This is a genomic window from Aquimarina sp. TRL1, assembly GCF_013365535.1.
GTDB lineage: Bacteria > Bacteroidota > Bacteroidia > Flavobacteriales > Flavobacteriaceae > Aquimarina > Aquimarina hainanensis.
In genome coordinates this window covers 3,094,702-3,152,372 of sequence record NZ_CP053590.1, presented here as the reverse complement: position 1 = coordinate 3,152,372, position 57,671 = coordinate 3,094,702, and the positions used below count along the sequence as shown (strand labels likewise).

The window sequence follows — 57,671 nt, the reverse complement described above, 5'->3', positions numbered from 1 at the left end:
CACACATGCATCATATGGAGCAATCGCTTCTTTATTTCGAAAAAGAAAACCGGCAAAGCTGACTATAAAAACCGCCCGATTACTAAACCGACTTCCACGTTTTCTAAGATGCAAAACAGTTCTGATCATAGAGGATTCCCCTATCATATCGACTATTGTAACTATAGAAAACACACTTACTGTCACGTCAGAAATCAACTCCGACGTGCACTATGACATGATTTGTGTCCATAGACAATCTGCTACTCCGCAACTATTAGATCAGCTCATTTCTAAAACTCATAATGATACCGTTTTACTTATAACTAATATACACCAGTCTTCCCAATCGATCGATCAGTGGCAACAACTAAAAACACATGCAAAAACAAGAGTAACAATAGAAACCTTTAATCTGGGATTTGTTTTTTTCAGGAAAGAACAGGCAAAAGAGGATTTTATAATACGAAAATAATTTTACCTTTATTCTGTTTATTGTTCAAATCAAATATAGAATAGTCACCATATGCAATTGAGTAATCAATTACTATTTTTCTTTAGTGCCCTTGGGGCATTTAACGGAATATTATTAGGTATTTATTTTATTGTATATGCCAGACCTAAAAAAATAGCTAACTATTTTTTAGGAGTTTTGTTACTCAGTCTCAGTATTAGGATTGGCAAGTCTATTTTTTATTATTTCAATCCCGAATTAGCCAAAATATATTTGCAAATAGGCTTATCGGCATGTTTCCTTATCGGACCTTCTTTATTTTTTTATGTCAAATCCATGCTTAACAATGGGGCTACCAAAATATATTGGGGATATCATTTTACCCCCATTTTGCTACTAATTATTCTTATGGGAATTCTATATCCATACGAGACATACCCTCGCCCATGGCAGACATATATATTCAAAATCATCTATTTGCAATGGCTGTTATATATTATTGCCACAGGATACATTTTAAGACATACTTTTTATTCTTTTCTCAAAAATACCCGAAAAAGTATTGATATTTGGATCATTAGTATTTACATTGGTAACATCCTTATCTGGGTTGCTTATAACACAACATCATACACTTCGTATATAGCAGGCGCTTTGTCTTTTTCTTTTATTATATACCTGTTTTTATTACTGACCTTTTTCTATAGAAAAAAACAATCTGTAATTACCAGGTCTCCTTTTATTAAATATGCTGATAAAAAAATAAGCAATAAAGAAGCTTCTATATTATTAGAAAAATTAGCGTGTCTTATGACTGAGGAGCAACTCTATAAAGATGCGAATTTAAAGCTTCCAGAAGTAGCAAAAAAACTACATATTATTCCTCATAAATTATCTCAATTAATCAATGATAATGCAGAAAAATCCTTCTCTTCGTATATCAATGAATACAGAATAAAGGAAGCAACACACCTATTAGAACATCAACCTAAACTGACAATAGAAGCTATTGGATATGAATGCGGCTTTAATTCCAAATCTACGTTTTATGCTACGTTTAAGAAAATAACCGGAATGACACCTGCCTCTTTTAGAAAAAACTTAGCCCCTTAAACCATACCTCACTAAAAAACAAATCATTACCCATAAAAAAAACATTACTAAATTATAAATCCGTACTACAGAATTATAATTTATTGATTAAAACAAGTTGTTAAGCAGTACCATTGTCGTAACAAAAAATAAACGATAATGAAAAATTACACATGCCTACTTCTTATGTCTTTCTTTTTCTATCTGAGTAATGCCCAGAGTGAGAAAGAAGAAATATATACCTGTTTACAACATTATATCCAGGGAACCTCGTACAATAACATCGAGCGTATCGCTGCTGCCTTTTATTCAGATGCAAACCTCTACCTCTCCGGAAAAGACAATGCTTTAAGGGTTGTCCCCTCAAAAAAATACATCTCCTGGTTTGACAATGATGCTCGCAAAGGGAAGTTTAACGGACGTATTGGGAACATCATTTCTATCGATCAAACAAACGACATCGCAACAGCCAAAGTAGAAATTCTAATTCCAGCAAAGAACATTCGTTTCACTGACTTGTTTTTATTAAAAAAACTGGATGGGCAATGGAAAATCATGAGTAAATCAGCGACTAAAGAAAACTCCAATAAACAAGGAGATCGCATCCTCTTTATTGTATCTAATGCAGATCATTACGGAACTTCTGATCTTTATACCGGAAACAGTTTTTCTGAAATTGTCAATGCTTATGAGGTATTTGCCAGCGAGGGGTATTCTATAGATTTCGTCAGTCCAGATGGAGGTCCCATTCCTGTTTCATACATCAATACTTCTATACCTATGTATAAAAAATACTTATATAACAGTGACTTCATGTATGCCCTGGGACACACAAAAAAACCGATAGAGATAGAAGCTTCTAACTATAAAGCGGTGTATTATGTAGGTGGGGGAAGTGCTATGTACGGAGTTCCTACCAATAAGGAGATTCAAAAAATAAGTATGCATGTTTATGAAGAACAGGGAGGGATTATTTCATCTGTATGTCATGGTACCGCAGGAATCGCCTACCTCAAAACAAAAGATGGAAAATACCTCGTATCAGGAAAACGAGTCAATGGATACCCTGATGACTACGAAAGAAAAGATGCTCCTTATTTCAAAGAGTTTCCTTTTCTGATCAAAAAGACTATCGAAAACCATGGGGGAATTTTTAAATTTTCCAAACGAAATACTCCTCATATCGAAGTGGATCAACGTCTGGTTACGGGTCAAAATGCGCAATCATCTACTGCTGTTGCTAAAAAAATAACAGAATTACTCAAAAAATCATAAATCAAAAAAAACAGCAAGTATGTACATACTTGCTGTTTCGCCATTATCTGAACTGTGAAGACACAAACGGATTCCTCTCTCAAGGGTAAAAGGGTATTTTGATTTTTACAAGAAAGTAAAAGAACAATCCTACTGTACTTCATAAACTGATGACCCCTCAGATCATAAGATCAATCAGTTTATCCCAATAGCTTATTATGGCATTCAGATAACATGCATTCACTATGTGCTATGGCTATTATTTCAAAAAGTAATCATCAACTCATCATTAGCAATGGTTATATTATCTAAACAATCTTACGAAAAGCCCTTTTCTTTTGTGATACTGCAGATCTTTAAGATCTAGTGGCTTTTCTTTTTCCTTATCCATAAAACAAACCTCCTCTATAAATTCATCATAGGTTTTTCCTTTTTCTTCCAGAAAACCGATTAAATATTTCTCAGAGACTTCTACACCACTTGCTTTCTCTATTGCCAGCAGTTTTTTATACAATTCTCTAACTAGCTGGATGGTTTTTCTTGGAGGTGCTTTTCTTCTGGCAAAAAGAGAATCAATCTCTCCATATTCATTACATTTCACTTCAAAATCGGTAATCACCCAGTAATAACGACCATCCTTAGCCAGGTTCTTTACCAATGCATGAATATTTTCTTTCTTTTTGAGACGTTCCCATAGCCATTTAAAAATAACTTTAGGCATATCGGGGTGTCTGATAATATTATGTGGTTTCCCAATCAATTCATGTTCTTCGTATCCACATATATTCATAAAATAATCATTCGCATACTCAATCGTTCCATGCGGATTTGTCTTGCTCATGATTGTTTCTTGTGGATCCAAAATAATCTCTTCATCCAATGGGGTTGGATATTTCATAGTTTCCATATCTTCTATCAGATTTTAATTAGTAGACTACAAAACTATGAGGAACATAGAGGAAGGACTATGACATAAATCATATTTAAGCAATATTAACAAATGAATATGCCATATTACCAAAACAAATCAGCACGATTCTTATAAAACACCTTCCTTCAAAAGAAAAAAAGAACAGAATGCAGTATACTAAAAGAAAAAAACTCCCTTTCTTTTTCCCTAAAAAATCGTTTAGTAATAAGTATCAGGTAAAACAAATTTCTTAATGCAATAGCATTCCAAAGTATCTTCCTTCTTTAAAAACGATTAAAAAACAGCAACTCACCAACTAATTAACAGACAGTTACACAAAAAAAACTCCCTTTTTGCATTATTTTTCCTAATAATTTTATTGTAAATATGTTTTCCGTTATCGTTAAAAAAACTTAAACTTTGTTAAACTTCAAAAAAAAGGTTTTTTCATTTTACACGGACACAAAAGACTATAATTCAACTATTTAAAAAAGTGTAACTCCCTTTATTTTTCTATAGCTCTCCCTTCCTAATTCCTTCTTTTTAATTTCTAAAAAACGAAAGGAGCTTAAGCCCAAACAAATGTTAAATAACTAACAAATAGCGAATTACAACATTTTTTATCCTCCTTTGATTCTATAATTTTATCTCAACATTAACCCCTTAAAAGTATTTTTTTCATGCACAAATCATTTATAAATTTCAAAAGCTGTATCTACCTTGCCTTACTAATGTGCTGGCAATATTCATTACATGCGCAAAAACAACCTGCTCAAAAACTGTACGACAGTCAACTTCAATCAAAAAAAGCAAAAGAGTCTCACCGGAGAGATAATGCAATCCAGCGGATGGAGTTCGAGTATGAAAGGTTAAAGAATCCACTAACCAATAAAATTCCTTCGAGTATCAGGAGCAAAGAACTTTCTTTCTCTTCAAAAATTCCTTCTGGAACAGACATACAAAAAATGATGTCTTCTTCCAAAACTAAAAATGGTCATTACTATTATTGGAAAAACAGAGGTCCCTATAATGTTGGAGGGCGAACCAGAGCATTAGCTATTGATAGAACCGATGAGAACATAATTCTGGCAGGAGGAGTCTCCGGAGGATTATGGAGATCTGTTGATAGTGGAAAAAACTGGAAAAAAGTCACCAGAATGGATCAATCTCCCAGTATTACTTGTATCACACAAGATCCCAGACCTGGAAAAGAACATATTTGGTATTATGCTTCTGGAGAAGCCCTAGGTAATTCTGCCAGAAAAGTTGGAGCTTTTTATGAAGGTGACGGAGTCTATAAATCTACAAATGGAGGAAAGAGCTGGTCGTTACTTCCTGCCACTTATGACAATGATATCACCCCTGGGACTTCTTTGTTTGAAATATCTTTTTCTATTATTGTTAGCCCTGTAAATGGTTATCTTTATGTAGCCACCGCAAAAGGGATTCTACGGTCAAAAGATGAAGGAAAAACTTTTGAAGAAATCCTTCCGATCGACCAAAACGGTCAGACAGATATTACAGTAAGTACTACAGGTCTTTTATATGCCTCTACTTCATCTGGTAATGGGGAGAATTCAGGCTTTTTCTCCTCTGATGATCATGGAGATACCTGGACTAATATCACCCCTGAAGGGTTCCCGGCTACCTATGGAAGATCCGTTATCGCTATTGCTCCTTCTCTAGAGTCCACTGTTTATTTTCTCTCTTTTGCGAATCAAAATAAGCCTCCATATATCCAGGCAGCTTTGTACAAATACCTTGCCGACAAAAAAAAATGGATTGATTATACACAAAACCTCCCTACTAATGGAGGGTTTGGTAGATTGGAGTTGTTTGGAGGATATAACATGGTTTTAAAAATCCACCCTACGAATCCAGAACTTATCTTTTTAGGAGGAACAGATCTATATCGATCAACGGATGGTTTTGCTACTCCGATTACCGATAAAGATTGGATTGGAGGATATAGCCCCATACTCGATCCTGATGATCCTACTTCCTCTTACATATATAAAAATCAACACCCGGATCAACACGCTCTTGTATTCTACCCTTCTAATCCCAATAAAGTATTATCAGGAAATGACGGAGGAGTACAGATTACACAGGATATCACGGCTACACATCAAGGATTTCCTGTAACCTGGACCTCCTTAAACAATGGATATATCACTACACAGCCCTATTTTATATCAATTAATCACCAAAGTAAAACGGATCACATCATAGCAGGTTTTCAGGATAACGGAACATGGTATACCAATACCAATACTCCCAAAACAGACTGGGAAGAGATTTTTGGAGGAGATGGAATGGATAATGCGTTTGCTGACAATGGCAAAACAAAATATATGTCTGTACAACGTGGAGGCGTATACAGGAAAACATATAATGACACAGGAAAACAAACCTCTGAAACCAATGTCAAACCTTCTTTTGCAGCTCCTTTTTCCGGATTATTTCACACTAAGTTTGCGCTTGACCCTAATAATGACAACATCATGTATCTACCTGTAAATAACATGATGTGGCGCAATAATAATCTAGACAAAATTCCACCTACAGATTATGCCAACAGAAATGGTACTCCGATCAACTGGAGTCCTATGAAACAAACAAAACTTCCACAAAATGAGCTTATTTCTGCGCTGTCGGTTTCTACATACCCTATTGCCAACCGGCTGTATTACGGAACAATCCATGGGAATATTTACCGCATAGACAATGCGAACCTGGATACTTATCAGGTTGTATCTGTTGGAGGAACAGATAAAGGACTCCCAACTGGATTCATCAACCACATTGCTGTTGATCCTTCTAATGCAGATCGTGTTATTGCTGTTTTCTCTAACTATGGTATTCCCAGTGTTTTTCTGTCAGATGATGCCGGTGATTCCTGGACAGATATCAGTGGTAACCTAGAAGAACACCCTGACGGCAGTGGAAATGGTCCTTCTGTTAGAGCAGCAGCTTTTTTTGGGAGCAGCGAACAGTCTTTTGGTCAGTATTTCCAAAAAATAATCGTAGCGACCAGTACAGGTTTATATTACAGCACTTATATAAATGGCAAAAACACCAAGTGGTTTAAAGAATCTTTCAGAATTGGAAATAATATAGCTGAGGATATTGAAGTTCGAAAAGATGGGTTGATTGCACTGGCGGTTCATGGAAATGGTGTATATAGCGCAAAACTCCCCATGATTTTTCCATTCCCTACCCCATCCTTAAAAGTGAATAAATTCCTGGAAAACCAAGTTGTGAACGGGATAGAAGACGGAACTATTGAGATAGACATTCAAGATGTATTCAAACATAGTCAGCAAAAACCAATCTCAATAAAAGTTAACAACTCTCATCCTGAGATTGTAAAAACAAAGCTGGTTGACAATACATTAACAATCACCTATACCAAAGATACTTTTGGAAAATCCAGCATTGAATTACACGCCTCTTCAGAAAAAGAAAAGACCACTACCGGATTCACAGTCAATGTAATTCCTTCAGGGATCTACGAACAAATTGATGCTCCGACATTCATAATATCGTCTAACTTTCATACAGATACCAATACATATACGCAATGTGCCGATGATTTGATCGTCCCGGAAGGAAGTAGCTGGAATATAGAAAAAGTTGTAGCTCATGGGTTCGGAACTGCTATAGAAGCTTCAAAAGTGACATTTGTCATATATGAAGACAACAATGGAGTTCCCGGAAAAGAAGTTATCAAACAAGACCTTACTGATTCTTCGTTTACTACAGAAGAAAGCAATATACACATCAACTTCTCAGAGCCTATTACTTTATCTTCTGGTCATTATTGGATATCTGTACAACCACATCTTAACTTTTATCCGTATTACCTGGAATGGAACTGGACAACACAAGAAGGCGGTATTGGGCACGAATCCAACTTCCGATCAAATATAGATCTATATGGAAGTGGTATTTTCCAGGAATGGACACCTGCCTCCATTGTTCTTGGGCAACAACCTCAAGACCACATCTTCCAATTATTCGGATCTGTAGAAGGAGATATCCCTAACAAGGAGAAACATCCACTAACTACTTTGAACAGTCAGTATGTCTGGCCTAATCCTTCTTCCAGTCAATTTGTTATTGATGTCCAAGGGTTGAGAAAACAAAAAAGAGCAACAAAAGCAAGTATTCAGATCTTCAATAGTTCAGGAAATGAAATTGCTACTTATAAAGATGTATACCTCAAGGAACGATGGACATGGGATGCCTCTAATGTAGCTCCTGGTATCTATATTATACAAATATCAGGAAATACATTCCAGGAACGTTTTAAAATAATAAAACGTTGATACATTAGCTTCGCTAAGCACCTAAAAGTGCTGACATAAGATGTCAGCACTTTTCTATTTTTTAGTACAAGTTGTATCTTTAGTGCTGACATTTTAATCCAGCCATATGAACCTGTTCTATAAAATAATCAATACTAACAACGTATCTTCTTTATGGTTTTTATTATTTTTTTTCCTCTTAAGTCACTGTACGGAGGTTCCTAAAAAACAAAAAGAGCAGTCCTCCTCTACTGTTACATTAGCTCCTAACCGATACAATGTCGCATTTTTAATCATGGATGGAACTTACAATACAGAATTGACGGCTCCATATGACATTTTCCAGCATACTATATTCAGGAAAAATATAAAACCGATGAATGTATTTACAGTGGCAAATACTCATGAACCTATTACAACTTTTGAAGGGATGCGATTACTCCCTGACTTTAATTACAGACAAGATACATTACCCCATATCGACATTCTGGTAATCCCCAGTGCTGAACATCATCTGGATACTGACTTAGATGATACGGATATGATTGATTTTGTAAAAAAAACTGCGGAGCAAGCTTCTTTTGTCACTTCGCATTGTGATGGAGCTTTTGTATTGGCACAAGCCGGATTATTAGATGGTAAGGTCGCTACCACTTTTCCTGGAGATATTGATACAATGCGTCAAAAATTCCCACATCTGGATATAAGAGAACAGGTGTTTTTTGTTCATGACGGAAAATATATCACCTCTTCCGGAGGAGCCAAAAGTTTTGAAGCTGCCTTATATCTTACAGAATATCTATATGGAACAGCAATTGCTAAATCATTAGCCAAGGGACTAGTCATCGATTGGAATTTGGATAAAATTCCTTATTTACTTATTAACAAGTAAGTAGTTTTTGATACAAAAAGAGAAACCTTTATTTACAGGGATTCCACGATGTTTTTGGAAGACATTCTTGTTATTATTACATTAAAACTCTCTATCTGTCTTAATAATAAAACGTTAAATCCTTCTAAAATAATAGAATCTTGCCTATATTTATAATGGAAATCATACCCCAACAGTGTTTTTATTTAAAAAACTAATAAACCTAAATGAAAAGACAAATAGTAAATTCCTTAATTAAAGGGGTAACCATATCCTGTATTCAAAGAACTCTGAATCAATTCTTTTCTGTACAGAAATATTCCTTATTACACCTACATGGCAACTGCTATATTCCCAAATCGTATAAAAGTTTCTTACTAGAAATTGGTATCCCTGTCAGCTCTGATGCCACGCTCTCTTTTTTCAAATCTAAAAACTCAAAAAACAAACAATACATATTGTACAAGAACCATTTGAAAAATCTGCAAGCTTTGTCAAAAACACCTGCTACATAGCTCCTGCAAAAGAATCAATATTCATCAATATACGATACACACTATTTATTTTTTTTAACACATTATGAAAGATTTACTCTTAAAATCAGCAAGAAAATTATCAAAATCCGAACAGAAACTCATTTGTGGAGGTATTCATAGAAACCGTTGTTCTGAATACAATGGTCCTATAGTGGTCACCTGTGCTCAATATCACAACCTCCCGGATATTTATAAAACATGTGTAATGGTTAGCGTAGATTGCTTTCCTTTATAATAAAGCCTGTTTCTATTTCATATATTATTGTATAAAAACCTAAGCCTGTTACTAATAACCTGTGATCTGCTTGTACCCCACAACCTGTATCCTCATAAACTGACGCCTTATACACTTTGCTAACTCTTGTATAATTTTTTGCATTACGGTTTTCCGTAAGAAAAAATGAACAGCAAGTTATAGCTTAGTAATAATAACTATTAGATAAAAAGATTGCGCAGTAGTATTATTTCTGAAACGATTGATGCTATTGATAGAAAAAAATCGTCTATATGGATACATCAGAATTAAATGATTTTAAAGAATTTGTAAAATCCACTCTAGGAGAAACTGCTCATAAAAGCGGAACACTATTATACAGTCATGCCCGCTCCTTGAAAAAGGGGAAGTTTCTTATGATTGGGCTTAATCCCGGAGGAGATCCTCATGCGATTCCTACTACTATTTTGGAATCTTTAACACACTTTGAAACCGATAACTACCGTCCCTATGTGGCAGATTGGGAAAACGGAAAAACACATCGGTTCAAAAAAAATCTCGAAACCATTGGTAAAATCCTAAACATGGATCTTCAGGAATTATGCATTACCCACCTGTTTATGTATCGAACATATAATAAGCCTAAAATTGATAAAATCGAATTGGAAAAATCATTGGCCATTATAGATCGAATTATAAAAATTGTAGATCCGGAAATTATCATCACTTTCGGGAAGCTCACCTTCGAAAAAATAAAAGAACATTATTACAACAGAAACTATTCTGTCATCGATACACATGATGAAAGTAGTGGTCAGGGAAGATGGGTTATTAAGAGTTCCTATGCATTTGGAATCAATAAGGTTAAATTTATTGGATTACCCCACCTGAACACCTATACGATTTATAACAAACCTAGCAAAATCGCATGGCTGGAAAAACAGGTAGAAACAGAAAACACCTATAACATAGAAAACTAATCAACTCTCAATGCTACCTCCCAATCACCCCTACCCTAACACGATATAGTATATTACAGATTTTTTTTCATACCTATTTTATTATTTAATTGACTTTTTCTGTAGTATACTATATCTATTTTACTGTATCGCGTTTCCTCGGAAAATACCTTTTCTTCTCTTTTTCAAACCTATACAGTTTTTTCTGACATAACAACCATTATATTTTATAAAAAAAACTTAAAGAAATTCCTACATCCAATAAGATAGACACCTGACCTCTATCGATACAATACATCATTAGATCGAAAAAAGTCATTTTTTATTGATTCCTTCTTATAAATAAAGTATTTTTAGCTTACGTTCTTTATTCCTTGTTTATCGGATGTGTTCTTTCCTTAAAAAAAGTGAAATGTACACTTCTTTTATGTAGTACAGCTATTGATATGATTACATTCGATATGCTTAATGAATGATCGATATGGTATACGCATACATATCAATAGTAAAGAGCCACTTCTGAAAAACAAAAGAACATACTATAGGTGAATGTTTACCCCTCTATAAACGCGCATATCTATAGTATAAAAAAGATGGCATCGTATGCACAATTGCCAAAACAATATAATGTTAACCCTTTTTTAAATACTATTATTTATGTCTTTTTATTCCAGATTAGAAATTGACGGCAAAGAGATTGTTATTCTCAATTGTTCGATAGATATTGCTCAAGACAGTGATGTAACCGGTCGACCTTCTGCCAGACCAATTGCCGGACAGTTTACCATTCGATTACAGGTAGACCGCCAAACAGATGATATGCTTGCACAATGGGCTTTATCTCCTAATGAACATAAAAGAGGAAAAATTACTTTTATAAAAAGTAATTCCATGTCTGTAGAGCAAAACATCGAATTTAATGAAGCGTACTGCCTGCGTTACAACAAAAATTTTGACGCAGAAGATGAAACACCTATGTCTGTGAGTTTACACATTAGTGCCAAAGGAATTAAAATTGGTGCAAATGATGAGCATGTCAATAATTGGCCAAGTGCATAATAACTGTATTAGCCAAAACACTTAAAACCTCTTCTCTATAGAAAGGTTCACCAAGAATTTTACACACATCATTGAATGACAAACACGTGAAAACATCTATAGAATTACAACAAGCAAACATTCAATTACGTACTATTTTAAGAGGTACGATAAAGCGATCATTGAACAATAGTTTAGAAAATCAGCGAGAGGTTGATTTGACACGTAAAAAATTAAAAGGCAGCCTTCGCGCTGCCCATTCTCATGCTTTATTCCAAATTCAAACAACATATAAAAATTTATTTTATAGCAAACGAGACCTAAGCAATTATATCTCTTCCTATTTCACCAATACTGTTGATAAGGAAATCCAATGGTTCTTTAATAATAAGACAAAAAAAAATCAATCTTCTGTATCTAAACCAGAGGATGATTATCGGCTTAATAAAGATGGATCTATTGAATTGATAAAAACTACTAATGACAATTTTGATAGACTGCTTGATTCTGAATCTGTACAAATTGGCACTGTTAACAAAGGTTTTTTATCAGATGGTTTAAATATTCGAAACAAAGGACTCTATCTAGATGTTTTAAACAAAAAAGATTTTCATTCTTATATAAATCTAATCTCTGATTTATCTATTGCTGTAGATAAAGAAATTGGTGGGTTTATATTTGATGATTATAAAAATTTCGACAATATTTATATCACTCCGTATAAAGAAAACAAATTCAATTCCGCTCCCTCCCTTGTCTCTTTTATTAATAATGGAAAGAACTTTATTAATAGAAATATATATAAGATAGGATATAATTTTGAAAGAGCTAATAGTTGGTTTCATACACACCCTGGAATTATACACGCAGGATATGGAAATGCTAGACCTTCTCAAGGAGATATAAATTTCACAAAAAAAGTTGGAGTTCCTGGGGTTATCTTAGGAGGTTGGAACGATTTAGGGTTTATACGAAAAAACGGAAAATATGATATTTGGAAAAATTAACAAACCTCTACTAGTTAGTGCATTACACATCATAGTCTTAGTTTTTTCTTCTTGTATTGAGGCTCCTTCTACTGAAAAAGAAGACATAAAGTTTAGAAAAAAAAAGAAAGTACTTCAGATAATACCCGAAAAGCTACATGACTTAATGAAGCAAAAAGCGGAGCTTTACATCAAAGAAATGAGAAAAAAGCTAGACACTCCCTTATATGTAAATGTATTACTCAAAAAAGAAAACAAGGAAACTTATGAATTTTCGATATATGTTTTTGATAAACTTTTAAAAGATGATCAAATACCTTATGATTTTTCCATCTTTAACTATAATGGAAAGAATGTAATTTATTTCTATAATGAATCTGAGACAAACACTAACAAAGAGCATGTTTTAAAAAAACTAAAGCAAAACAACCTCATAAAAGATGATAATATTGTTTTAGCATCTGAAAACACAAATAGGTTAAATGATTTTATTGCATGGAACTGTTTTGTTTGTAAAGTAGATATCAATAAAATTAATATTATCAAATCCCCTTATGTACTAGAAGAGAAAGAAAAACCAAATAATGTTTGTAAGTGAAGTTTGATTATTCTCTCTAAAAAAGGAATCTAGTAATTTTAGGCGATTAATTATTGATGAGATTCTTTCACCATATCAATTTTTGATTTTATAAGTTTTGTATGAATATTTTAAAAGAATGATTTTTATAAACACTACTATAATGATTTAATGAACTCATGGGATTTTGGTCCTGAATGGAAATTTACACGTGAAGTAATTAAAAATAAAAATAGTTTTGATATTAGGGATTATAGTCATACCTAATACATTATTTAATCCTGAACAATCAACAAAGCAGAAAATTTTAAACCCAATAAAAACACCACTATATCAACACATTACTACCCTAAAAAAGACACTAAATTTATTCCAAAATTCCCATTTGGTCTTAAATTTTAAATGATGAAAACCATAGTTTATATATTTTTAGCAATCTTTCTCTTAGGCTGTGCCAATACTGATAATAATACGGAAGCAATACACAGAATTAAATCTGGTAATTTTAGGGTATTTAAGAACATTATGATTCAAGCTAGAAATCATCAAAAAGATAAGCCAATAGCCTATTTCTTCACTAAAGAAATAAATAAAAAGAAATTTTTACTCCCTAACTTATCTTTATTCAATTGTAAATTAAACGACTCCACATGTTTTAAAAAACATACAAATAAGAAATTCGATATAGATGGTTTTATAAAAGCCAGTAATATCAAAAACAATAATGATGTGTACCAGTACACCCATAACTTCATCAAAGAGGTTATTACGGAATATGAAAAAACTGGGGTGCAAAAAATAATCAGCAATAGTGATATTGGGAATTGTATTATTTTTTATCTCAATGAAAAATATTTTTTAGCTTATGTACCAGAGATCAGTAATGTATATAACGTATTCTGGAAAAATAGCTTTAATGATAAAAACAAAATAGATAAATATTGGTATTCAGGATCTATTCCCGCAACTTCTAATCATAAACAATGAGTATTAAAATAGTTATGTATGCTCCCTCTATAAAACATTAATATTATCAAATCCTCTTATGTACTAGAAGAGAAAGAAAAACCGAATAATGTTTGTAGATAAAAGTTCCCTTAGAGCTGGTATATTTTTATGAGAATAAAAAGCGCCCTCACTACCATAAAAAAACACCAAAGATGTATTCCAGGGCAACACCTATCATAAGGCTATGACCATATCTATAAGTTTAAACCAATAACAGTTACGCTTTTTTGGTCTGCTGATAATTTAGTATCTTCAGCCTATGACATACCTCATAAAAAAAGGAGCTCCAAGAACGATGTATATATTCATTCTTACTGGAGTATTTTTAATCATAGCTTTTGGCTATAAATCATACAATTCACTGGCTGACGATCAATTTATAACTGAATTCCCAGGAGATTGGGACAAACCGTTGGGTATTGTCATAGGTTTTTTTTTACTCATTCGATCTACATCGTTTATCCCTAAGGCCCGGAAACTCTTTATCTCGATTACACCGGATAAAATTGTATACCGAACAAAAAATACTGATGCGATCCGTACTGTTTTGCTTCCTGACATCAAAAAAACACATGCAACAGCTGATACCGTTTTCTTTAAAACCAACAACGAAAAAACCCATGCTATTGACCTAAGTCAAGTTAGGGAAGAGGAAAGAAAAAAAGCAATTCGAAATTCCTTACTCGAAGCAGGAAATAGAAAGTAGTTATTTTCCTCTACATACTAGAGCCTTTCTAAACTACTTTTTACTGGTTCTCATCAAAAAATAACTTCACCTGTATTGAAATTCGAATAAGCAAGTATCATACGTACATTACTTTTTGTAAGAAACCTCTCCTTTCTGATAAGTTTTCATTACCTTCACTCAAATAGGTCCCATTATGGGATTGCTACTTATTTTTAACCTCTCTTACTAATAAAATACCATGGCAGGCGAAACAAATTTATCCGTACTAATAAAAGATATGACTCCTGTGCTCCATCCGGGAGAATATGTATTCACCACTACGACAGTACCAATTCCTATCAATGAAGATAGCATTATATCAAAATTCAAAGAAGCAGAAGGAACTACCTTGGTTATCGAGAGACAAAAAGCGGATGCACTAGGATTAACTTACGACTACGTTGCTTCCTGGATTACATTAAACATTCACTCTTCATTAGATGCTGTGGGACTTACCGCTTTATTTTCTAACGAGCTGGCCAAACATCAAATCAGCTGTAATGTAATAGCTGCCTATTATCACGATCATATTTTTGTCCATAAAAATGATGCGCAGAAAGCAATAAAAGTCCTTCGTGCACTTAGCAAAACCCCTTTACAAAATTAGATCTATTGCAACTGGTACATAATTTCACAATCATCCGATAAATATGAAAAAAACACTAGTTCTTATAACACTACTCTTTTCTTGTCAAATGACCGATCAATTTCCTCATTGGAAAGCCTATAAACAACTTATCAAAGAACGTTTCCCAAAACTGGCAGACCAGTTACACCCGGGAGTCAGCAAACAACAACTTACAGATTTCGAACATAAATTTGACATTACTCTTCCTCCTGCGTTCAAAAAATTCTATCAATTACATAATGGAGAAAAAGAAGGAACAGGCTACATCCGACGCCTATCACTATTATCTCTGGAACAAATTGATAAAGAACTAAGTACTACCCGAAAGATGTGGGAAACTAATGAAACCTTTAACCTGTCATGGTATGATCCAATCGTTCCTGAAGGAGCTATCAAAAAAATGTATTACAATCCGAAATGGATTCCTTTTATCTCCGATCAAACAGGAAATTTTATAGCAATTGATTTAGATCCGGGTCCTCGTGGAATTATCGGGCAAATTATTAACTACGGAGCCGATGAAGATTATCATTATGTATTAGGAAATGATATCAACCTCTTTTTTAAGTTGGTCAATAAACATATGATTGACGAGAATGTTTCTCCGCAAAACCTGAGAGACCTGGCACACCTGACCGATTACTTAAAAAAAATGATTGACAATAAGTAATTAACTATATCCAATTTCTATCATTAACAACATCAATGCAAGAGACATGAAGCCTTTTTAGCATATAAATGTTAATTCACAACAAGCTTCTCCATATTTACACCTCTATAATCAAGCAAAAAAACCGATAATAAAAGCTTTTACTAGTAGGAAACAACAGACTATCGTTAAGGAAATCCCAATAATAGGTTAATATCTCATAATCATGTTTTTACTTTGATAAAAGCGTTTACATTTGTTCCCAGAAATACTGTTACAGTATTCAAAAAGCTCTTAATAATCAACCGTATATATCAGAAATTTTCCCCCTTTCTGATACTACCCCTACTTATCCATATAGTATTCTAGAAAAAGATCGTGATCTCGTATCACGATTTTTTTCTGTTACGTATATCTGATAAAAAAGTAATGTCCCAAGCATTTCGGAAAATAAGTAAAGGGATATAATTCAGAAACTACCTGATGTCGTTTTTTTACAATACTCGAAGGGTTTCTAAAATTACTTTTGTTGCTGCAAACAAAATAAGACTAAAAAAGCAAGATGAAAAAAACAATTGTTGCCAGATTAGATGTAGAAAAGAAACATCGAGTGTCATTTTTATCACATGCAGCCATCATGGTAGAACAAAGTAATGCAGAAGCCGGGTCACTTACCTATCGCTTATTCGAAGAAGTAGGGATTGATGGACGCTTTATTGTCTATGAAGAGTATGTAGATCAACAAGCTGTAGACGCTCACAATGCATCAACACATTTTAACACTTTTATTAATAAGATTACAGAGATGCTCTCATCAGCTCCTGTCATCGAAGTATTTTAATTAAAAAAAATGAACCTAAAAGGAAAAAATGCCCTGATTACAGGAGCAGGAAAAGGAATAGGAAAAGCGATAGCCATCGCTTTAGCCAAAGAAGGAGTCAATGTAGCCTTACTAGCCAGAACAGCTACTGATCTAAAAAAAGTAGCCGAGGAAGCAGCAACACATGGAGTACAAACCGTGATTGCCACGGCGGATATTTCTTCATTAGAAGAGGTTACTGCCGCTGCCGAAACAGTTTATAAAACATTCACTTCGATTGATATCCTGATTAATAATGCCGGAATTGGTCGATTTGGTAATTTTCTGGAGATGCCTCCTGAAGACTGGCAACAAGTAATCAATATCAACCTATTGGGAACTTATCATGTGACTCGCACTTTCTTAGCTAATATGATTGCTCAAAAAAGCGGGGATATCATTAATATTTCTTCTACTGCAGGCTTAAAAGGAGCCGCTGTCACAAGTGCTTATAGCGCTTCCAAGTTTGGAGTAATCGGTCTTACAGAATCACTTATGCAAGAAGTAAGAAAACACAATATCAGAGTTACAGCACTTACTCCAAGTACAGTGGCTACAGATATGGCACTGGATTTAAACCTTACTGATGGGAACCCGGAAAAAGTAATGCAACCGGAAGATATAGCCGAACTGGTACTAGCACATCTACAATTAAACAGACGTGTATTTATCAACACAGCAGGAATCTGGTCTACAAATCCATAATATTACTAATAGATATATCCTACAATGCATCAGGAAACTTTCTTATAATAAGAAAAGGGACTGGTGCATTATAGTAGCCCAAAAAGACTTTGTATTTTTGCATCCAGATTAATTTTACTTTTGAAAAAAACACATTACAAACCCACTCCATTATTAGTTCCGTATATAGATCGCTTCTATGTATGGGAATATACTAATGGCAAAACTTTTGAAATGCCAGAGGTTTTAGCCGGTACTGGGCTTGAAATTATTTTTCATCTGGGCGAACCCTATACAATCGCTCATAATACACTCCAGAAAGCGCATACCTTCTGTCCTAGAAAAAAAACGCGAATTGATGCCAATTCACATGTTCATTTTCTTTCCATTCGTTTTAAAAGCGGTACATTCAGACATTTTTGTGACATTCCGTTCAAACTCCTTAATGACGCATATCTATCTACAGAAGATATCTGGGGAAAAGAAGCAGTATTACTACAGGAAAAAATAGATACTTCTATAGATATCACCGCTAAAATACAAGCCATAGAATCTTTTTTATTATTGCAACTTATAAAACATCGGCAAAAAGAGACGATTGATTGGGATGCTATTATACACCACCTTTATAAAAATGTTCAGTCAAACACTTTAGAAACAACTTCTTCCAAAGCAGGAATCAGCTTTCGTCATTTTGAGCGATGCTTCGGTAGTCGGTTTGGGATTTCTCCTAAAAAATTTCATCGTATTGCCCGATTCCAGACAACTATAAAAAAATTATTATTAAATCATACTACCGACTACCTGCAGACTGCACTTACCTATGGCTACTATGACCAAAGCCATTTCATAAGAGAATGTAAGGTTTTTACAGGACAAACTCCCGTTGAATATCTGCAAACAAAAAAAGCTAGACACCATTTTTATTACAAAAGTATCTGATCTGTTTCTAAGTATTTTTTTCTTAAAAAAATACCGTACAAGTAGTTATGGATTATTCCTTATAAAACAATTAAACGATTACGGTTTCCCATAATACTATTTGGTTATAAAATTCTATTTTCGCAGCAAATCCTCTATTGGATATCCCTAGGTATAAAGGGATGCCTTATATATTGTAACCAATCAATCTTAACTATATATTACACACTAAAAAACAACCCGAAATATATCTTCTGTAAACAATAAATTCCGTTTGAGATATTACAGGGCTTGTTTTTGTATTAGGGGCATAGATATGTATCAGCCCTGAATCACCTAGTAAAGAAAAGCTATTTTATACTGCCTATAAAGTAGCTTTTCTCTTCAAAAAACAACAAAAATCCATAGGTAGATTATGAAATCTGACGTTTTTGGTTATTAATGCCAATTATTCGCACACATCCCTCCTCAGTATGCCCTGGGGGAACTCCATAATAACACGCTCACACCAACTTCTTAACACAAGATTATCAGACACTTACAAATAAGTAAAATAACCTATTTTCTTTTACTAAAAAATAACATATCTTTCTAATATACAATAACATAACTATAAAAAGAGTTATAAATAGACCTAGTAACGACTTCGGGGGAGATTCCTCGAAACATTAAAATTTTACTGAATGAATCAAAACGATACCTAACTAAATTTGTGTATAAAAAACTTATCGTTTTTCTGATACACTACTTAACTCTAAAACCTATACCCTCATGAAAAAGAAAATGATCACAGTATTGTGCATGGTGTTCGTAGGGATACAAACAAATGCACTTATCGCAACATCAAATAGCTGTATAGACATCAAATCAACCTCAGCTGTTTGTAGCAACACTACGTTTGAAGAAGGAGTACATTACAAAGAATTGTCGTTACCTAAATCCACCATTCCGGAACTAAAACATTTTTTTTCGTTTTTTGATGACCGCTGCTACCAGTTTCAGCCATTACTAAAAAGCCTGGAAAAAGAAATTCCCTCAGAAGTAACCGTTAATAAAATTCCTGTCGCTTCTAAAAAAGGAAATAAAGCATATTATCTCAGTAAGGCATATGTTATAGCGATGAGTTTTGACATAACCGAAAAAATTGTTCCTCGTATTTTTGATCTCATTCATAAAAAGGAACAAGAACTGAAAGAGTCTGCTATCCGTCAACTTTTTATAGATGCCGGAATTGATCCAAGAGATTACGATGCTGCTTATACCAGTTTTGGAACTGATTCCATGGTTAGTAATTTTAATGAATCCTTCAAGGAAGCTGGATTAACTATGGTTCCTAATTTCTTAGTAAATAATAAATACCTTGTTTTATACTCGAATCTCAATTCCGAGGAAGAATACCTCAACCTGATAAAATTCTTATTAAACAAATAATTCCGCGGAATATGCTCAAATGTGTATTCCATGTCATAAAAAAAGTACCATATAACAAACCATCACTTTTTATTAATGGGTGATGGTTCTTTTTTTTACATAACGGGATACCCTTAACCTATTTACTCCTTACCCATTATCTCTGAAAAAAAGCTTTTTTTTCACATTTTTTTAAGTTCGAAAAACAAAGAAAGGCATTGTTATTGATACTGAAATTCAATAACGAAACTAACCAAATAACGACCATTGCCCCATGACCCAACTACACTTAAAACACTTCGACAAAACCATTTTTACATTGGTTATCATTGTATTACTCACTTTATTGGTCCCTAGTTTTCTTTCTGTTTTCGCTGCCGAAGAAGGAATTTTGGATAAAGATTCTCCCTGGTTACTTTTTATCCCGATTTTCGAATTTTTACGTTTCCCTACGCATACTATTGCAGGAACCTATATTCATATTGGAGGAGCTTTTACTTTTTTTACGGGACTCTTACTTAACTGTATGTTATATGCATTTATTATAGAACGAATCATCTGGCGAATCAGGAAACAATTTTTTAAGCAACAAAGACGCAAACGAAAAAAACGTGCTGCTGCCCATAAAGAGCAACAATCTTCTATAAGACTTTATTAACTTTTTACTTCTTAAGAGAGTCTCATACTGATCGGATTCCTGTGGTATACAAAACACACTATTACCAATCGCATTTAACGACTTCTTTTATAGCACAAAAGATCTTTTTTTTGTAACATTTTCCCCAAAAAAGATACTTATAGAATAGGATAACAAATAACAATCAACTTATGAAAAACACTCGATATCTTATTCTTATTTTGGGAGTCCTTGGCAGTATAGCATGTGGTTATAACATCGTACTTGGAGAGGGAATTGCAACGAATGTTTTTGGATTTATCTCTGGTTCCAGTTTAGTCTGGGGATTTTTTGAATTAGAAAACACTCCTATTAAATCATAAAAACGTATTAAATAAATACATCAGGTTAGTCCTCCTGATGACAGTAATAGTACGATACCTCCCTCAGTGCTAGCACCAGAGGCATTACATAAAAAAACAAACACTCATTTCGAGGGAAGTCTCGAATCATTTACATCTCGATAATCAAAGAAACAACCATACAGTAAACAAATGAAACGATACCAAATACCTACCCTGTTTTTATGTATAGTAAGTTTTGCAGGATATGCTCAAACCGAAAACATAGAGGATATCTCCCGTGCATTGGCACAACAACAACTGGAAGCTTATAACAAGAGAAATATAGACGAATTCCTGATTCCATATAGTGATAGTATCAAAGTATATACCTACCCTAATGAATTGAGATATCAGGGAAAAGAAACCATGAGGAAACGATATGCCGGTTTTTTTGAAAGAACTCCGAACCTTCATTGCGAAGTGGTTTCCAGAACTGTATATGGTAATGTCGTAATAGACAAAGAAGCCTTGACAGGTATAGGGAAAGACAAATCAAAAATTCGAGAGGCATTAGCTATCTACACAATTGAATATGGAAAAATATCAGAAGTACGCTTTGTCAGAAAACCAAAACAATAGTGTATCAAAATAAATCATCTTATCATTCTATAAGATGAACCATCACCACAATACTAACAATTAAGACAAATAGTATGAAACCAGCTATCACCAATCTTCATAAAGTTGCTATCGCCGGTATTCCGATAGTATTATTAACAGCTGTAATTCTCATTCCATATTCTCCATTTTTTACTGCACATACAGCCACCTTATCTCTGGGAATTACACTTGACCTTCTACTAACAATACCATTGGTCTATTTTTTATTAATAAGAAAAACCAATATCCCAAAAACCACATTGGTACCAGTACTTGTACTGGGTGTGATAACCGGTTCGTATATTCTTCCGGAAGCGCATCAGCAATATTTAATCGCGTTTAAAAACTGGGGATTACCTGTTATAGAAATTACGATAGTACTCACTGTTATCTATAAAGTGGTTACTACTATCAAAAAGTTTAAAAAAGTACACAAAAAGCAACTTGATTTTTATACAGCAGTAAGAGAAACTTGTGAACAAATCGTACCTAAAAAAATAGCAGCACTACTATCTTCAGAGATTGCAATTATATATTATGGATTTTGGTTTTGGAAACCTGTACCAACAACGTCCACAACTTTTAGCTATCACAAAAACAGTGGCATCATCACTTTGTTATTTGCATTTATCTTTATCATAGGAATCGAAACATATGTATTGCACATTTGGATAGAAAAATGGAGTCTGATTACTGCCTGGATTCTCAGTGGAATTAGTTGTTACTCTGCTATTCAGATTTTCGGGATTTCAAAAGCAATTATCAAAAGACCAATTCGCATAGAACAGGATACACTTTTATTGCGATTCGGGATTCTTAGTGAGGTAAATATTCTGAAAAAAGACATTGCTGCCGTAACCATTAGCAGTGCTGCAATTCCAGAAGGAGAACACCAAACAACCAAACTCTCTCCTCTTGGAGACCTGGATAGTCATTCTGTTTTTATCGACCTGAAAAAACCATATACAATACATCAATTATATGGAAAAAATAAAACAGTTACCCGAATTGCCTTAGCTGTAGATCAGAAAGAAGCTTTTGTAACCGCATTGACACCATCAACCACTACCGATAAAAAAGAATAGGATTAATGTAGGCAGGAGAAATATCTATGGGGAAAAGAATAAATCAAAAAGCTACTCCTTAAGTATCTATCCCTCAATTATCGGGTAAAACATAAAAAAGGGAATCTATCTTCTTATGAAACATCTTATCTTTTCTTTTGATAGATTCCCTAGTAAACACTGGCAAATGTTTAACAAGAGTAATTTATTTTGATTCGGATAAAGATGATTGAGAAAAGTAGAAAACGATCGATTTTACATTCTAAATTCATCATAAATCCTTCTGTCTTTTTGAAAACCGATACCACCTTAGTCGGGCTTTTTTGACAAGCCTTACACTTTTTTTAAAAAAAATTAAAAAAATAACACCAATCCTCTTTTTTTAATTGACATTCTACATGATCTGACCTACAGATATTTGAGGTTCTTGAAAATTACATTTATCTTTAAAGAAACCATAACAATATCTAAAACCAATCAAATCAATAACATAACACTAAATTATCATGGGAATTTTAAAAAAAATTTTACTCGTTATTGCTATTCTAATAGCCATTCCCCTCATTACTGCATTATTTGTAAAAAAAGAGTATGATGTGGAAAGAGAAGTCATCATCGACAAACCCAAACAGGAAGTTTTTGAATATGTAAAGTATCTCAAAAATCAAGATCAATATAGCAAATGGGCATTGATGGATCCTGAAATGAAAAAAACATATAGTGGTACTGATGGTATGGTAGGGTTTATCGCTGCCTGGGATAGTGAAAATGAAGAAGTCGGAAAAGGAGAACAGGAAATAAAAAAAATTACGGAAGGAGAACGTATTGATTATGAACTTCGTTTTTTGACACCTTTTCAATCAACGGAACCTGCCTATATGATTACAGAAGCAATATCCGGAAATAAAACAAAAGTGAAATGGGGATTCAGTGGACATATGGATTACCCTATGAACCTTATGATGCTCTTCATGGATTTCGAACAAATGATTGGAGACGACCTCAATACCGGTTTACAAAACTTAAAAAATATTCTGGAAAAATAATTTTTCATTTTTCAATATATCCCCCCGATTACTTTTTGTTTTCGGGGTCTTTTTTTGTTAAAAATTACTAGTAAATTAATAGTTTCCTAAAAAAACTAAATGGTTTTGTTATTTTAGCTTTTAAAGCTATTCATTTTTTCCCTTAAAACGAATAGCTTATATATTGTACCCTCCCCAATCAAGCAACAAGCTAGACAACTAATAAACCAATATAAATGACACCAAACTATTACCCTAAAAGCCCTACCCATGTCCCAAAAAAATTAACAAAACTTCCCTTTTCGTATCAATTAAAAGCAAGTTTAGCAGTATTGTCGATTTTGCTTTTTTTCATCTTATACTCTATACTGATATGTACAATAGGATATTTGGTTTGGTATGCATTTAGCTACCCTATGGGATCTATTAATAAAATCACCGTATTATTAAAAGCAGGAGCTATTGCCGGAGCTGTTATGTTGTTATTATTTACGTTAAAGTTTGTTTTAAAACTAAAAAACCACACTCCTTCCAACAGAATCAAACTAGATCAGAAAAATCATCCCAATTTATGGAATTTTATTCATCAAATTTGTAACGAAACAGGAGCTCCAAAACCCAAATCGATCTATGCAGATCCTGATGTCAATGCATATGTATCCTATAATAATATGTGGCTTAGCTTGATTTTCCCAGTAAAGAAAGATCTCACCATAGGTCTGGGATTAATCAGCTGTCTGAATCTATCTGAATTCAAAGCAGTTATGAGTCATGAGTTTGGTCATTTCGCTCAACGAAGTATGAAAATCGGAAGCTATATTATTTCTGCCAATACTATTATTCATGATATGATCTTCTCCAGAGATAAATGGGATGAAGCCTTAGAACAATGGAGAGCCTCAGATATCAGGGTTTCTATTGCTGCCTGGATTATTACTCCTGTTATATGGTTAATTAGACAAGTATTAAACCTCTTTTACCAGTTTCTCAACATCATGTATTCCTTATTATCCAGAGAAATGGAATTTAATGCAGATAAAGTTGCAATTCACACATCTGGAAGTGAAGCCATTATCGCTTCTTTATTCAAATTAAATGATGGGTTTACACTGTGGAATACTACTATACAACACGCTTATCTCGCTGCTCAGAAAAAAATATATGTAGAGAACCTATATACACATCATACGATAGCTGTTAAAAAAGCCAGTGAGGCTCAAAAAGAAATTATCAATAATCTTCCGGCAGATATCCGGGGAGGAAAAAAATACTTCAGTGCAGCAGAAAACTCTAAAGTAAATATGTATGCCAGCCATCCTCCAAATAATCTTAGAGAAGACAATGCCAAAACTCCATATATCCATTGTGAAGAAGATAACAGATCTCCATGGATATTATTTGATTCCAAAGAAGCGATTCAGCAGAAAATGACGCAGTTGATATATTCGCAATACCTACAAAAAAGACCAACTGATTTTGTATCCGAAAAAGCTTTTGAAGCATTCATCACTGCGGAAAATCAAGGCAAAGAATTATTAGAAGAATATCACCATACTTTTGAAAACAGGTATCTTCACATCCCATCGATGGATCTCTTACAACAAGAAACCTATAAAATTGCTGAAAACAATTCATATTCGCTAACCGTATTAAAGGAAGAATTAGTACTCCTCATGAAACCTATTAAAGAAATTGAGGAACTGTTACTAAAAGCACGGCAAATCTCAGAAGGCACCACCAAAGAAAATCAATTCTCGTTTAATGGTATTCGGTACAATAAGAAAAATCTGCAAGAAGGATATACTCTTTTACTGGAGCAAAGAGAAAAATTGTTTAATGAGAGTTTTATAGACTGGGACACTCGATTCTGCGCATACCATCTACTTCTGGCTAAACAAGCAAATACCACAGATAAACTGATACAGTTATACAAACAACATACTGTGCTAAGTACAATCTACAGAGCCATCAGCCGAACAAAAGGTTTTATCTTACAGGAACTGCAAGTTTTGCAATCCAAAGAAGACATTCTTCAATCAGAAATTAGTGGATTTCAATTAAAAATAAATCAATTGATTCAATCACTAAATACAGAAATCAAGGAATTGGATCATCTTACCTTTACGCCACTACCTAATATAGAAACCGCCCAGGAGTTAAAAGAAGCCATCATAGAAAAAGGGGGGTTTAGAGAAGAAATCGGTCCTATCTTTGACAATGGGGGTTTTGCCCGAATTATCAATGCTTTGGAAACAGCAATGGTGCATTGTCAGCGTATTGATCAAAAAAGCATTGGTAAAATTCTCAGTTATCACAAAGAGCTACAAATATCCCCTACCCCAAACTAGCTTATTTTGTTATCTCCTAAAAAAAGTTATTTTCACGGAGGAAAAAATAACCAATTGTATGAAATATACATTTTACTTACTATGCCCTCTATTAATAACCTTAAAAATATACGCACAACCTGTTAAAAAATCACAAAAGCCTTTGATATATATTGCTCCGGAGATCGCCATTGGAAAAACAATGGAAGCCAATCAGGGGTTTCCTGAAACTTCCATACAAAAAGCATTCTTTGTAAGTCTGGGGTTTAATACTAATAAAGAAAAAGCATGGAAAAGACAATTAGGGTATCCCACTACAGGAATCTCCTTGAGTATTACCGATTTTGGAAATACTCAAAAAATAGGAAAAGCATATACTGTTATGCCCTTTCTAGAAACTTCTTTTTTTTCGCAAAAAAAACACCCTATTTACCTACAAGTAGGAATGGGAGCATCGTATATGGATACGCAATACCACCCTGTAGATAACCCTTATAACAAAGCAATTACAACCAAGATCAACTGGTCCTTTCGTTCTTTTCTGTATTATGATATTTTCCGCACTAATCACATGGATTGGCGCATGGGACTCGGATACATCCATCACTCTAACGGACATACCAGACTCCCTAATCAGGGATTAAATTCTTTTGTAGCGAGTGTCTCCTCTATAATTCCGGTAACAAAACAAGTTTCCCCCTCTTTTCGGAAAGTATCTGAAACAAAAGAAAACACGCCTGGAAGTACAACATTCATATCAGGCAGGTTCGGACTTGGATACAATGTATTATCACAAACGTTTAACGCTCAAAAAGAAGTATACTCTGTAGCCTTTAGTGCCGGAAAGATCTATAAAAACACTTTCAAATTTGGTGGGGGATTTTACTATCGTTTTTACCAACACTATTATGACCATATAAAAAACGATGAAGAATTAATCGAGGAACAGGTTCCCTTTTTTAGAGAAAGCCCCTTTCGTTATGCAACTAACTTCGGAGTATTTGCCAGTGCTGAATTATTACTTGGTCACGTAGGTCTCAGTACACAAATCGGACTTAACATCTACAAGCCCTTTTATAAGATAGACTGGCAATTAAGTCAAGGATATTATGCTAATGACACGTATTACAAAGAAGACCTTAACTGGTATTATGAAATAAAACGAACCGTCTCTAGCAGAATGGGGATTAAATACTACCTACGCAACACAAATACATCTCCAAAACACAATGTATTTGTCTCAGCACACATCAATGCGAATTTAGGACAGGCAGATTTTTCAGAAATCAGCATCGGATATGTACATCGGTTTGCAAAAAAATAATCCTACCACAGCCTATGATTTCAAACAATTTAAAAATTCAGTTTTTCCTCTAGTGGTTAGATACGGGTATATCGATTGCAGAATAACCTGGGTATAGCGCTTCAGATTTTTCGCAGTAACATTGCCCGTAGAAAACTCTGCCGAGGCAATCCAGAAATCAGATAAAATCTGAAATCGATCATACAAAAACTCATACTCATCAGGCAGCTCTTCTTCCCGGATCAAGCCATTGTTTTCTAACTGATGAATCGCGTAAAAAAATTGTTCTTTTCTCTGTTTCATCAATGCAGAATAATGAGTAGCTATTTTCTGATTGCCCCGCATAAGCTGCACAAAATCAAGAAAGATAAAGCGATATTCAAAAAAAAGCGAAAGAATCCCTTTTGTCATCTCAAACATAGAACTTAATTCAAAACGCTTATCAAGTGCCCCTTCGATTACAACAGATACCTTATCTACCAACTGTTCATACAATGCAATTTCAATATCTTCTTTTTTCTTGAAATGATATGTCAGATTCCCTGGACTTATTGCTAATGTATCTGCTATTTTTCGCTGACTCACTGCTCCTATTCCATAGGTATTAAATAACTGCAGGCTATGTGCCAATATTCTTACTTTGGTCATGTTCATGCCACAAATATAAGAATTAGTAGTACTGTACTAAAAAAATAGTACATTTGTACTAGATTAGTCATTTACAACTTCTCAAGCCTAATGTCCTATGAAAGTAAAACAGGAACAGTTAATAGAAACCAAAGCGACAAAACCCCTATTACCATCAACCGATTTTGGGGATACATTTAGTACAACAAATCATCGGGATACGATTACTGAAGTAACACAAAATATTTTTGGCTCTGCTCCTCCCTGGGTGATTGCATTAATGAAGTTTAGAAATAGCCTCGTCAGATTCATTGGGGTTAATACAGTGATTCCTGATGAAAGCAAACAGCAATTTAAGGTTGGTGGGTATATAGGTTTTTTTAAAATCTATAGCATTACCGATAATGAGATTCTCCTCGGAGAAGATGACACACACCTCAACTTCCGAGTAAGCATTTTTGATTCCAAAGAAAAAGAATACAATATCAAAGTATCAACCTTAGTTACCTATAATAAAACCATTGGCAGGGTGTACATGTTTTTCGTAAAACCTTTTCATAAAATAGTAGTAAAAAACATGATCAAACAAGCATATCACCCTTTGTAATTTTCCTAATCTTCTAAATATCATCTCACTGATCGGAATCATTCATTATTCAAGGTCTCAATGTCTTTTTATCCCTTCATCTATGGGGAAGCCATCATTCTGACTTCCCTACTCTTTTATTTTGTTAACAACATCATAAAAGTATTCTATCCCCATGCTGTTTTAAGGTATATTTACACATCTTATACAAGAGTATATCAGGTGATTTTGATGTACCACAACGTACATCACTAAACACCTCATGACATTTGCCTGAAATAATTATAATTTCAAGACAAGCATACAGAATATCAAATCCTGATTATCAGGACGAAGACACACTCAACAAACAAAAAGCTTTTAGCGCCAGAAGAAACTGGTTATACGATAAACACATATTATGAAAATTATTATTTCCGAAAAAAAAGGATTCACAATTGCTGATGTAGTTCAGTTATACAAAGCTAATCAATGGAGCGCAGCAGCAAAACCAGAACAACTATACAATGCATTATTAGGGTCTCATACAGTATTAACCGCATGGGATGATAAAAAGCTGATCGGTTTAGGAAATGCTATATCTGATGGGCATCTAGTCGTATATTTCCCACACTTACTGATATTACCGGAATATCAAAACAAAGGAATCGGACAGATCATTATGGAAAAACTTACAGAGAAATATAAAGAATTCCATATGCAAATGCTCACTGCAGATCAGGAAGCCATTTCGTTCTATAAAAAAAATGGATTCGAAAAAGCAGGAAACACACAAGCTATGTGGATTTATAAAAGCAAAGAGCATTGATCATTTTTCTGATACATTAAATATCAGACAATATCAGAGAAGTGTGCGTATCTCCATAAACCATAATACGATCTATAAAATCCTGAAGGTGCATCCTGTCTTTTAAGATAACCTTCAGATGCACATTGTAGTTCCCGGTAATTCGGTACGCATCTTTCACTTCTTTATAGGTTTTGATCACCCTCAAAAAACTTTGTAGTTTTCCATGGAATACTTTCACTAAAATAAACGCTTCAATATCATACCCTAATTGTTTATAGTCCAACGCTATCTGATATTGACGAATAACTCCGTGATCTTCGAGTCGCTGAACCCGTTCCCGAATCGCTGAAGGAGAAAGAGTTAATCTTCTGGCAATATCTGCAAAAGATGCTCTGGCTTCTTTTTCCAAAATGTTTATTATAGCTATATCTATATCATCAACTATTGAATCCATACACAAATTAAATTATTACTTTTTTTTCAACACTAAATTAACGCTTTTGCAATCAAATCCACTTTGGCTAAGCACAAAAACTATCTACTTTTGAACAAAAATTACAGATGGTACTTATTTTCAATCAAAAAGATCCTATTCCGTGGCAACAAGCACTCCAAAAATCATTACCTAATACGAAAGTAGAAATATATAGTCCTGCTACCAATCCCGACACTGTATCGTTTGCTGTATGTTGGAAACCACAACCTCTGCTTCTCAAACAATTCCCTAATCTGCAAATAGTACAATCCGCTGGAGCTGGTGTCGACCATATTACCAGAACACAACAATTAGATCCGGATAAAATCACATTATCCAGGATTGTCGACCCTCATTTATCCAATGACATGTGGGAATACCTTCTTTCCATCGTATTGTCCCAACTAAAAAACACCGCCGTCTATACACTGGCAAATCAACATCGACAATGGACCCCGCTCCCTTATAAACGATTACAGGATATGACCATTTCTATTATGGGACTTGGAAATATCGGAAAACATGTCGCTTCCCAATTTGCAGCATTGGGAGCCCGGGTAAAAGGATGGTCAAACAGCCCTAAAGAACTCCCACAAGTAGATACCTATGCCGGAGAAGCAGCACTTTCTTCATTCCTAAAGCATACAGATATTCTTATTAATATTCTTCCTTTGACATCAAAAACAGAAAATATCCTGAGAAAAGAAATATTATCTCAACTTAACAAAGAGGCATATCTAATAAATGTAGGCAGAGGAGAACACCTGGTTGAGCAAGACCTGATAACACTAGTAGAAAGCAAACACTTATCCGGTGCTACCCTCGATGTATTCAGAACGGAACCTTTACCTGACAAACACCCCTTCTGGACATACGATAATATTCAGATAACACCCCATATCGCCAGTATTACCAATATTCATAGCTGCATCACTCAAATTGTCCAAAACTATCAACTGTTTCGTTCCCAAAAAACATTACTACATACAGTCTCATTACAAAAAGAATACTAATTATGACTTCTTCGATATTTCACTATGCATTTACAGTAAAAGATATAGAAAGCACCATTGTTTTTTATCATACGATCCTGGGTTGCTCCATAGGGAGGTCGACTGCATCCTGGGTTGACTTTGATTTTTTTGGTCATCAGGCATCAGCTCACCTGTCAGATAACATCCCACCACTTGATTATTGTGGCTCAGTAGATGGAGTTCAGGTACCAATCCCCCATTTTGGATGCATTATTTCCAGAGATGAGTTTACCCGAATTAAACAGCAACTCGAAACTCACAATATTCCATTTATCATCCCCCCACAAATCAGATACAAAGGCAAAAAAGGAGAGCAGCTAACAATGTTTTTATTGGATCCCAGCAACAATCCTATTGAGTTTAAATCTTTTACAAATCAACATGAAATTTTCAGCTAAAAGAAATCTTTCCCTCTACAAAACACAGCACGCAAACAACTCTATACCAAAACTTTATATTTACATTATCAAACCATGAAATATATCCCAATATTCAGAATATAGTATAACAAATACTTAAACCCCATCGTTAGGAGACGGTTTTAATCTTTAGTTACTTGTAAGCTCTTTAAACCTAAAATTAAAACCTATGAAATTTAAATTCGCATTTATTTCGTTATTAAGTATTATTCTTTTTCTTGTTATCTCCTGTAGTGATACTACAGAAATTGACGACACAACAGTAACGAATGAATATTTAAGCCTGGTTGGAACGGTTACACATCGTACAGCAACTACACAGGAATTAAACAAATTAACTCGTCCTTCTCTAAAAACCAATTGCACCCTGGACGGAGATACCGGATGCTCTGACGGAGCCTCTTCTGAATTCGAACGTTATGTAAGAGAATGTACTGACTACCCTCGCTCCTGGCCTCCAAGTGGCAGTGTGTCTACTTTTTATAAAAGTATGATCTACTATGTAGACAGTGATAGCGATATTAATCTCGATCACTACCAAGATGAATTACAAACACATGTAAATCAAATCATCAACTCTGTAGGGAGTGCTGCATATATCAATGCTGACATTGTATACTTTGAATGTAGAGACAGACAAAACAATTCTTGTGTAATTCAATATACCGTATACAAATAATCCCCCGGAGTATAAAATAATACATAACATCTGCTATTATTACATATACTCAATCAGAAAATCCGATAATCAATAAAACTGATCTATCGGATTTTTTTATTCTCTCCTACCCCACAGTCACTAGTAAACCTGTTCGACTCGAATACAAAGAAGGTTAAAATGATTTTTTCTCAAAAGAATGACATACGATTACAATATTTTATTTTTACCTTTCTCCCTCTCAATCCTCGATACAACTCATGTCACTAACATCAATCTTACAGACAATCAGTAAAGAATACACTCCTTTATCTGACAAAACCATAGCACATTGGGCATCGTTAATCAAACAACGTACCTACCCCAAAGGATATATCCTGGTTAAGGAAGGACAATATTCTGACATGCTATATTATATTGTCAAAGGAGCTATCAAAGCATATTATCTCAAAGATGGAAAAAACGTCACAGACTGGTTTGCTTTTGAAGGAGATTTTATGTGTGCTATCACCAGTTATTTTCTACAGGTTCCCAGCCCTCATTATATCGAAACTCTGGAGGAAGTGCATTTACTAAGTATCACCAGAGAAGAAATGAATTTACTTTGTGACAATTATCACGATTTCGAGCGCCTGGGACGTATTAGCTGCACCAAAACAATGTTGCAATTACAACAACGAATTGTATCTCTACAATTTGAAACAGCTCAGCAACGTTACGAAAACTTATTAGAGCGATTTCCTGTAATTACTCAACGAGCCTCTCTGAGAGATATCGCTTCTTTCCTAGGTATTACTCAGGAAACTCTAAGCAGAATAAGAGCCAATACACGAATTTGATTTATATCAAATGAATTCTAAGGTCGGATCACGAACTTTGTCTACAACCAATGATACCGATTATTATGGAGTTATTAAAAAACTGGTCTCAAATCCGAAAACATTTCCGGGAAAGCTTTACCACAAACCTCCACGTATCTATTGCTACGGTTGGAGCACTTCAATCTCCTGACGTCACTCCGATTGGTACTTTTTTTCTAAACAGAGAACAAGCTACTGGTTTTTATTTTGAAAAATATGCAACGACTATTGCTTCGCATTTTGAAAACACTACCAATGTATGTGTATTAGCTGTCAATAGCAACCGCTGGTTCTGGATCTATTCTTTATTCTCTAATCGTTTTAAAAAACACCCTGCTATAAAATTATATGGTCAATTAGGGGAACGACGTCTTGCGACTGAAGAAGAATTAAAACGACTGAGAAGAAGGATGAAAAGAACAAGAATGCTTAAAGGGCATCAGTACCTATGGAGCACTATGACTTATGTTCGCCCTATTAGCTTCACTCATGCTTCTAAAATGAAACTAGGCAAAATGACACAATTACTATAACCTTTTTTATAATGAATATCCCTCTTATTGCAGCAAATGTACTCACACTAATTGCTTTTATTCTACACACTTTTATCGGAGATAAAGAAATACGTAGTATCGCTCCGGCATACCAAGATGATGACAACACCCCAACAGAACGTTGGACTATGAGCCGCTGCGGATGGCATTGGATTTCTTTTGATTTACTATTTGCTACTATTGGCTTGGCATTAATCAATTTCTCTGAAATACTTCCTGCAGAAGACATCCTTCTTCAATTAGGGTGTATCTATTTTATGGGGTATGCTTTCGTATGGTTTCTTATCATTTCCATCTCGGCATCTTTTCCCAAAAACTATCTCCGCCTAGGACAATGGATACTACTAGCTCTCATAAGTGGGTGTATTTATTGGGGTACTTACTAACCATAAGAGAGATCTACTCAAAACATAACACCCTGGCGACACAATATCCGGGTGCTAATGAAAAGAGCTGTATGAAAATTTCATACAGCTCTTTACTGACTCTTGCTAAGAACACCTTAAATCACAACATCTTCTAAGTGTTTTTCATATTGCCCGCCCCATTCCAGGTAATAGTTACTTTGCACCCAGGGTAATCGCTGTAAATTATATCGATGAAGCATTACTTTTTCTGCTTCACAGAAAGCACCTTCTACCCACCCCTGCTGATCAGAGTATGCTTCTCCAACAATATAAACTGCTTCATTTGCTTGTGGCTGCCTGATTTCCGGCATTTTATCAGCTACAACAAACCCTGCTTTCCATGCGTGATACCCTCCTCCATACGGATCTTCGCTCCAATCTTTATATGCAGATGTATATGGTTCGGGAATATCTATATTATCCCCATGCATTTCTCTAGCTTGTTTCATCACTTCTGCTACCATCGACTTTGTTGCCGGTGGAATATCTTTGTTTAAGAAATCCTTTAGTTGTTTTCTAAACCACGGCTTGGATTGTAACAATGGAGTGGGAACAGTCTCAAAAAGAGCATCATTCTCCATTGATTTCCAAAACGAGACTGTACGCATATCATTATAACTTGCCAAAAACAATGAATGGTGATTCTCCGGGTCTGTTCCAAAATAATAACATTGACGCATCGGCAGATCAGTTATTGAATGAGGAGACTGATCTGGCCACCAAGGATATGTAAACCCTAACAAAATTTTTAAGGAGGGTTCTCCCATCACAGTTTTTATGTTATCATACAAAGGCTTACTAACTTCATTAAAAGGGTTGAATAAAAAGTTACTTTGATCTAATAATTCTAAAGACCTTCTGGGCATTCCCAAAATAATTTCATCTGCATACACTACCCACTGCTTGCTTGTGTCTTTTACCTGAAAATTATGTCGTACTCCGGTTTCAATATGTTGAAAAATTAATTTATACTTTTTCGTAGAAGCTCCATCTGTCACCTTTTCAAAGCTTACCAAGGCATTATTAGGGCGAATAGTTCCTCCGGAAGATATAAATTTATGAGCTGTCACTTTTAGTACTTTATCAAATCCTCCTTCAATCGTTTTATAACTAACATCATCATCTGCAAAATCCCCTACCATATACGGAAAAGCTTCTGCCGCATTCCAATTAATAGTATTGGAATAGTATCCTCCTCCATTTGCTAAAAACTCATAACACTCCTGAGAACTCCTATCTTTAAGTAGGTTCCAAAACCCTATTTCGTAAACATACTTTCCTTCGTAAGGTCCCGGAAAATTATATCTCAATGTGCGTTTTACTGTTCTCCAGGTTTCCTGTGGGTCTGGACTATTCTGAATTTCCTCAATACTGGTTCCATCTGCTTGTAGCACTTCATCTATAACTTGATTAAAAATTGTATTTGCACTTTTTCCTTCAAATTGTGCATCTACATAGTAACGAGTTCTAAAATCTGAAGTGATATCTTTTGCCTGAAATCGCTGTTTCCTCAAATAATACAATTGCTCTTCCTCTTTAGAGGGGTTAAAATCTATCGAAGTCAGCAACCCTTGACTTTCATATTGATTAATCAATCCATTAATAATCTCTTGATGCTCCATATAACGCATTCCTCCTAATTCTCCTGTTACATTCATTCCCGGCAGCTGTATAGAATCCAGACGTCCACAGATACGATCACTAGCTTCAAAAATTTGCACATTTTTGTGTAATGATCGCCCTTCGGTATCTACCCCTGTCTTTAACCGGTAACCAGAATACAAACCAGAGGCTCCTGCTCCTATAATTGCAACATCAATTTCCAAACCATCTTCGGGTTTACTAATAAACCCCTTATGCCCTTTGGGTAACATTACAGGTTTTTCGCTCTTCTCTCTACTTTTTGTTAACAGATGCTTAGGCGTATGAAGGCGCAATGCATATTTATCAAAATCATATATCCAATCAATCGTTAACTGATCTAAAAAATACTGATCTTCTTCTGTAAGTCTTTCTGTAACCATTTTAGCCACCAAGTCCCCTATGGTAGGAATAAATTTCCCTGCCCATCCTGCAGTATACACTACAATATTTTTATGATTTGGTACCGTAGCTGGCAGGTAATCCAACAATAGTTCCTGTGATGTCTTTGACAACGCTACCAGACAGGTCGAAGGATATGAGACCTTCTGTTCCAAGCCTGGCATATGTGCTTTTACCCAGTCCGTATTATACCCTAAACTAATATCACTGGGAATACCAGTTCGTTCAGAAGGGTGGTCAATAATACGATCTGGAATTGCAGGAGCCACACGCACATAGCCCGGATGTGACCAGTCTACTTCATTAAACCCATAAAAAACACTGGTATTAGCATCTTCCTGAAAGACATACCAGGTAGTTGATTTCTCCGCTAATTCGGGATCTGTTATTTTATAATAGGCAGAAGACATCTCCCAAATATCAATCCCTACCTTTATCCCGAAATTAGCAACTAAATCATTGACATACGGTCCTGGAATAATAGCTAGTTTTTCGGTGGTGTAATACCCTAATGCTTCCTTTGTTTTACTGTTCTGAATATACACTTGTATTTCCCCTCCCTCCAGAGAAACGATATCGTATACTTCTACAAAATCATATAATTGCACCTGATCCTGTACTGACAATTGATCTAATAAAAACTGCTGGGTAGCCTCTATATTGAGAACCCCTCCATCTTTTTGAAAAAAACCTGAATAATCATCTTGTATGTTCGAAAAATTAAACCGCTCCATAATAGCTGTTCCATCTTCTAATACCTCATAAGGGATTCCTAATTCATCCATTACTTCTATTGCTTTTTCTATCCCTCCTTCTGATGATGTTGCCTCTGGGTCACCAAACCACAATGCTCCTACCTGATCTAATAATTTTGTACCTGATACGGCATTCAATGCTTTCCATTGTTTTTCTGCCCGAAGTGCTAATTGTGCCATAGGTACCGTATCGTATTGAACCCTGAATTGCCGAGATTTCCCTGAAGAGCTTACTTCATCATTAATAAAAGAAAACTGCTCTAACACCGCTACTGTTTTAGTATTATCTTCCTTATTAATATGATACGCTGCTGACAATCCTATTGGTCCTCCTCCGATTACAATAACATCAAAGTGATCATTTTTTTGTGTGTGCCTCATATATTTATTCAATTGGTTATTGAATTAAACTTACAAAAAACACCTAATAACCAACATCTTAACCACCGCAAAATATATACGGCAAAAAAACATTTATCTTTCTTTAAATCTCTTATTTAAGAAAAGGAAGAGTTTACTGTCGTTGTTTTCCTACAATTTATACACACTATAAATTAGTTGATAACATATCTAAAATCGGCATATGTTTTTCCCTTTAAAGGCAGGAGTTATAAGAGATTTCACGGCTCTTTTATTCTTTTAAAAAAAGCTTGTGAACTAAAAATATCAATGCAAAAACCATAAAAATTATATGGTCATTTTTTTTACTGTTCTCAAAAAAATAGCTAAATTTAAAGTATAACTCTAAAACCAAAAAACCTGAATAACAAATATTTACCAACACCTAACGACTTACCCCCTCCCTCTATATCAATATCAGTAACGACAGGACAAAGTATTGTCTATATGTCTTTTCGCATACAAGGCATTATTTATATTAAAGAAAGGTAAACCGTTTTCTATGGAACTTGATTTACAATATAGAAATCTTTTCAGTCTAAGTCAGGATTTAATTGCTATTGCAGGTATCGATGGGTATTTCAAGCAAATTAATAATCGATGGACAGAGCTTTTAGGCTACAGCAGGGAGGAATTACTAAACCATCCTTTTATTTCTCTTATTCACCCTGAAGATCAAAGAAAAACAGCACTAATCACCAAAAAGAAAGCACAAGGAAATGTAATTTCCCGTTTTGAAAATCGGTTTATTACCAAAGATGGTCAAACGATATGGTTAGAATGGAATACAACTGACGTTGAAGATGATACGCATGAGTTTTTTGCCATTGTTCGAGATAAAACAATTGACAAAAAACAAAAATTAAAATTGAGAAAAATGCTCAAACAACTACGTGTAAAAACAAAGCAGCTCGAAAGTTATGCCTATATCACTTCACACAATTTAAAATCTCCTGTTGCTAATATTTTTACTCTTACAAATTTTCTGGAAGAAACAACTACCAATCAGGAACAGGATGAATATATCTCCCGTATTAAGATTTCTACAGAAATATTAAACAAAACCATTGATGACCTGGTACGAGTAATACAAATTAATTCTTTCCCTGAATTAAAAATACGTTCTATTTCACTAAAAAAAACTTGTAAAGAAGTATCTGAATTACTTCATGACAAATTAACTAAATATCATATTAATCTTACCTATGATTTTGAACAAGGTAACTACATCCAATACTCCAAAGCATATCTCCACAATATCTTTTTTAATCTTATCTCTAATTCAATCACCTACAGGTCTTCTGAACGCCCTGCTACCATTCATATCGAATCCAGAAAAGTTAACAACACCATTCAATTGTTATTCAGCGACAATGGAATTGGAATCGACTTAAAAAAACATCGGAACAATATTTTTGGGTTCGGTAAAACCTTCCACAACAATCCTGAAGCAAAAGGATTTGGGCTTTTCTTAATTAAATCTCAAATAGAAGCACTCAATGGAAATATCTCCATCGCCAGTGAAGTTAATAAAGGAACTACGTTTATCATAAACCTAGCATGATTACTGAAAATAATACGACATTGTATCTGATAGATGATGATACGATTCATCAGTTTATTGTAAAAAAACTGATTAGTAAAATCTCATCTCAACAAAATAAATTGCTTACCTTTTCTAATGGAGAAGAAGCTATTCTCTTTATTGAATCCATATGGAATCAAAAAGAACAACTTCCTGATGTTATTTTACTGGATATTAATATGCCCATTATGGATGGATGGGATTTTCTGAATGCATATATCAAATTGACTCCTACTCCTGAAAAAAAAATAAATATCTATATCTTATCTTCATCTCAAAACCCGGATGATCTGGAGAAAGCTAAAAAATATAAAAATATTGCTGGCTATCTCACCAAACCTATCAATGAATCAATTTTAAAAGAACTACTAGAATTCTGAAGCTTTCTTACAGTTCTAAAAGATACCTACTATATCTATTTAATTACAACAGATATAGTAGATACATATATTTCTTCTTATGAAATCGATATAAGTCTTTTTGGTGCTTCTTTGGCTTCTTCCTTTTTAGGAAGGCTCACCCCTAGAATTCCATTTTCATAAGAGGCTTCTATAGCTACTCTGTCTATACTATCCGGCAAGGTAAATGATCTCTTAAAAGCCCCATACCTAAACTCTCTTCGGGAATAAGTTCCTTTTTCTGTAGCTTCCGATACGTTTTCTTCATCCGATACAGCTGCCGAAATAGTCAATACATCTTTATCTAATTCCAGGTTAAAATTCTCCTTGGAAAAGCCCGGAATCGCCAGTTCCAAATCAAAAGAAGCATCTGTTTCTTTGATATTTACAGCTGGAATATCTACTCCAACCCTCTTGGTAGCAGTAGCACCTCCAAACCAATCTGTATTAAAAAAATCGTCTAATTGTAATGGTAGTCTTTCTGTGTTTTTTACGAATCTCATTATAGTATTTTTTATTGTTATTAATCATTGTTACGATTACTATATAGCAACTATAAGTCCATCATCAAAACAAAGACAAAATGTCATAAAAACATCAAGAACACATGCCAAAAAGTCATTTTTTTATTAAAAAGCACCCGACAAAACAACTTCTTCTAATAAAAATCAATTATAAAAACGTTTAAATATCTCAATCAATTCATTAGGCGGAATTACCTTATCCTTATAAGAATGCATTTCTTTTAATACTGTATCGATTGCCTCTCGTCTCAACCCCATTGAAAGTCCGATTTCTCTAATTTTCTCTATCTCTACCAGAGCACTTTCCTGATCAACATTCATTAGTAACACCAATCTATGAAATTGCAAAATACGCTGCGCCTCTGGCTGCAATATCTTTTTCTCTACTTTTTTCTTCATCAAATCCGCTACTTCATTCTCCGACACCCCCAATTGAGAAGCAACAGCTAAAATAAACCCATATTCGTTTTCTTTTAGCTCTTTATCAGATTTAGCCAAAGCAATCATTTCTGAAAGCAAACTTAATTTTTCCCCTTTAGTATACATATTTCTTTCTTATATTAAAATCGGACTGAAAATAACAAAAACCAAGTATGCCTACCAAATACAACTTTTGCATTAACATCATTTTTACACTTCTTCTATACTCACCTGTTCAAAAGCTATAAATATTCTCTGTAATTATAAGCTAAAAAAAGTACCTTTGCGACATGGGATTAACAAATAATGACATATTCAAAAAACTACGAGTAGCGCATAAACTTAGAGATGATGATATTGTAAAGATATTAGCACTGGTAGATTTCAAGGTAACCAAAAGTGAACTAGGGGCTTTTTTCAGAAACGAGAAACACCCAAAATACAAAGAATGTGGGGATCAGATTCTTCGTAATTTTCTAAACGGACTAGTGATTCACCTTAGAGGACCTATGCCTCCAAAACCTCCTAAAAAGGATCATAAATAGCCATTAAAAAAACAAAATAATTCTTACCTTAGAAGAGAAAGACATTTTAGTATACAACCCACTCACTCAACTAAGGTACCCATGCTTACTAAACAAGAAAAAGAAATATTCAGAGAAGAATTATTCCGGCACTTAGATGGAATTGCTGTTGCTCCTATTGCCTATGCACTTTTTAAAAACGGCATTACCACACATCTCTTACAATACAAAAAAACATCTATCAGCGATCTTTCTATCGCTTTCAAAGCCAACAAAGGCTATCTCAATGTAGCACTTCGTGTGATTAGCTCCCAAGGGTGGCTTACTTATTCAATTAAGGAAAATGATATCTTCATTGCCCTAAACGAGCATTCTGAGATTGCTTTTTCTCATTTCTACCTATATAAAGATGTAGTTTCCTTATTAGAATATTCCGGAAAGTTTCACCGAAGAAAATTCGAAGAAAAACCTTTTTTAAAATTAAAAGCACTTTTCGAGCAATATGAACAAAAATTCGACATTACTGACACTACCGATAAACAAACTCTCAGTATACAACATCAAATTATAAAACACATAGAAGGGATTCTAATTGGTCCTACTACTGTTCATCTCGGTATGGGAGGTATGTTTCACAAATATTTTATGGAAGCATCTTTCAGTGCAGATGAATACCACAGTGCTCCTGAGCATTTTGATGTTATATTATCTTTTTTAAGCCAGTTAGGATGGTTCAAACGTCAAAACAGAAAATACACCTTTACCCCTAAAGGTCTATTCTTTGCCAAAAGAGCTACAGCCTACGGAGTAACCGTTTCTTACATTCCTATGTTCCGTCAAACTGAAGAGTTACTATTTGGTAACCCTTCCATACTCTGGAATACTGCCTCGCAGACAGAGGAGTCTCATGTAGACAGAGAAATGAATGTTTGGGGCAGTGGAGGAGCGCATGCTGCTTATTTCAAAAAAATAGATGAAATCATCATCAGCTTATTTAACAAACCTATAGAAGAACAACCCAAAGGAATTCTGGACATGGGATGCGGAAACGGAGCCTTTTTAATTCATCTGTTTGAAGTTATCGAATCCAAAACACTACGAGGAAAAATGCTGGATGATTATCCTTTATTCTTGGTCGGTGCCGACTACAACAAAACTGCATTAAAAGTGACCAGAGCCAATCTTATACAAGCAGATATTTGGACCAAAGTCATCTGGGGAGATATTAGTGATCCTAAAGCATTAGCAAAAGATCTGAAAGAAGAATACAACATTTCTTTAAAAGACCTTCTTTCTGTAAGAACTTTTTTAGATCACAACAGAATCTGGAATCCTCCAATGCCCACTACTAAATTAAACACCCCTAGCAGTTCTACCGGCGCATTTGCTTATAGAGGAGCCTTACTCCCTAACAACGAAGTAGAAAAAAACTTAAAGGAACATTTTAATAAATGGCGCCCCTACATTGCTCAATATGGTTTAATTGTTATCGAATTACACACGATTCCTCCTGAGATAGCTTCAAAAAATATCGGAAAAACAGTTGCAACTGCTTATGATGCAACACATGGATTTTCTGATCAATATATTCTGGAAATCGATTCTTTCCTAAAAGTAATTAATGAAATAGGGCTACGAAGTGACGAAAAACACTTCCACAGATTTCCTGATTCAGAAATTGCCACAGTAAGCATCCACTATATTCTAGGAGCATAAAAAAAGTCCGGCTGATTAGACCGGACTTTTATAGATTATTGTTCGAACACCTATTCTTTCTTAAGACGAACAGGTACTATATATTCATCATATCCTAAAGGAAGTACTCCACTTACTTTTTTATAGTTCAATCGTGCTTTTATAAAATCAACTATCTTTTCATCTTTTGTGTCAACAGAAAGAACCACAATCTCTTTATCTTTATTTAATGTAAAGGTTACTTCTGCCTTAATATCTTGCTTAATTTTAAAAGATGGGCTCTTTAATAGTTCTCCTATTTCCGCACTAACACTTCTCTTATCTTTTCCTGGTACAGTTGATGCACTCATCACTCCACTAACTACTAACGCAAAGGCTACTAATACTACTTTTAAGTTTTTCATAATTATTCGTTTTTATTATTTAATTGATGCTTATAAGACGACACTAAAAAGCGTTTTGTTACACTTAATTTCATATTTAACACTGCATTAACAAACAAAAAATGCCTTTCAGAAAAACCTGAAAGGCATTTTTTATCGTATTTAAGTACCTATTGAATACTTACGCTAATACAGCTTGTACTTTATCTGCTGCTTCCTGGAATTGTACAGCACTTTGCACATCCAATCCGCTATTATCAATAAGTTCTTTTGCTATATCAGCATTTGTTCCTTGTAGTCGCACAATAATTGGTACGTTTATATCATCTCCCATATTCTTGTATGCATCAACCACTCCCTGTGCTACTCTGTCACAACGAACGATTCCTCCAAAAATATTGATTAGGATTGCTTTTACGTTCTCATCTTTAAGAATTAATCTAAACGCTTCCTCTACTCGTTTTGCATCAGCAGTTCCTCCTACATCAAGGAAGTTCGCCGGCTCTCCTCCTGCTTGCTTGATCAGGTCCATAGTTGCCATTGCCAATCCTGCTCCATTTACCATACACCCAACATTTCCATCAAGGTCCACATAATTCAATCCTACAGACTTTGCCTCTACCTCTACAGGGTTTTCTTCTCTGATGTCACGCATTTCTGCATAATCTTTATGACGATACAATGCATTATCATCTAATGTCACCTTAGCATCAACCGCCATGATTTTATCATCACTGGTTTTTAATACCGGATTAATCTCAAATAAAGAAGAATCTGATTTTACATATGCTGTATATAGTGCAAATACGAATTTCGTCATTTCTTTAAAGGCTGCTCCGCTTAATCCTAAGTTAAAAGCTACACGTCTTGCCTGAAATGGAAGCAATCCTACCGCAGGATCAATCTCTTCTGTAAAAATCAGATGCGGTGTTTCTTCTGCTACTGTTTCGATATCCATTCCTCCTTCTGTAGAATACATAATCATGTTACGTCCTGTAGCACGATTAAGCAATACCGACATATAGTATTCTTCTGGCTCACTATCTCCTGGATAATATACATCTTCAGCGATTAATACCTGATGTACTTTTTTACCTTCTGCAGAAGTTTGAGGAGTTACTAAGTTCATTCCTATAATCTGTCCTGCGATTTCTTCTACTTCCTGAAGATTCTTAGCCAGTTTTACACCGCCTCCTTTTCCTCGTCCACCAGCGTGCACCTGTGCTTTTATAACATGCCATCCTGTACCAGTCTCAGCTGTTAGTTGTTTCGCAGCGGCTACTGCCTCATTCGCATTGTGGGCAACAATTCCGCGCTGAATACGTACGCCAAAGCTGCTTAATATCTCTTTACCCTGATATTCGTGTAAGTTCATAATATTATTTTTAACCTTTTAAAATAGGAGTTTCAAAAATAGGAAAAGTGAAATTACTGTCCCAATCTTTTCGATTAAAAAAGCGGGTTCTTCATATACAAGCTTCAATATCCTAAAACCTTCCTGCTGTTTTTATTCCGTAACCACAATTACGATAGCTCAAAAAACAGACAAAGAACTCCTTCCTTTCTTAAAGCCTTCTTCTATATTTTATATATTATTTTCTATTTCTATCGTTATTTTCTAAACTAGAATTGATAATTTTGCAACCTTAAATTATTAAGTAAAATGGAGAACACAGATTTATTAGCAATCGCAAAAGAACATGGGAGTCCTGTTTACGTTTATGACTCCTCAAAGATCACATCACAGTACAATCGTCTTTTCAATGCTTTTAAAAAGGTCAAACAGGTAAAACTGAATTATGCTGTAAAAGCACTTTCTAACCTTTCCATCCTTAAGCTTATGAAATCTCTTGGTGCCGGACTTGATACGGTTTCCATTCAAGAAGTAAGGTTAGGGTTATTGGCTGGTGTTGCTCCCAAAGACATTGTATTTACGCCTAATGGGGTTTCTCTCGAAGAGATTGAAGAAGTTGCTGCTATGGGAGTTCAGATTAACATAGATAATCTTTCTATCCTTGAGCAATTCGGAACAAAACACCCTAACATACCTGTTTGCATCCGAATCAATCCTCACGTAATGGCTGGAGGAAACAGTAAAATTTCTGTAGGACATATCGATAGCAAATTTGGCATTTCAATTCACCAGATTCCTCACATACTCCGAATTGTAGAAAACACAGGAATGAAAATCAACGGAGTTCATATGCACACGGGTAGTGACATTCTGGATGTAGATGTATTTTTATATGCCAGTGAAATTTTATTTGACACGGCCAAGCATTTCAAAGATTTAGATTTTATAGATTTTGGTAGCGGTTTCAAGGTTCCTTATAAAGAAGGGGATATCGAAACTAATATCGAAATATTCGGTGAGAAGCTATCAAAGCGTTTTAATGATTTCTGCAAAGAATACGGAAAACAATTAACTCTTGGATTCGAACCTGGTAAATTCTTAGTGAGCGAATCAGGGTATTTCCTAGCCAAAGTCAATGTAGTTAAGCAAACTACCTCTACTGTTTTTGCAGGAATTGACAGCGGATTCAATCACCTGATAAGACCTATGTTTTACAACGCTCATCACGAAATAATAAACGTTTCCAATCCTACTGGAAAAGAACGTTTTTATTCTGTGGTAGGATACATCTGCGAGACAGACACCTTTGCTACCAACAGAAGAATTAATGAGATTACAGAAGGAGATATTATTGCTTTTAAAAATGCCGGTGCCTACTGCTTCTCTATGGCCAGCAACTACAATTCCAGATACAGACCAGCAGAAGTACTATGGCATAATAAAAAAGCACATTTAATACGAAAAAGAGAAACTTTTGAAGACTTACTACACAACCAAGTTACTACAGATATTTTTTCTAAAGAAACAGAAAAAGCATAACAGTTGTTTTTCTTAACGAACTAACAAAAAAACCTGATAATCTATATCAGGTTTTTTTTATTCTATTATCTTTTTTCTAAGAGATCACATCTTCATAAGGTTACGCACTAAATGCTCTAGCCCATTTAACTTCAATTCATACACAGTCTCTAATTGTTTCCCCAGAGTCCCTTTGGGCAATCCTTTATTTCTATACCAAACAATGTAATACTCTGGAAGATCTATCAAATATCTATCTTTATACTTCCCGAAAGGCATTTTTGCTTTTGCCAATTTAAGCAGGAATTCTTTTTGCGGTTCTAAAGTCATACAGGGTAGTTCTGAAGAAAATTATTTTTCGTACGCTCTATAGTACCATATTAGCGTCTTCACCTTTTCTTCCCATCTCTTTTGTGCTTCTTTATTTTTGGAATGCTCTGTTTCAATATCGTATTGCTCCTGCATATTGGTACGCATACGCTCTACGAGTTTATACATTTTATTAAGATCTCTACGAATATTTTTTCCAGGCTTGTAATCTTTTAATCTTTTGCGAAGAATTCTAGCGTGTAGTTCTGATATATCAAAATGTAATTGTTCATGATTTAATAAGTAGTCTGTTCGCTGCCCAATCTTTGCCCAAGATTGAGAAGGATAACAGAAACTATCTACCTTATAATCCAAAGCTATCTCACCTTCATCTTTTCCATAAGACCACTGATACGTTATCCCCGTAATCACCACCGCATCAAAATCACTGTTCCAGTCCGGCTCTCCCCTAAAGTCACTCCAATCTAACTTACTCTTTTCTGCATATGAGAATTTTTCGACATAACCATCATTTGGAAAAACCAAAAATAAAATAACAGCTAAGAATTTATTCATAATAACAACAATTATGCCCTGCTAAAATCACAATTTCCCTTCATTTATCTAAACAACAAATCAACACGGGGCTAGGCATTGATCAACTTTTTTTAGATATGCTTCTTTTCCTTATTTCGCAGTACGACCGCACATCAGTCTGCTCTTCAATAATCTAAATGTTTTAAAAAACGTTACTCTACAATTATTGTCATAATACTCCTATCAACTTCCATACCAATTCCATGCTATGAAACATTGATAACATTCCTTTGAATTTGTTTCGACAATAATAATAAAAAAAAAATCTATTTTATCATTATTAAATTTTAAGAAAACGTATTTTTATTCAATCTAAAATACGTTCTTTTTAGGTAAGCCCCTAAAAAATCATAATCATTATACTGAATTATTCAACTACTGTAAGTTTCAAATCATCATCAAACTTGATGATATAAGATGCTTTGTTATAATATCCTCCTAAGAGTTTTTTTGCATAATTAAACTTATTCTCCACATATTCCGTAGTTCCTTCGAATGTTGCTGCATGATATAAATCATCTGCTGTTCCCAATCTCATCAAAATATCATAAGCAATATCAAACCCTCTTACCGCAAACTTATTAGGTGCCACTCCATATTTCTTTTTGTATCGCTCTACAAAAGGAAGCTTCATCTCCTCTACATCGTATTCCTTATCAATAGAAGGGTAATGCAAATGCATTTTTGACAATTGTTCATTCTTAATATTATCATTATCGAAAGCTTTGTTCTTTTCTGTAGTAAACAGTGTCACTTTATGGCTTTCTGCCTTCGCATTCAATAACGGAATCACATTACTAATCATCGCTACATCATTAGACTCTAAAAACACCCAATTTGGCTTTTTAGCATCCAGAATTCTCGCTAAATCAACTTCATAAAGATAGTTCCCTTTTTGAATTTTAGCAATCTTTGCATTAGGAAATTTAGCAATTAATTTATTTTTCAACGCTTCATGCTTTGTTCCTCTTTGCACAATGATAATAATATTCTTATCTGTAGAGTCTTTTTCTACATACGATATCAACTTATCTTCTAGCAATTCTTTACTAGGTCTGGTTTGAAAAAAGTTTCCATATAACTTAGACTCTTTCTTAGAAGCGGGCGAAAAAACAGGCACGTCATATTTCTTTAACTCCGCTGTAACGAGTTCTACATTGCTTTGATACAATGGCCCTATAACTGCATCCATCTCATCAAAATTCGCTTCTACCATAATCTCTTTGATTCCCTTTACATTATTATCTTTCTCTGTATCAAAAACACTAAGTTCTGTAGAAATCCCTCTGGTTTTAGCTGAATCCACTGCTATCAGAATCCCACTATAGAAATCCAGAGCCACCCTCAGGCTTTGCTTTCTTTTCAGATATTCTTCTGTCTTGCTTCGGGTATTAATATCAATACTTTCCAAACTAAAAGGAAGCATTACTCCTATTTTCTTTTGTTTAAAGTTAAACAACTTACGTTCTAAGTTAATTGTCTTTCCTTCGGCATAATCAAAAGACAAGGAATCTTTTATATTTTGTTTTGGAATGGTTATCACCATACCAGCTTTTAATCCATCTTTTATATACGGATTCATTTTCATCAAAGAATCAGAAGAAATATCCAGACGTCTCACCAGACTAAACATTGTCTCTTTTGGCTGAATCTTATACAATTCAAAACCTTCTTCTAATACATCTCCATATTCTACAAAAACAGATGTCGGAACTTTAATTTCCATCCCTATAGGAAAATCCGGATCCATTTCCGGGTTCAGCTGCTCTAGCTCCTCTATAGTGATTCCGTGTTTTCTAGCTATTCCAAATTTAGTATCCTTAGGCTTTACAACATAAGTAGTCACCTGAGAAACTGTTCCTACTGGGGTTCCTCCTTCATCTGTTCCAGCAGCTACAGATTCATATACAGGAATTCTAAGTTTATCTTTTTTTCGAATCCCTTCTGAATACAATCGCTTATTGTGTTTCTTTATCTCATCGATAGTCACCGAATATGCTTTTGCAATCCCTGTCAATGTTTCTTTTTTCTTGACCTTATGCGTTCTAAAACTAACAGGTGTACGTCCTGTTTCTTCTGTTACAGGAACAGATACCGTTGTTTTATCTCCTGTATCTATTTCTGTTTTTTCTGTAGAAACAATCCCTACTTTCAGGATTTGATCGATATTAATTCCATCTCTGGCTTCAGGATTTAGTTTATAGATCTCTTCGGGGGTAATCCCATATTTTTTAGAAATACTGTAAACAGTATCTCCTTCTTCTACCAAATGTGTTTTATATTCCTTATCATTTGCTACGGGTATTGCCAGAATTTCACCTTCTTTTATACCATCTTTAGCCGTCGGGTTTACCTTATAAATCACCTCTGGAGTTACATTATATCGCTTTGCTATGCGGTACACATTCTCTCCTTTGGCTACCTTATGACTTTTGTATTGCTGTGCCAATCCAACACTAGTAACAAACAACAACAATACGAACATCAACACTTTATTCATTCCCCTGTATATTTAAAAAACTTTTATATTAATCTTGATTTTTTACTCGATCATCGAGATCTAAACACTCCGAAACTCCCCTCGGAATTAAAATTCATTTCTTATGACGCCTCATACATTTGTATCGAGGTAATTTACTCAATATTATATTATTCCCACTCAATCGTCGCAGGTGGTTTTGAACTAATATCATAGACTACTCTATTAACGCCCTTGACCTTATTTATTATATCATTTGATGTTTTTTGCAGAAACTCATAAGGCAGATTAACCCAATCAGCAGTCATTCCATCTGTACTTTCTACCGCTCTAAGTGCTACACATTTTTCATAGGTTCTTTCATCTCCCATAACTCCTACACTATTCACCGGCAATAAAATCGCTCCTGCTTGCCATACCTTGTCGTACAATCCATGCTCTTTTAAACCATTGATAAATATTGCATCTACTTCCTGTAAAATCCGAACTTTCTCTGCGGTAATATCTCCTAAGATACGTATCGCTAATCCCGGTCCTGGAAAAGGATGTCTTCCCAACAACTCTTTATCTATTCCCATAGAAGCTCCAACTCTTCTCACCTCATCTTTAAACAGCATTCTCAAAGGCTCTACAACTTTTAATTTCATAAAGTCAGGTAATCCACCTACATTATGATGTGATTTTATCGTTACTGATGGTCCATTTACAGAAACAGATTCTATAACATCTGGATAAATGGTCCCTTGTGCTAACCATTTTGCGTCTGTTATCTGGTTTGATTCATCATCAAACACCTCTATAAATACACGTCCTATAATTTTCCTTTTTCCTTCCGGGTCACTTTCTCCTGCCAATGCATCCAAAAAACGTGCCGAAGCATCTACTCCTTTTACATTCAACCCCATTCCTTCGTATTGCTTTAATACCGAAGAAAATTCGTCTTTTCTAAGCAAACCGTTATTAACAAATATACAATGTAAATTACTCCCTATTGCCTTGTGCAACAAAATTGCAGCAACTGTAGAGTCTACTCCTCCACTTAGTCCTAATACTACTTTATCATCTCCTAATTTCTCCTTTAAACCGGCAACAGTAGTATCCACAAAAGAATCCGGAGTCCAATTTGGTGTTACAGAAGCTATTTTTATCAGAAAATTCTCCAGCAACTGCTTTCCATCTGTAGAGTGATACACCTCGGGATGAAACTGAATTGCATAAGTTTCTTCTCCATCTATTCTATAAGCTGCATTTTCTACATCTGCTGTACTCGCCAGTCTAACGGCTCCGGTTGGCAACTCCTTAATTGTATCACTATGACTCATCCACACCTGAGAACCTATGGATATTTTTTCGAAAAACAACTCATCTTCTTTTACAAAAGAAAGATTTGCTCTACCGTATTCTCTCGTAGCAGAAGGCGCTACTTTTCCTCCACTAAAATGCGCTAGATATTGCGCTCCGTAACAAACCGCTAATAATGGCTTTTTACCTCTAATTTCTGACAAATCAGGGTGTGGTGCATCTTCACTTCTAACTGAAAACGGAGAACCGGATAAAATTACTGCTTTAAATTCGGAAACATTCTCCGGAATTTTGTGATATGGGTGGATTTCACAATAAATATTTAACTCTCTAACTCTTCTCGCAATTAACTGAGTATACTGCGATCCAAAATCTAAAATAAGTACGTTGTTTTGCATAGGCAAAAATAAAATTAAATTAAAAATTCTGAAATCTTAAACCGATATTTTTTACACTTTATTTAACCTTATCAGCGCTTCATAATTCCTCATAACTTACAGTAGTAAAAATCAGCTATTTTTCCCTCTTTTCTTAAAAAAACAAGAATCTGACGCTTTCAGAGACAAATAACAGACTTGTTTCAGGTTCTAAAAAGTTATTTATGTTAAGGTTTTCATATCGTTAAAAACACTCACCTACAAAAACATTCCATTCACCGACAGTGGTTTTCCAATAAACGAGATTCCTCTTTGGAAAGCTGTTACCCATAATATATTTGTATCAAACAACGCCTCAAAAATTAATATCATGTTTTATCAAATTTCAAATTTCGGATTCAATAACAATAACAAATTCTTCATTGCTTTAATCATTTTATTAAGCTTAAGCTATACAATCCAAGCAAATGATTCTGATGCGATTACTTATAAAATCGCCGATTTCCACAAGAAATATGAAGGAAAATATGATCTTAACATCACTGCTTCCTCTTCTGACAAAAAAGTCCCTTTATTTATCGTTTTGCCAGGTTGGGTAGGAAATAAAAAGTTTACTGATTTTAAAAACAGCTTAATTACTCCTGCTTTAGAAAATGCTAACGGAATCATTTTTAGCCCCTCTATCTCCTGGAAAAGTCATTCTGCTGCTAAATTGGAACAAATCATCAAAGACTTTATCGCCACTGCTACTCAAAACTTATCCGTAGACCCTCAAAAAATTGTATTAATCGGATATAGTAGAGGAGCTATGGAAGCTATTAACTTAACCAAGAACAACGACACAACATTCTCTGCCTTAATTATAATGGCTTCTAATTTTAAATTCAAAAACAAACTTTCGACTCCAATACATGTTATCCAGGGAACTAAAGACAAATTCTTTCCGATCTCAAAAGCGAGAAAAAATATTATCGATGCAAAATCCAAAGGATGTAACATTCTTTTTACAGAAGTTGAAACAGAAAAACACATAACACCTGCTGATTATATCAAAGATTTAAACTCAAGCATCCCATGGTTACAGAACACTATTTGGTAACACATGCTATCAGAGGCAAGTTTCGACACAATAACATCTTTGCTTATTGCACAAAAAACCACAAAAGAAAAAAGGGTACCCCACACCCTTTTTTCTTTTGCTCATTTCAGTACGTTTTTTGCGCTCTTCTCCTTCTACAATACAATATAAAAGCGTAACTTTATTACTCACTAACTAATTGATTAACAAATGAAATTATTCATCAAATTATCCCTGATTGCTATTTTAATCGGATTAATCTCTTGTGCTGACAAGAAAAAAGAAGAACAAGAAACGAAAGCTGCTATCGAAAAGGTAGAAGCTATAGAGAAAGAGCTAAATGAAGTATCTAATGACATCTTATCTAAAACAGAAGAACTTGAAAATGTTTTAAAAGACCTGGACAGCATCTAAAGCTTTCTTATTCCACACCAATTAAAATACATCTAAAAAATATCATTAATTATGAAGTTCACTAAATCAATAGTCCTATTCTCGGGATGTTTTTTTATACTAAACAGTCTGTCAATCCAAGCACAGGAAAAAACAATAGAAGTCACTCAGAAAATTACTAAAAAAGCAACGGAAGCAGAAAAAAAGGCAATCACCGATACCCAAGAGAAGATATCTGAGAAAACAAAAGAGCTTACTACCAAAACTGAAAACGTTAAAAATGCTGCTGAAAGCAAAATAAATGAAGCTGGGAATGCTGCTTCAGAAAAAATTAACAAAATCAAAGAGCAAACCGATACAAAAATCAACGACGCTGCCAATAAAACGGCAGCCATAAAAGATAAGGTTAATGCTTCTAAAGAAGAAATCACAAGAAAAAGCAAAGAAGGACTGTCGGGAAAAGCGCTAGGGTTAGCACATATCGCAGATGTCAAGACGATATTGTCTCAAAAAAAAGAACAACTAAAACAGAGCTATGCTACGCTTACTTCTGGAAAAGAAAAGCTTGCAGCCGCAAAAAACAGATTAGCCAAAGCAAAAGAGCTTACAGGAGAAGAAGCTTTAACCCCAGAAGCTATTGCTGAAAAAGAAACGACGATAAACAATGTCGCTACTAAACTAAAAGCCCTGGAAGCTTCTATTGCCAAAGGAAAAGAAATCATTAAACAGGGGAAAGAAAAATTAGAATTAATCTATCCTAAAAAACAAGGATAAAGCTCTATAATAAATCACATATTGACTGCTGCTCTAAGAAGGCAGCAGTTATTGTTTTATTACCAGGAACTCTCCCAACAAAGGATCAAGAGTCTCTTTCAACACCTTTATTAACTCTTCTCCAAACTCCAGATACAATTCAGAAAAATTAACTGTTCTTTCCTGAAGTCCATATCCTGGGAAAAGCGCATTCTGCAAGTTGGTTAAACGTACAACCTGATCACTCAACTTTCTACGCTGGGCTTTTAACAATCGTTTTTCCAAAACATCCAATCCCTTTAATTGTTTTGTCTCTTGTGCTCTTACTGCATTAGCAAAAGACACATCTGTTTCTTTTGCCAGTTCTAACATCTCCTTGAACTGTTCTTTCAAAATCAATCGTTGCGCATCAAAGTTTATATCTATATTCGATATCTGCCGAACTTTCCTATTGATCAATTCATGTTGTTTCAGAAAAAGTTCCTGATCAGTCATCGACAGTTTTTTTATTTTCTCTGCTTGTTTGGTCGTCTGAACCAATACTGAATTTCGAAGCAGCAACATTGGGAACGGAATATCTGCCTTGGCAAAATACTGCTTTAATTCTAACCAGTACGCCAACTCCCCTCCTCCGCCTATATAACATAAATTAGGCAAAATCACCTCTTGATATAATGGTCTCATGATTACATTCGGACTGAATCGTTCGGGAGCCTCTTCTACATGCTTAAGCACATCTTCTTTACTCCATCGAATAGAGGTTCCGAATACCCTATATACATGATCTTCCTTTACAATTCTTTCTCTCACCCCTTCCGACAAATAAAACAGATTAATCTCCCTGGGATTTACCTGCATTTTATACCCTTGATCCACTAATTTTCTCCCTACAGGAAGAACTGTTTCATAAGACAGTTGTTCTTCTAATTCTCTTTTTACATAAGGGACAAACATCGATTTTAACGCTTTGTCATCCCCATCAACAATAACGAGACCATAAGAAGAAAAAAGTTCATTTGCCAGATACCTTGTTGCAGCTGATAATGTATCGTGTTTTATATAGGCTGCTTCGAAAAGCTTTTTTAGGTACATTGCATTTTTTCCTTTTCCAATCTCAGCAGAAAAAATCGTCAACACCTCATCCAAACCTTCAGTAGTAAAATTCCCTACAGCACCTCCTGCTTCTTTATTCCATTGGATTTTTTTTCCGAAAAGTCTAAAATAATTAATCTCATCAAAATCATGATCCTCGGTAGCCATCCAATACACAGGAACAAAATTATAAGAAGGATACTGCTTTTTTAAGGTTTCACACAGATTAATCGTAGATAAGATCTTATACAAAAAATACAAAGGTCCTGTAAACAAGTTCAGTTGATGTCCCGTGGTTACCGTAAAAGTATTACCTTCTCTTAACAGTTTTATATGCTGCAAAGTTGCCTCAGAAGTCACAACTCCATGATACTGTTTTTCTAGTGCAGTAGCCAGAATATCCCTATGCGCATCAGAAAAACGATATTGCTTCTCTTCGATCTGACCCCCAAAGTTTTCTAACGTCGGAAATCGATTATAAAACGCTTTCAGTTCGGGTTTTTGATCTAAATAATCACAAATAAAAGAAGAAAAGTAATGGGTATCTCTAAATGGAATACTGGTACAAGGCATAAATTTTTTTTTGGGTTCTAAAGATACGGCAGATTACATTTTCAAATCCTAAAATTTAGTTAATACAAAATATATCCTAATTTTAAGGCAGTATTTTACCGATCTAAAATTCTATTAATGAAAAAAATATTATCATTTTTCTTAGTCGTTTCTGTTTGTATTTCTTACGCTCAGAACAAGATACAATCGCCACAGGATTTTCTTGGATATGAAATAGGGAGTCAATTTACACGCCACGCTAATGTCATCAACTACTTTGAGTACGTGGCAAACAACTCTCCATTAGTCACATATCACACATATGGTGCGACCAATGAGCGAAGACCGCTAACTTATGCTGTTATATCCAGTGAGCAAAACATCCAAAATCTGGAAAAAATAAGAACAAGTCACTTACAGAACACGGAACACTCCAATACTTATACAGTTCCTGAAATCGCTATTGTTTGGCTAAGCTACAATGTACATGGTAATGAAGCCTCCAGTACGGAAGCAGCGATGATTACGTTGTATGAATTGATTACTAAAAAAAAGGAATGGCTTCAGAACACTGTAGTTATTATAGATCCTTGTTTAAATCCAGATGGAAGAGACCGATATGTTAATTGGTATAATCAGGTAAAGAGCACTCCATTTAATACAAATCAAGATGCTTCGGAACATCACGAACCCTGGCCAGGAGGGAGGCCTAATCACTATTTGTTTGACCTAAATCGCGATTGGGCATGGGCTTCACAGGTAGAATCCTCTCAGCGTCTCGCTATCTATAATCAATGGTTACCTCATATACATGTTGACTTTCATGAACAAGGAATTAACGAACCATATTATTTTGCTCCTGCAGCAGAGCCATTTCATGAGATCATTTCTCCATGGCAAAGAGAATTCCAAACACAAATTGGTCAGAATCACGCTACTTATTTTGATAAAGAAGGCTGGCTTTATTTTACTCGGGAACGTTTTGACCTTCTATATCCTAGCTATGGAGACACCTACCCTACCTTTATGGGAGCTATAGGTATGACCTATGAACAAGCAGGTCACGGAAGAGCCGGCTTAGGTATTCAAACAGACGAAGGGTATATATTAACCTTAAAAGATCGGGCACTTCATCATACGACTACCGGCTTATCTACTGTAGAGATATCTTCTAAAAATGCTTCCAAGCTCAATAAAGAATTTAGAAAATTCTTTGACAATACCTCATTAAAATACAAAAGCTATGTACTTAATGGAGCTGAAGATAAACTAAAATCATTAACAAAACTATTAGACAAACACCAAATTGAATACGGATATACAACATTAGAAAAGGTCAAAGGGTACCTGTATTCAACCAATAAACAAGGAAGCATTAATACTAAAGGAGCTCTGGTTGTAAATACGAATCAACCCAAAGGAAAAATGATCAAGGTTCTTTTCGAACCCAATGCATTACTCACCAACCCTCTGACGTATGATATTACTGCCTGGAGCATCCCATATGCTTATGGTTTAGATGCTGTCGCTTCGACTACACTTATTCCCCATAGTCCTAAAAATACGACATCCATACACAATACTCCTTCCCCATCAGCCGCGGGATACATTAGCAAATGGAATAGCTTACAAGACGCTTCTTTCTTAAGTGATTTACTGCAAAATGGAATTAAAGTGCGTTTCAGTGAAAAAGACTTCACGAATAACAACATTTTTTTTAAAAAAGGAAGCCTCATCATCACAAAAAGCGACAATAAAAACCTTAGCAACTATGACGAGGTAGTTACGTCCTTGGCAAACAAACATCAAAGAAAACTTCATAATGCAATAACAAGTTTCGCTAATCAAGGAGTTGACTTTGGTTCTCCGGATGTAAAACTAATTAACAAAGCAAAAATTGCAGTCTTAAAAGGAAAACGCACCTCTTCATTAAACTACGGAGAAATCTGGCATTTTTTTGAACAACAGCTCCACTATCCTATTACGGCTATTGATACAGATTATTTTAAACAAACTGATCTTCGTCAATACGATATTTTAATACTACCCAATGGTTATTACGGTGCATATTTTGACAAAAACACAAAAGAGAAATTACAACAATGGATCGCTTCTGGAGGAAAAGTAATTGCTATTTCTAACGCTATGAAAATTTTCTCTAACCAAAAAGGGTATGATCTAACACCTCATAGTGCTAAAAAATCAAAAGATACTTTAGGAAACTTAATTCCATACGACCAAAGAGAAAAAGAAAGTGTAACTAATTTTATAACAGGAAGCATTTTCAAAACAAAAATAGATACATCACACCCTATGGCTTTTGGTTACCCAGACACTTATTTTAGTCTAAAACTAGGTAAAGACTCCTATAAACTCTTACAAAAAGGATATAATGTATCCTATATAAAAACGCCAGAGAACGTTTCCGGGTTTGCCGGTAAAGAAGCTTTAAGCGGTCTAAAAAACTCTCTGGTCTTTGGGGAGTGCCGATTAGGAAATGGTAGTATTATTTACATGGTAGACAATCCTCTTTTCAGATCATTTTGGGAAAATGGGAAACTATTTTTCGTCAATGCTGTTTTTTTTACCAATAACCATAAATTCAGAATCTAATTACATCAATCTACAACCCATGCATCAAAAAAAAACAACTCAATTTCTCAAGTCCTTTTGCTTATGCTTTCTGCTGTTAGCAATAGGATGCCAGGAAACGACTAAAAAAGAAGAACCCGTGAAATCAGATACTACTAAAACAAGTAACAATATCTTGCTACAAGAATGGGAAGGACCTTACGGAGGAATTCCTGCGTTTGACAAAATGAAACTTGCTGATATCATCCCGGCAATGCGACAGGGAATGAAATCTCAACTAGAAGAAATAGATATTATCACTTCTAACAAAGAACTTCCTTCTTTCGAGAACACCATCATTCCATATGAAAAAGCAGGATCTGAATTAAATCGAGTACAGACATATTACAATATCTTAAGCAGTAACCTTTCCTCTCCTGAGTTTAGAGAAATCCAAGGAAAACTCGCTCCTGAGCTTTCTGATTTTTATTCTAAAATTTCTCAAAACAGTCTCTTATTTGAACGAATAAAAACAGTGTTTGAGGAAGCTCAAAAAAAACCTTTAGAAGCAGACAAACAGCGTCTTCTTCAATTAATATACACCAATTTTGCAATGAATGGAGCAGAATTGAACAATGATAAAAAAGCGAGATACGCCGCCATTAATAAGGAACTTTCTTCCCTATACACTACCTTCTCTAATAATGTATTAGCAGATGAAGAAAATTATATCACCTACTTATCGAAAGATCAGT

General features: G+C 34.7%; 55 protein-coding genes (2 of these 55 only partly in view). 42 read left to right on the top strand and 13 right to left on the bottom strand.

Annotated elements, in window-relative coordinates:
* From HN014_RS12735 to HN014_RS12725, 3 genes are all read left to right on the top strand, one after another.
* Positions 1-454, top strand: the 3' portion of a protein-coding gene (locus tag HN014_RS12735) for a hypothetical protein (protein ID WP_176029241.1). It extends 113 nt beyond the left edge of the window; the window shows 454 of its 567 coding nt (coding positions 114-567); its start codon lies off the left edge, out of view; the stop codon is at positions 452-454.
* 51 nt (positions 455-505) lie between these two features.
* A complete protein-coding gene (locus HN014_RS12730; RefSeq protein WP_176029240.1) occupies positions 506-1,546 on the top strand; it encodes an AraC family transcriptional regulator in 1,041 nt (346 codons plus the stop codon).
* 138 nt (positions 1,547-1,684) lie between these two features.
* Positions 1,685-2,800 (top strand): nuclear transport factor 2 family protein, encoded by a 1,116-nt coding sequence (locus HN014_RS12725; protein WP_176029239.1) that lies wholly within the window; start codon positions 1,685-1,687, stop codon positions 2,798-2,800.
* A gap of 283 nt (positions 2,801-3,083) precedes the next feature.
* Here HN014_RS12725 and HN014_RS12720 read toward each other — a convergent pair whose 3' ends face one another.
* On the bottom strand, positions 3,084-3,686 hold the full coding sequence (locus HN014_RS12720; protein WP_217704329.1) for a PAS domain-containing protein: 603 nt from the start codon (positions 3,684-3,686) through the stop codon (positions 3,084-3,086).
* 683 nt (positions 3,687-4,369) lie between these two features.
* On the opposite strand from HN014_RS12720, the gene HN014_RS12715 reads away from it, so the two are divergent.
* The 21 genes from HN014_RS12715 to HN014_RS12615 all read left to right on the top strand — a co-directional run bounded on the left by HN014_RS12715 (position 4,370) and on the right by HN014_RS12615 (position 27,426).
* Positions 4,370-8,020, top strand: a complete 3,651-nt coding sequence (locus tag HN014_RS12715; RefSeq protein WP_176029238.1) for a T9SS type A sorting domain-containing protein — start codon at positions 4,370-4,372, stop codon at positions 8,018-8,020.
* A gap of 106 nt (positions 8,021-8,126) precedes the next feature.
* Complete coding sequence (locus HN014_RS12710; protein ID WP_176029237.1) at positions 8,127-8,891, top strand: DJ-1/PfpI family protein; 765 nt, start codon at positions 8,127-8,129, stop codon at positions 8,889-8,891.
* A 1,022-nt stretch (positions 8,892-9,913) separates the two neighbouring features.
* Positions 9,914-10,600: a hypothetical protein gene (locus HN014_RS12705; RefSeq protein WP_176029236.1), complete on the top strand. Its 687-nt coding sequence runs from the start codon at positions 9,914-9,916 to the stop codon at positions 10,598-10,600.
* A 636-nt stretch (positions 10,601-11,236) separates the two neighbouring features.
* Positions 11,237-11,638 carry a type VI secretion system tube protein TssD gene (gene tssD, locus HN014_RS12700; protein WP_176029235.1) on the top strand — a complete coding sequence of 134 codons (402 nt, stop codon included), beginning with the start codon at positions 11,237-11,239 and terminating at the stop codon, positions 11,636-11,638.
* An 86-nt stretch (positions 11,639-11,724) separates the two neighbouring features.
* Positions 11,725-12,624, top strand: coding sequence for a hypothetical protein (locus HN014_RS12695; protein ID WP_176029234.1), 900 nt, complete (start codon positions 11,725-11,727; stop codon positions 12,622-12,624).
* A complete protein-coding gene (locus HN014_RS12690) occupies positions 12,605-13,201 on the top strand; it encodes a hypothetical protein (RefSeq protein ID WP_176029233.1) in 597 nt (198 codons plus the stop codon). The genes HN014_RS12695 and HN014_RS12690 overlap by 20 nt, the downstream gene beginning before the upstream one ends.
* A 504-nt stretch (positions 13,202-13,705) precedes the next feature.
* Positions 13,706-14,167, top strand: a complete 462-nt coding sequence (locus HN014_RS12685; protein WP_176029232.1) for a hypothetical protein — start codon at positions 13,706-13,708, stop codon at positions 14,165-14,167.
* A 280-nt stretch (positions 14,168-14,447) separates the two neighbouring features.
* The gene (locus HN014_RS12680) at positions 14,448-14,894 is read left to right on the top strand and encodes a hypothetical protein (RefSeq protein ID WP_176029231.1); all 447 of its coding nucleotides are present in this window, start codon (positions 14,448-14,450) and stop codon (positions 14,892-14,894) included.
* 220 nt (positions 14,895-15,114) lie between these two features.
* Positions 15,115-15,522 (top strand): ACT domain-containing protein, encoded by a 408-nt coding sequence (locus tag HN014_RS12675; protein WP_176029230.1) that lies wholly within the window; start codon positions 15,115-15,117, stop codon positions 15,520-15,522.
* A gap of 43 nt (positions 15,523-15,565) precedes the next feature.
* Positions 15,566-16,213: an SMI1/KNR4 family protein gene (locus tag HN014_RS12670; protein WP_176029229.1), complete on the top strand. Its 648-nt coding sequence runs from the start codon at positions 15,566-15,568 to the stop codon at positions 16,211-16,213.
* Positions 16,214-16,754: 541 nt separating this feature from the next.
* Positions 16,755-17,033, top strand: coding sequence for a putative quinol monooxygenase (locus HN014_RS12665; RefSeq protein ID WP_176029228.1), 279 nt, complete (start codon positions 16,755-16,757; stop codon positions 17,031-17,033).
* Positions 17,034-17,042: 9 nt separating this feature from the next.
* Entirely contained in the window at positions 17,043-17,756 is a 714-nt protein-coding gene (locus HN014_RS12660) for a 3-ketoacyl-ACP reductase (protein ID WP_176029227.1), read from the top strand.
* Between the two features lie 120 nt (positions 17,757-17,876).
* Complete coding sequence (locus HN014_RS12655) at positions 17,877-18,677, top strand: AraC family transcriptional regulator (protein WP_176029226.1); 801 nt, start codon at positions 17,877-17,879, stop codon at positions 18,675-18,677.
* 750 nt (positions 18,678-19,427) lie between these two features.
* Positions 19,428-20,087 (top strand): thiol:disulfide interchange protein DsbA/DsbL, encoded by a 660-nt coding sequence (locus HN014_RS12650; RefSeq protein ID WP_176029225.1) that lies wholly within the window; start codon positions 19,428-19,430, stop codon positions 20,085-20,087.
* 253 nt (positions 20,088-20,340) lie between these two features.
* Positions 20,341-20,724, top strand: a complete 384-nt coding sequence (locus tag HN014_RS12645; protein WP_176029224.1) for a hypothetical protein — start codon at positions 20,341-20,343, stop codon at positions 20,722-20,724.
* A gap of 170 nt (positions 20,725-20,894) precedes the next feature.
* A complete protein-coding gene (locus tag HN014_RS12640; RefSeq protein WP_176029223.1) occupies positions 20,895-21,065 on the top strand; it encodes a hypothetical protein in 171 nt (56 codons plus the stop codon).
* A 171-nt stretch (positions 21,066-21,236) separates the two neighbouring features.
* Positions 21,237-21,665 carry a nuclear transport factor 2 family protein gene (locus HN014_RS12635; RefSeq protein WP_176029222.1) on the top strand — a complete coding sequence of 143 codons (429 nt, stop codon included), beginning with the start codon at positions 21,237-21,239 and terminating at the stop codon, positions 21,663-21,665.
* A 74-nt stretch (positions 21,666-21,739) separates the two neighbouring features.
* Entirely contained in the window at positions 21,740-22,771 is a 1,032-nt protein-coding gene (locus HN014_RS12630) for a hypothetical protein (protein ID WP_176029221.1), read from the top strand.
* Between the two features lie 485 nt (positions 22,772-23,256).
* Positions 23,257-23,796 (top strand): SRPBCC family protein, encoded by a 540-nt coding sequence (locus tag HN014_RS12625; protein ID WP_176029220.1) that lies wholly within the window; start codon positions 23,257-23,259, stop codon positions 23,794-23,796.
* Between the two features lie 215 nt (positions 23,797-24,011).
* Positions 24,012-26,123 (top strand): M48 family metallopeptidase, encoded by a 2,112-nt coding sequence (locus tag HN014_RS12620; protein ID WP_176029219.1) that lies wholly within the window; start codon positions 24,012-24,014, stop codon positions 26,121-26,123.
* A gap of 58 nt (positions 26,124-26,181) precedes the next feature.
* Complete coding sequence (locus tag HN014_RS12615) at positions 26,182-27,426, top strand: acyloxyacyl hydrolase (protein ID WP_176029218.1); 1,245 nt, start codon at positions 26,182-26,184, stop codon at positions 27,424-27,426.
* A 12-nt stretch (positions 27,427-27,438) separates the two neighbouring features.
* Here HN014_RS12615 and HN014_RS12610 read toward each other — a convergent pair whose 3' ends face one another.
* A complete protein-coding gene (locus tag HN014_RS12610; protein WP_176029217.1) occupies positions 27,439-28,059 on the bottom strand; it encodes a TetR/AcrR family transcriptional regulator in 621 nt (206 codons plus the stop codon).
* A gap of 91 nt (positions 28,060-28,150) precedes the next feature.
* On the opposite strand from HN014_RS12610, the gene HN014_RS12605 reads away from it, so the two are divergent.
* Both HN014_RS12605 and HN014_RS12600 read left to right on the top strand, forming a co-directional pair.
* On the top strand, positions 28,151-28,639 hold the full coding sequence (locus HN014_RS12605; protein WP_176029216.1) for a DUF2867 domain-containing protein: 489 nt from the start codon (positions 28,151-28,153) through the stop codon (positions 28,637-28,639).
* Between the two features lie 379 nt (positions 28,640-29,018).
* Positions 29,019-29,426: a GNAT family N-acetyltransferase gene (locus HN014_RS12600; protein ID WP_176029215.1), complete on the top strand. Its 408-nt coding sequence runs from the start codon at positions 29,019-29,021 to the stop codon at positions 29,424-29,426.
* Between the two features lie 16 nt (positions 29,427-29,442).
* On the opposite strand, the gene HN014_RS12595 is transcribed toward HN014_RS12600, so the two are convergent.
* Positions 29,443-29,862 (bottom strand): Lrp/AsnC family transcriptional regulator, encoded by a 420-nt coding sequence (locus HN014_RS12595; protein WP_254883997.1) that lies wholly within the window; start codon positions 29,860-29,862, stop codon positions 29,443-29,445.
* Between the two features lie 107 nt (positions 29,863-29,969).
* Here HN014_RS12595 and HN014_RS12590 point away from each other — a divergent pair, with 107 nt between their 5' ends.
* The 6 genes from HN014_RS12590 (at position 29,970) to HN014_RS12565 (ending at position 33,794) form a co-directional block, all read left to right on the top strand.
* Positions 29,970-30,896: a glyoxylate/hydroxypyruvate reductase A gene (locus tag HN014_RS12590; protein ID WP_176029214.1), complete on the top strand. Its 927-nt coding sequence runs from the start codon at positions 29,970-29,972 to the stop codon at positions 30,894-30,896.
* Positions 30,897-30,898: 2 nt separating this feature from the next.
* Positions 30,899-31,315, top strand: a complete 417-nt coding sequence (locus tag HN014_RS12585) for a VOC family protein (protein ID WP_176029213.1) — start codon at positions 30,899-30,901, stop codon at positions 31,313-31,315.
* A 190-nt stretch (positions 31,316-31,505) separates the two neighbouring features.
* Positions 31,506-32,015: a hypothetical protein gene (locus HN014_RS12580; RefSeq protein WP_176029212.1), complete on the top strand. Its 510-nt coding sequence runs from the start codon at positions 31,506-31,508 to the stop codon at positions 32,013-32,015.
* A gap of 239 nt (positions 32,016-32,254) precedes the next feature.
* Complete coding sequence (locus HN014_RS12575) at positions 32,255-32,833, top strand: Crp/Fnr family transcriptional regulator (protein ID WP_176029211.1); 579 nt, start codon at positions 32,255-32,257, stop codon at positions 32,831-32,833.
* 65 nt (positions 32,834-32,898) lie between these two features.
* Positions 32,899-33,387 (top strand): pyridoxamine 5'-phosphate oxidase family protein, encoded by a 489-nt coding sequence (locus HN014_RS12570; protein ID WP_176029210.1) that lies wholly within the window; start codon positions 32,899-32,901, stop codon positions 33,385-33,387.
* An 11-nt stretch (positions 33,388-33,398) separates the two neighbouring features.
* Positions 33,399-33,794 carry a hypothetical protein gene (locus HN014_RS12565; protein ID WP_176029209.1) on the top strand — a complete coding sequence of 132 codons (396 nt, stop codon included), beginning with the start codon at positions 33,399-33,401 and terminating at the stop codon, positions 33,792-33,794.
* 116 nt (positions 33,795-33,910) lie between these two features.
* On the opposite strand, the gene HN014_RS12560 is transcribed toward HN014_RS12565, so the two are convergent.
* A complete protein-coding gene (locus HN014_RS12560; protein ID WP_176029208.1) occupies positions 33,911-36,994 on the bottom strand; it encodes an FAD-dependent oxidoreductase in 3,084 nt (1,027 codons plus the stop codon).
* Between the two features lie 520 nt (positions 36,995-37,514).
* Between HN014_RS12560 and HN014_RS12555 the strand changes: the two genes are divergently transcribed.
* A complete protein-coding gene (locus tag HN014_RS12555) occupies positions 37,515-38,576 on the top strand; it encodes a PAS domain S-box protein (RefSeq protein ID WP_176029207.1) in 1,062 nt (353 codons plus the stop codon).
* Entirely contained in the window at positions 38,573-38,977 is a 405-nt protein-coding gene (locus HN014_RS12550; RefSeq protein ID WP_176029206.1) for a response regulator, read from the top strand. Before HN014_RS12555 ends, HN014_RS12550 begins: the two co-directional genes overlap by 4 nt.
* A gap of 77 nt (positions 38,978-39,054) precedes the next feature.
* Here HN014_RS12550 and HN014_RS12545 read toward each other — a convergent pair whose 3' ends face one another.
* Together HN014_RS12545 and HN014_RS12540 are read right to left on the bottom strand one after the other, a co-directional pair.
* The gene (locus HN014_RS12545; RefSeq protein ID WP_176029205.1) at positions 39,055-39,498 is read right to left on the bottom strand and encodes an Hsp20/alpha crystallin family protein; all 444 of its coding nucleotides are present in this window, start codon (positions 39,496-39,498) and stop codon (positions 39,055-39,057) included.
* 165 nt (positions 39,499-39,663) lie between these two features.
* Complete coding sequence (locus HN014_RS12540; RefSeq protein ID WP_176029204.1) at positions 39,664-40,065, bottom strand: TerB family tellurite resistance protein; 402 nt, start codon at positions 40,063-40,065, stop codon at positions 39,664-39,666.
* 164 nt (positions 40,066-40,229) lie between these two features.
* On the opposite strand from HN014_RS12540, the gene HN014_RS12535 reads away from it, so the two are divergent.
* On the top strand, positions 40,230-40,484 hold the full coding sequence (locus HN014_RS12535; protein ID WP_176029203.1) for a DUF1456 family protein: 255 nt from the start codon (positions 40,230-40,232) through the stop codon (positions 40,482-40,484).
* An 81-nt stretch (positions 40,485-40,565) separates the two neighbouring features.
* Entirely contained in the window at positions 40,566-42,179 is a 1,614-nt protein-coding gene (locus HN014_RS12530; RefSeq protein ID WP_176029202.1) for a class I SAM-dependent methyltransferase, read from the top strand.
* Between the two features lie 50 nt (positions 42,180-42,229).
* On the opposite strand, the gene HN014_RS12525 is transcribed toward HN014_RS12530, so the two are convergent.
* Complete coding sequence (locus HN014_RS12525; protein WP_176029201.1) at positions 42,230-42,562, bottom strand: hypothetical protein; 333 nt, start codon at positions 42,560-42,562, stop codon at positions 42,230-42,232.
* Between the two features lie 160 nt (positions 42,563-42,722).
* On the bottom strand, positions 42,723-43,916 hold the full coding sequence (gene sucC, locus HN014_RS12520) for an ADP-forming succinate--CoA ligase subunit beta (protein ID WP_176029200.1): 1,194 nt from the start codon (positions 43,914-43,916) through the stop codon (positions 42,723-42,725).
* Between the two features lie 288 nt (positions 43,917-44,204).
* Here sucC and lysA point away from each other — a divergent pair, with 288 nt between their 5' ends.
* Positions 44,205-45,434, top strand: a complete 1,230-nt coding sequence (gene lysA / locus HN014_RS12515) for a diaminopimelate decarboxylase (protein WP_176029199.1) — start codon at positions 44,205-44,207, stop codon at positions 45,432-45,434.
* 84 nt (positions 45,435-45,518) lie between these two features.
* Here the strand turns inward: lysA and HN014_RS12510 are convergent, their stop codons facing one another.
* From HN014_RS12510 to guaA, 4 genes are all read right to left on the bottom strand, one after another.
* The gene (locus HN014_RS12510; RefSeq protein ID WP_176029198.1) at positions 45,519-45,743 is read right to left on the bottom strand and encodes a DUF3820 family protein; all 225 of its coding nucleotides are present in this window, start codon (positions 45,741-45,743) and stop codon (positions 45,519-45,521) included.
* Between the two features lie 21 nt (positions 45,744-45,764).
* Positions 45,765-46,298, bottom strand: coding sequence for a DUF922 domain-containing protein (locus tag HN014_RS12505; RefSeq protein ID WP_176029197.1), 534 nt, complete (start codon positions 46,296-46,298; stop codon positions 45,765-45,767).
* A gap of 388 nt (positions 46,299-46,686) precedes the next feature.
* Entirely contained in the window at positions 46,687-48,819 is a 2,133-nt protein-coding gene (locus tag HN014_RS12500; protein ID WP_176029196.1) for a LysM peptidoglycan-binding domain-containing protein, read from the bottom strand.
* Positions 48,820-48,968: 149 nt separating this feature from the next.
* The gene (gene guaA, locus HN014_RS12495; RefSeq protein ID WP_176029195.1) at positions 48,969-50,498 is read right to left on the bottom strand and encodes a glutamine-hydrolyzing GMP synthase; all 1,530 of its coding nucleotides are present in this window, start codon (positions 50,496-50,498) and stop codon (positions 48,969-48,971) included.
* 349 nt (positions 50,499-50,847) lie between these two features.
* Here guaA and HN014_RS12490 point away from each other — a divergent pair, with 349 nt between their 5' ends.
* The 3 genes from HN014_RS12490 (at position 50,848) to HN014_RS12480 (ending at position 52,722) form a co-directional block, all read left to right on the top strand.
* Positions 50,848-51,576, top strand: a complete 729-nt coding sequence (locus HN014_RS12490; protein WP_176029194.1) for a dienelactone hydrolase family protein — start codon at positions 50,848-50,850, stop codon at positions 51,574-51,576.
* A gap of 189 nt (positions 51,577-51,765) precedes the next feature.
* Complete coding sequence (locus tag HN014_RS12485; protein ID WP_176029193.1) at positions 51,766-51,969, top strand: hypothetical protein; 204 nt, start codon at positions 51,766-51,768, stop codon at positions 51,967-51,969.
* A 51-nt stretch (positions 51,970-52,020) separates the two neighbouring features.
* Positions 52,021-52,722: a hypothetical protein gene (locus HN014_RS12480; protein ID WP_176029192.1), complete on the top strand. Its 702-nt coding sequence runs from the start codon at positions 52,021-52,023 to the stop codon at positions 52,720-52,722.
* Positions 52,723-52,770: 48 nt separating this feature from the next.
* Here HN014_RS12480 and bshC read toward each other — a convergent pair whose 3' ends face one another.
* Positions 52,771-54,366 carry a bacillithiol biosynthesis cysteine-adding enzyme BshC gene (gene bshC / locus HN014_RS12475; RefSeq protein ID WP_176029191.1) on the bottom strand — a complete coding sequence of 532 codons (1,596 nt, stop codon included), beginning with the start codon at positions 54,364-54,366 and terminating at the stop codon, positions 52,771-52,773.
* A 117-nt stretch (positions 54,367-54,483) separates the two neighbouring features.
* On the opposite strand from bshC, the gene HN014_RS12470 reads away from it, so the two are divergent.
* Both HN014_RS12470 and HN014_RS12465 read left to right on the top strand, forming a co-directional pair.
* Complete coding sequence (locus HN014_RS12470; protein WP_176029190.1) at positions 54,484-56,958, top strand: M14 family metallopeptidase; 2,475 nt, start codon at positions 54,484-54,486, stop codon at positions 56,956-56,958.
* Positions 56,918-57,671, top strand: the 5' end (the start) of a protein-coding gene (locus tag HN014_RS12465; protein ID WP_254883996.1) for a M3 family metallopeptidase. It continues 1,481 nt past the right edge of the window; the window shows 754 of its 2,235 coding nt (coding positions 1-754); its start codon is at positions 56,918-56,920; the stop codon falls past the right edge of the window. The genes HN014_RS12470 and HN014_RS12465 overlap by 41 nt, the downstream gene beginning before the upstream one ends.

What these genes read in the sequence shown, in the direction of transcription:
- HN014_RS12730 (WP_176029240.1), top strand. Translation starts at nt 506, where the DNA reads ATGCAATTGAGTAATCAATTACTATTTTTCTTTAGTGCCCTTGGGGCA.
- HN014_RS12725 (WP_176029239.1), top strand. Translation starts at nt 1,685, where the DNA reads ATGAAAAATTACACATGCCTACTTCTTATGTCTTTCTTTTTCTATCTG.
- HN014_RS12720 (WP_217704329.1), bottom strand. Translation starts at nt 3,686, where the DNA reads ATGGAAACTATGAAATATCCAACCCCATTGGATGAAGAGATTATTTTG.
- HN014_RS12715 (WP_176029238.1), top strand. Translation starts at nt 4,370, where the DNA reads ATGCACAAATCATTTATAAATTTCAAAAGCTGTATCTACCTTGCCTTA.
- HN014_RS12710 (WP_176029237.1), top strand. Translation starts at nt 8,127, where the DNA reads ATGAACCTGTTCTATAAAATAATCAATACTAACAACGTATCTTCTTTA.
- HN014_RS12705 (WP_176029236.1), top strand. Translation starts at nt 9,914, where the DNA reads ATGGATACATCAGAATTAAATGATTTTAAAGAATTTGTAAAATCCACT.
- tssD (WP_176029235.1), top strand. Translation starts at nt 11,237, where the DNA reads ATGTCTTTTTATTCCAGATTAGAAATTGACGGCAAAGAGATTGTTATT.
- HN014_RS12690 (WP_176029233.1), top strand. Translation starts at nt 12,605, where the DNA reads ATGATATTTGGAAAAATTAACAAACCTCTACTAGTTAGTGCATTACAC.
- HN014_RS12685 (WP_176029232.1), top strand. Translation starts at nt 13,706, where the DNA reads ATGATTCAAGCTAGAAATCATCAAAAAGATAAGCCAATAGCCTATTTC.
- HN014_RS12680 (WP_176029231.1), top strand. Translation starts at nt 14,448, where the DNA reads ATGACATACCTCATAAAAAAAGGAGCTCCAAGAACGATGTATATATTC.
- HN014_RS12675 (WP_176029230.1), top strand. Translation starts at nt 15,115, where the DNA reads ATGGCAGGCGAAACAAATTTATCCGTACTAATAAAAGATATGACTCCT.
- HN014_RS12670 (WP_176029229.1), top strand. Translation starts at nt 15,566, where the DNA reads ATGAAAAAAACACTAGTTCTTATAACACTACTCTTTTCTTGTCAAATG.
- HN014_RS12665 (WP_176029228.1), top strand. Translation starts at nt 16,755, where the DNA reads ATGAAAAAAACAATTGTTGCCAGATTAGATGTAGAAAAGAAACATCGA.
- HN014_RS12660 (WP_176029227.1), top strand. Translation starts at nt 17,043, where the DNA reads ATGAACCTAAAAGGAAAAAATGCCCTGATTACAGGAGCAGGAAAAGGA.
- HN014_RS12650 (WP_176029225.1), top strand. Translation starts at nt 19,428, where the DNA reads ATGAAAAAGAAAATGATCACAGTATTGTGCATGGTGTTCGTAGGGATA.
- HN014_RS12645 (WP_176029224.1), top strand. Translation starts at nt 20,341, where the DNA reads ATGACCCAACTACACTTAAAACACTTCGACAAAACCATTTTTACATTG.
- HN014_RS12640 (WP_176029223.1), top strand. Translation starts at nt 20,895, where the DNA reads ATGAAAAACACTCGATATCTTATTCTTATTTTGGGAGTCCTTGGCAGT.
- HN014_RS12635 (WP_176029222.1), top strand. Translation starts at nt 21,237, where the DNA reads ATGAAACGATACCAAATACCTACCCTGTTTTTATGTATAGTAAGTTTT.
- HN014_RS12630 (WP_176029221.1), top strand. Translation starts at nt 21,740, where the DNA reads ATGAAACCAGCTATCACCAATCTTCATAAAGTTGCTATCGCCGGTATT.
- HN014_RS12625 (WP_176029220.1), top strand. Translation starts at nt 23,257, where the DNA reads ATGGGAATTTTAAAAAAAATTTTACTCGTTATTGCTATTCTAATAGCC.
- HN014_RS12620 (WP_176029219.1), top strand. Translation starts at nt 24,012, where the DNA reads ATGACACCAAACTATTACCCTAAAAGCCCTACCCATGTCCCAAAAAAA.
- HN014_RS12615 (WP_176029218.1), top strand. Translation starts at nt 26,182, where the DNA reads ATGAAATATACATTTTACTTACTATGCCCTCTATTAATAACCTTAAAA.
- HN014_RS12610 (WP_176029217.1), bottom strand. Translation starts at nt 28,059, where the DNA reads ATGAACATGACCAAAGTAAGAATATTGGCACATAGCCTGCAGTTATTT.
- HN014_RS12605 (WP_176029216.1), top strand. Translation starts at nt 28,151, where the DNA reads ATGAAAGTAAAACAGGAACAGTTAATAGAAACCAAAGCGACAAAACCC.
- HN014_RS12600 (WP_176029215.1), top strand. Translation starts at nt 29,019, where the DNA reads ATGAAAATTATTATTTCCGAAAAAAAAGGATTCACAATTGCTGATGTA.
- HN014_RS12595 (WP_254883997.1), bottom strand. Translation starts at nt 29,862, where the DNA reads ATGGATTCAATAGTTGATGATATAGATATAGCTATAATAAACATTTTG.
- HN014_RS12590 (WP_176029214.1), top strand. Translation starts at nt 29,970, where the DNA reads ATGGTACTTATTTTCAATCAAAAAGATCCTATTCCGTGGCAACAAGCA.
- HN014_RS12585 (WP_176029213.1), top strand. Translation starts at nt 30,899, where the DNA reads ATGACTTCTTCGATATTTCACTATGCATTTACAGTAAAAGATATAGAA.
- HN014_RS12580 (WP_176029212.1), top strand. Translation starts at nt 31,506, where the DNA reads ATGAAATTTAAATTCGCATTTATTTCGTTATTAAGTATTATTCTTTTT.
- HN014_RS12575 (WP_176029211.1), top strand. Translation starts at nt 32,255, where the DNA reads ATGTCACTAACATCAATCTTACAGACAATCAGTAAAGAATACACTCCT.
- HN014_RS12570 (WP_176029210.1), top strand. Translation starts at nt 32,899, where the DNA reads ATGGAGTTATTAAAAAACTGGTCTCAAATCCGAAAACATTTCCGGGAA.
- HN014_RS12565 (WP_176029209.1), top strand. Translation starts at nt 33,399, where the DNA reads ATGAATATCCCTCTTATTGCAGCAAATGTACTCACACTAATTGCTTTT.
- HN014_RS12560 (WP_176029208.1), bottom strand. Translation starts at nt 36,994, where the DNA reads ATGAGGCACACACAAAAAAATGATCACTTTGATGTTATTGTAATCGGA.
- HN014_RS12555 (WP_176029207.1), top strand. Translation starts at nt 37,515, where the DNA reads ATGGAACTTGATTTACAATATAGAAATCTTTTCAGTCTAAGTCAGGAT.
- HN014_RS12550 (WP_176029206.1), top strand. Translation starts at nt 38,573, where the DNA reads ATGATTACTGAAAATAATACGACATTGTATCTGATAGATGATGATACG.
- HN014_RS12545 (WP_176029205.1), bottom strand. Translation starts at nt 39,498, where the DNA reads ATGAGATTCGTAAAAAACACAGAAAGACTACCATTACAATTAGACGAT.
- HN014_RS12540 (WP_176029204.1), bottom strand. Translation starts at nt 40,065, where the DNA reads ATGTATACTAAAGGGGAAAAATTAAGTTTGCTTTCAGAAATGATTGCT.
- HN014_RS12535 (WP_176029203.1), top strand. Translation starts at nt 40,230, where the DNA reads ATGGGATTAACAAATAATGACATATTCAAAAAACTACGAGTAGCGCAT.
- HN014_RS12530 (WP_176029202.1), top strand. Translation starts at nt 40,566, where the DNA reads ATGCTTACTAAACAAGAAAAAGAAATATTCAGAGAAGAATTATTCCGG.
- HN014_RS12525 (WP_176029201.1), bottom strand. Translation starts at nt 42,562, where the DNA reads ATGAAAAACTTAAAAGTAGTATTAGTAGCCTTTGCGTTAGTAGTTAGT.
- sucC (WP_176029200.1), bottom strand. Translation starts at nt 43,916, where the DNA reads ATGAACTTACACGAATATCAGGGTAAAGAGATATTAAGCAGCTTTGGC.
- lysA (WP_176029199.1), top strand. Translation starts at nt 44,205, where the DNA reads ATGGAGAACACAGATTTATTAGCAATCGCAAAAGAACATGGGAGTCCT.
- HN014_RS12510 (WP_176029198.1), bottom strand. Translation starts at nt 45,743, where the DNA reads ATGACTTTAGAACCGCAAAAAGAATTCCTGCTTAAATTGGCAAAAGCA.
- HN014_RS12505 (WP_176029197.1), bottom strand. Translation starts at nt 46,298, where the DNA reads ATGAATAAATTCTTAGCTGTTATTTTATTTTTGGTTTTTCCAAATGAT.
- HN014_RS12500 (WP_176029196.1), bottom strand. Translation starts at nt 48,819, where the DNA reads ATGAATAAAGTGTTGATGTTCGTATTGTTGTTGTTTGTTACTAGTGTT.
- guaA (WP_176029195.1), bottom strand. Translation starts at nt 50,498, where the DNA reads ATGCAAAACAACGTACTTATTTTAGATTTTGGATCGCAGTATACTCAG.
- HN014_RS12490 (WP_176029194.1), top strand. Translation starts at nt 50,848, where the DNA reads ATGTTTTATCAAATTTCAAATTTCGGATTCAATAACAATAACAAATTC.
- HN014_RS12485 (WP_176029193.1), top strand. Translation starts at nt 51,766, where the DNA reads ATGAAATTATTCATCAAATTATCCCTGATTGCTATTTTAATCGGATTA.
- HN014_RS12480 (WP_176029192.1), top strand. Translation starts at nt 52,021, where the DNA reads ATGAAGTTCACTAAATCAATAGTCCTATTCTCGGGATGTTTTTTTATA.
- bshC (WP_176029191.1), bottom strand. Translation starts at nt 54,366, where the DNA reads ATGCCTTGTACCAGTATTCCATTTAGAGATACCCATTACTTTTCTTCT.
- HN014_RS12470 (WP_176029190.1), top strand. Translation starts at nt 54,484, where the DNA reads ATGAAAAAAATATTATCATTTTTCTTAGTCGTTTCTGTTTGTATTTCT.